Source organism: Actinokineospora spheciospongiae, assembly GCF_000564855.1.
Lineage (GTDB): Bacteria > Actinomycetota > Actinomycetes > Mycobacteriales > Pseudonocardiaceae > Actinokineospora > Actinokineospora spheciospongiae.
Window position 1 is genome coordinate 1 of sequence record NZ_AYXG01000059.1, and the last position, 43,932, is coordinate 43,932.

The 43,932-nt window shown below is 73.7% G+C and carries 37 protein-coding genes and 1 riboswitch; of the genes, 30 read left to right on the plus strand and 7 right to left on the minus strand.

Annotation, left to right across the window (positions count from 1 at the left end):
* Window positions 1-587: 587 nt before the first annotated feature.
* On the minus strand, window positions 588-1,532 hold the full coding sequence (gene bla / locus UO65_RS07970) for a class A beta-lactamase (RefSeq protein ID WP_035280145.1): 945 nt from the start codon (window positions 1,530-1,532) through the stop codon (window positions 588-590).
* A gap of 268 nt (window positions 1,533-1,800) precedes the next feature.
* Between bla and UO65_RS07975 the strand changes: the two genes are divergently transcribed.
* From UO65_RS07975 to UO65_RS08065, 19 genes are all read left to right on the plus strand, one after another.
* A complete protein-coding gene (locus tag UO65_RS07975) occupies window positions 1,801-3,363 on the plus strand; it encodes a UDP-N-acetylmuramoyl-L-alanyl-D-glutamate--2,6-diaminopimelate ligase (RefSeq protein ID WP_084175388.1) in 1,563 nt (520 codons plus the stop codon).
* The gene (locus UO65_RS07980) at window positions 3,360-4,820 is read left to right on the plus strand and encodes a UDP-N-acetylmuramoyl-tripeptide--D-alanyl-D-alanine ligase (protein ID WP_035280146.1); all 1,461 of its coding nucleotides are present in this window, start codon (window positions 3,360-3,362) and stop codon (window positions 4,818-4,820) included. Before UO65_RS07975 ends, UO65_RS07980 begins: the two co-directional genes overlap by 4 nt.
* Window positions 4,817-5,905 carry a phospho-N-acetylmuramoyl-pentapeptide-transferase gene (gene mraY / locus UO65_RS07985; RefSeq protein ID WP_035280148.1) on the plus strand — a complete coding sequence of 363 codons (1,089 nt, stop codon included), beginning with the start codon at window positions 4,817-4,819 and terminating at the stop codon, window positions 5,903-5,905. Before UO65_RS07980 ends, mraY begins: the two co-directional genes overlap by 4 nt.
* Window positions 5,902-7,287 (plus strand): UDP-N-acetylmuramoyl-L-alanine--D-glutamate ligase, encoded by a 1,386-nt coding sequence (murD, locus tag UO65_RS07990; protein WP_035280150.1) that lies wholly within the window; start codon window positions 5,902-5,904, stop codon window positions 7,285-7,287. The genes mraY and murD overlap by 4 nt, the downstream gene beginning before the upstream one ends.
* Window positions 7,287-8,756, plus strand: coding sequence for a putative lipid II flippase FtsW (gene ftsW / locus UO65_RS07995; protein WP_035280152.1), 1,470 nt, complete (start codon window positions 7,287-7,289; stop codon window positions 8,754-8,756). Before murD ends, ftsW begins: the two co-directional genes overlap by 1 nt.
* On the plus strand, window positions 8,753-9,895 hold the full coding sequence (murG, locus tag UO65_RS08000; protein WP_035280154.1) for an undecaprenyldiphospho-muramoylpentapeptide beta-N-acetylglucosaminyltransferase: 1,143 nt from the start codon (window positions 8,753-8,755) through the stop codon (window positions 9,893-9,895). Before ftsW ends, murG begins: the two co-directional genes overlap by 4 nt.
* Window positions 9,892-11,307 (plus strand): UDP-N-acetylmuramate--L-alanine ligase, encoded by a 1,416-nt coding sequence (gene murC / locus UO65_RS08005; RefSeq protein ID WP_035280156.1) that lies wholly within the window; start codon window positions 9,892-9,894, stop codon window positions 11,305-11,307. Before murG ends, murC begins: the two co-directional genes overlap by 4 nt.
* Complete coding sequence (locus UO65_RS08010; protein WP_035280158.1) at window positions 11,304-12,065, plus strand: cell division protein FtsQ/DivIB; 762 nt, start codon at window positions 11,304-11,306, stop codon at window positions 12,063-12,065. Before murC ends, UO65_RS08010 begins: the two co-directional genes overlap by 4 nt.
* Window positions 12,066-12,111: 46 nt before the next feature.
* Window positions 12,112-12,615 (plus strand): DinB family protein, encoded by a 504-nt coding sequence (locus tag UO65_RS08015; protein ID WP_035280160.1) that lies wholly within the window; start codon window positions 12,112-12,114, stop codon window positions 12,613-12,615.
* Window positions 12,616-12,812: 197 nt separating this feature from the next.
* Complete coding sequence (ftsZ, locus tag UO65_RS08020) at window positions 12,813-14,198, plus strand: cell division protein FtsZ (RefSeq protein ID WP_035280162.1); 1,386 nt, start codon at window positions 12,813-12,815, stop codon at window positions 14,196-14,198.
* 126 nt (window positions 14,199-14,324) lie between these two features.
* Complete coding sequence (gene pgeF / locus UO65_RS08025; RefSeq protein ID WP_084175389.1) at window positions 14,325-15,032, plus strand: peptidoglycan editing factor PgeF; 708 nt, start codon at window positions 14,325-14,327, stop codon at window positions 15,030-15,032.
* Window positions 15,029-15,757, plus strand: coding sequence for a YggS family pyridoxal phosphate-dependent enzyme (locus UO65_RS08030; protein ID WP_035280166.1), 729 nt, complete (start codon window positions 15,029-15,031; stop codon window positions 15,755-15,757). The genes pgeF and UO65_RS08030 overlap by 4 nt, the downstream gene beginning before the upstream one ends.
* 102 nt (window positions 15,758-15,859) lie before the next feature.
* Window positions 15,860-16,516: a cell division protein SepF gene (locus UO65_RS08035; protein ID WP_035280167.1), complete on the plus strand. Its 657-nt coding sequence runs from the start codon at window positions 15,860-15,862 to the stop codon at window positions 16,514-16,516.
* Between the two features lie 19 nt (window positions 16,517-16,535).
* Window positions 16,536-16,820: a YggT family protein gene (locus UO65_RS08040; protein ID WP_035280169.1), complete on the plus strand. Its 285-nt coding sequence runs from the start codon at window positions 16,536-16,538 to the stop codon at window positions 16,818-16,820.
* A gap of 46 nt (window positions 16,821-16,866) precedes the next feature.
* A complete protein-coding gene (wag31, locus tag UO65_RS08045) occupies window positions 16,867-17,697 on the plus strand; it encodes a DivIVA-like cell division protein Wag31 (RefSeq protein ID WP_035280171.1) in 831 nt (276 codons plus the stop codon).
* A gap of 76 nt (window positions 17,698-17,773) precedes the next feature.
* Complete coding sequence (locus UO65_RS08050; RefSeq protein WP_035280173.1) at window positions 17,774-18,343, plus strand: hypothetical protein; 570 nt, start codon at window positions 17,774-17,776, stop codon at window positions 18,341-18,343.
* Between the two features lie 111 nt (window positions 18,344-18,454).
* Window positions 18,455-19,789 carry an MFS transporter gene (locus UO65_RS08055; RefSeq protein ID WP_200873337.1) on the plus strand — a complete coding sequence of 445 codons (1,335 nt, stop codon included), beginning with the start codon at window positions 18,455-18,457 and terminating at the stop codon, window positions 19,787-19,789.
* Window positions 19,790-19,940: 151 nt separating this feature from the next.
* The gene (ileS, locus tag UO65_RS08060) at window positions 19,941-23,081 is read left to right on the plus strand and encodes an isoleucine--tRNA ligase (protein ID WP_035280174.1); all 3,141 of its coding nucleotides are present in this window, start codon (window positions 19,941-19,943) and stop codon (window positions 23,079-23,081) included.
* Window positions 23,082-23,237: 156 nt separating this feature from the next.
* Entirely contained in the window at window positions 23,238-24,866 is a 1,629-nt protein-coding gene (locus UO65_RS08065; RefSeq protein WP_052020887.1) for a penicillin-binding transpeptidase domain-containing protein, read from the plus strand.
* A gap of 21 nt (window positions 24,867-24,887) precedes the next feature.
* On the opposite strand, the gene UO65_RS08070 is transcribed toward UO65_RS08065, so the two are convergent.
* The 4 genes from UO65_RS08070 to UO65_RS08085 form a co-directional block, all read right to left on the minus strand.
* Window positions 24,888-25,469, minus strand: coding sequence for a class F sortase (locus UO65_RS08070; protein ID WP_035280176.1), 582 nt, complete (start codon window positions 25,467-25,469; stop codon window positions 24,888-24,890).
* A complete protein-coding gene (locus tag UO65_RS08075; RefSeq protein ID WP_035280177.1) occupies window positions 25,466-26,296 on the minus strand; it encodes a DUF4397 domain-containing protein in 831 nt (276 codons plus the stop codon). The genes UO65_RS08070 and UO65_RS08075 overlap by 4 nt, the downstream gene beginning before the upstream one ends.
* A gap of 22 nt (window positions 26,297-26,318) precedes the next feature.
* Window positions 26,319-28,124 carry a hypothetical protein gene (locus UO65_RS08080; RefSeq protein WP_052020888.1) on the minus strand — a complete coding sequence of 602 codons (1,806 nt, stop codon included), beginning with the start codon at window positions 28,122-28,124 and terminating at the stop codon, window positions 26,319-26,321.
* 371 nt (window positions 28,125-28,495) lie between these two features.
* Window positions 28,496-28,972 (minus strand): hypothetical protein, encoded by a 477-nt coding sequence (locus UO65_RS08085; RefSeq protein WP_035280180.1) that lies wholly within the window; start codon window positions 28,970-28,972, stop codon window positions 28,496-28,498.
* Between the two features lie 53 nt (window positions 28,973-29,025).
* Here UO65_RS08085 and UO65_RS08090 point away from each other — a divergent pair, with 53 nt between their 5' ends.
* The 7 genes from UO65_RS08090 (at window position 29,026) to UO65_RS08120 (ending at window position 34,970) form a co-directional block, all read left to right on the plus strand.
* The gene (locus UO65_RS08090) at window positions 29,026-29,586 is read left to right on the plus strand and encodes a TetR/AcrR family transcriptional regulator (RefSeq protein WP_035280182.1); all 561 of its coding nucleotides are present in this window, start codon (window positions 29,026-29,028) and stop codon (window positions 29,584-29,586) included.
* Window positions 29,586-29,858 carry a DUF167 domain-containing protein gene (locus tag UO65_RS08095; RefSeq protein WP_035280184.1) on the plus strand — a complete coding sequence of 91 codons (273 nt, stop codon included), beginning with the start codon at window positions 29,586-29,588 and terminating at the stop codon, window positions 29,856-29,858. The genes UO65_RS08090 and UO65_RS08095 overlap by 1 nt, the downstream gene beginning before the upstream one ends.
* Before the next feature lie 94 nt (window positions 29,859-29,952).
* Complete coding sequence (locus tag UO65_RS08100) at window positions 29,953-31,437, plus strand: potassium/proton antiporter (RefSeq protein ID WP_407643171.1); 1,485 nt, start codon at window positions 29,953-29,955, stop codon at window positions 31,435-31,437.
* Between the two features lie 71 nt (window positions 31,438-31,508).
* Window positions 31,509-31,625, plus strand: a riboswitch (SAM riboswitch).
* A gap of 121 nt (window positions 31,626-31,746) precedes the next feature.
* Window positions 31,747-33,102 (plus strand): aminotransferase class V-fold PLP-dependent enzyme, encoded by a 1,356-nt coding sequence (locus tag UO65_RS08105; protein ID WP_084175392.1) that lies wholly within the window; start codon window positions 31,747-31,749, stop codon window positions 33,100-33,102.
* Window positions 33,103-33,149: 47 nt separating this feature from the next.
* Window positions 33,150-33,719 (plus strand): signal peptidase II, encoded by a 570-nt coding sequence (gene lspA, locus UO65_RS08110; RefSeq protein ID WP_035280211.1) that lies wholly within the window; start codon window positions 33,150-33,152, stop codon window positions 33,717-33,719.
* 37 nt (window positions 33,720-33,756) lie between these two features.
* Window positions 33,757-34,641, plus strand: coding sequence for an RluA family pseudouridine synthase (locus UO65_RS08115; protein WP_052020891.1), 885 nt, complete (start codon window positions 33,757-33,759; stop codon window positions 34,639-34,641).
* Window positions 34,642-34,739: 98 nt separating this feature from the next.
* A complete protein-coding gene (locus UO65_RS08120) occupies window positions 34,740-34,970 on the plus strand; it encodes a hypothetical protein (RefSeq protein WP_035280188.1) in 231 nt (76 codons plus the stop codon).
* Between the two features lie 10 nt (window positions 34,971-34,980).
* Here the strand turns inward: UO65_RS08120 and UO65_RS08125 are convergent, their stop codons facing one another.
* Window positions 34,981-35,973 (minus strand): AsnC family protein, encoded by a 993-nt coding sequence (locus tag UO65_RS08125; protein ID WP_035280190.1) that lies wholly within the window; start codon window positions 35,971-35,973, stop codon window positions 34,981-34,983.
* A gap of 68 nt (window positions 35,974-36,041) precedes the next feature.
* Window positions 36,042-36,677: a nucleoside/nucleotide kinase family protein gene (locus tag UO65_RS08130; protein WP_035280193.1), complete on the minus strand. Its 636-nt coding sequence runs from the start codon at window positions 36,675-36,677 to the stop codon at window positions 36,042-36,044.
* A 107-nt stretch (window positions 36,678-36,784) separates the two neighbouring features.
* Between UO65_RS08130 and dnaE the strand changes: the two genes are divergently transcribed.
* From dnaE to UO65_RS08150, 4 genes are all read left to right on the plus strand, one after another.
* Complete coding sequence (gene dnaE, locus UO65_RS08135) at window positions 36,785-40,318, plus strand: DNA polymerase III subunit alpha (protein WP_035280195.1); 3,534 nt, start codon at window positions 36,785-36,787, stop codon at window positions 40,316-40,318.
* Between the two features lie 130 nt (window positions 40,319-40,448).
* Window positions 40,449-41,663, plus strand: coding sequence for a cytochrome P450 family protein (locus tag UO65_RS08140; protein ID WP_035280213.1), 1,215 nt, complete (start codon window positions 40,449-40,451; stop codon window positions 41,661-41,663).
* 155 nt (window positions 41,664-41,818) lie between these two features.
* Window positions 41,819-42,526, plus strand: a complete 708-nt coding sequence (locus tag UO65_RS08145) for a hypothetical protein (RefSeq protein WP_035280197.1) — start codon at window positions 41,819-41,821, stop codon at window positions 42,524-42,526.
* 49 nt (window positions 42,527-42,575) lie between these two features.
* Window positions 42,576-43,844: an adenosylmethionine--8-amino-7-oxononanoate transaminase gene (locus UO65_RS08150; protein WP_035280199.1), complete on the plus strand. Its 1,269-nt coding sequence runs from the start codon at window positions 42,576-42,578 to the stop codon at window positions 43,842-43,844.
* The last annotated feature ends 88 nt before the right edge of the window (window positions 43,845-43,932 follow it).

Consider the following 43,932-nt stretch of genomic DNA (forward strand, 5'->3'; position numbering starts at 1 on the left):
GCACCTCCACCCACCCGGGCAGTTGCTTGGTCGGGCCGCCGGTTCTCGGGGTGGTCGGCTGGCCAAGCGCCTCCACCCACCCGGGCAGTTCGCTCGCCGGGCCGCCGGTTTTCAGGGGCGGTCGGCTGGCCAGGCGCCTCCACCCACCCGGGTATTCGCTTGCCGGGCCGTCGGTTTCGAGGGTGGTTGGCTGGCCAGGCGCCTCCACCCACCCAGGCAGTTCCGTAGCCGGGCCGCCGGTGTGTTGGGGTGGTCGGCTGGTCAAGCACCTCCATCTACTCGGACATTTGCGTAGGCGGGCCGCCGGTTCGTGGGCCGGCTTTGAGGACAAGCCCCAGTGGCCGGCTGCTCGCCGGCGTTGGTCGACTACCCGTTCGCATCGGCAAGCCGCTCACCCGGGCCGGTCGGCTGCCTACCCGCGCCTGCCAGCCACCCGCCCGCAGCAGGCGGCTACTTGCCGGCCGGCCGCTCGCATTGGCCAGCCGCTCACCCGTGCCGGTCGGCCACCTGCTCGCGCCTGCCAGTCACCTGCTCACAGTGGTCGCCGGTCCGCCCGTCCGCCTGTCTGCGCCGGCAGGTGGGTTCGGTCAGCCCAGTGCGCGTGCGATGATGCCCGCCGCCGCCGCGACTGTGGTCCTGCCCCGCGTCGTCTTCGGGTCGGTCGGCGAGGTGAAGACGGTGATGACCCAGGGTGCCCGGTTCGGCGGCCAGACCACGGCGACGTTGTTGACCTCCCCCTGGGCGCCTGAGCCGCTCTTGTCCGCCACGTCCCACCCGGCGGGCACCCCCGCGCGGATCAGGTCCTTCCCGGTGACGCTGGCGCGCATCCACCCGGCCAGCAGTTCGCGCCCCGGCCGGTCCAGGCCGTCGCCCACCACCAGCGCGCGCACGGTCGACGACAGGGCCAGCGGGGTGGAGGTGTCGCGCTCGTCGCCGGGGGCGGTGACGTTCAGGTCCGGTTCCGGGCGGTCGAAGCGGGTGGTTCGATCGCCCAGGGTGCCGACGAAGTCCGTCACCCCCGCCGGACCGCCGACGAGCGGGAGCAGCAGGTTGACCGCCGTGTTGTCACTGCGCGTCAGCGCCGCGACGCACAGGTCCGCGACCGCCATGCCCTCGGCCACGTGCTCGGAGGTCACCGGCGCGTACTCCAGCAGGTCCGCCTCCGTGTAGTGGATGACCCGCTCCAGCAGGCCCGGCTCGGCGAGCCGCCGCCGCAGCACCGCCGCCGACACCGGCACCTTGGCGGTGGAGCACATGAGGAACCGCTCGTCCGCGCGGTGGCGGACCTCGGTGCCGTCGGCGGTGTCCACCGCGTACACCCCGAGCCGCCCGCCGAACGTCGACTCCAGCGCCACCAGTTCCTCCGCCGCCCCGGCGGCGGCGGGGGGCAGGGTCGGGGAAAGCCCTGTGCCGGAAGTGGTTGCCCGCGGTGTGGCCGGTGTGGACGGATCGGCGCACCCGGCCAGAACGGCACCCAGCCCGGCGAGGAGGACGGTGCGGCGGTTCGGGGACGGGACTGGCGTGTTGGGCACTGCGTGCTCCTCGCGGTTGTCGTCGAACTCTCACCGGAAGGACGCGCGAGTCGTTGCCGAGTTGCATGCCGGGGTGGGTCGTTGAGCTGAACATGTGTTCGACTTTACCGGGTTTTCGCTGCTCCGGACGTGGGTGGACAGTGCTCCACCTGATCGTGTGATGTACCCCCGGACGGGGTCACCCCGGGCCCGTCTACCCCATGCTCCCGGCACCGGGTGATCGAGGTGCCGCTCGGTAGCCCTCCGTGCGCAGGTAGCCTTCCGCCCCGTGCCCGCCAAGCTCGACGGCAAGGCTGTCACAGCGCCGCCTCGCCCCTCCCGAATCCTGCCCGTGCCACTGGCCACACTGGCCTCCCGCGCTTCGGCGCGACCACTCGCGCCGGGGAGCACCCCGGTGTCCGAAGTGGTCGTCACCGGTGCCGCGCTGCGCGCGCAGCACGTGCTGCCCGGCGACCTGTTCGCCGCCCTGCCCGGTGCCCGCGCGCACGGCGCCGACTTCACCGCCGACGCGGTGGCCGCCGGTGCCGTCGCCGTGCTCACCGACGAGGCGGGCGCGGCCCGACCCGCCGTGCGCGACAGCGGTCTGCCGGTGCTGGTGCACCCGGACCCGCGCGCCGCGCTCGGTCCGCTGGCCAGCCACATCTACGGCGAGCCGTCCCTGGCGCTCAAGGTCCTGGGCGTCACCGGCACCTCCGGCAAGACCACGACCTCATACATGGTCGAGTCCGGCCTGGCCGCCGCCGGGCACCGCACCGGCCTGATCGGCACCGTGGAGACCCGGATCGCGGGCGAGCGCCTCGACAGCGCCTTCACCACCCCCGAGGCCCCCGACCTGCAGGCCCTGTTCGCGGTCATGCTCGAACGCGGTGTCACGCACGTGCCGATGGAGGTCTCCAGCCACGCGCTGGCCCTGGGCCGCGCGGCGGGCACCCGGTTCGCGGTGGGGGCGTTCACCAACCTCTCCCAGGACCACCTGGACTTCCACCCGGACATGGAGGACTACTTCCGGACGAAGGCGCAGCTCTTCGACGGCCGCTCCGCCGTCGAGGTGGTCTGCGTGGACGGCGAGTGGGGCCGCAGGTTGGTGACACCCGCAACGGTGACGGTCGCCACCACCGGTGACGCCCGGTGGACGGCGACCGACGTGCGCACCTCGCTCTCGGGCGAGCAGTCGTTCACCATCCACGGGTCCGAGGGGCGCACCCTGGCCGCGACGCTGCCGATCCCGGGCACCTTCAACGTGGCCAACGCCCTGCTCGCCGCCGCCGTGCTGCACGAGGTGGGCGTGCCGGACGAGGCGATCGTGGTCGGGCTGGCCGACGTGCGGGTGCCGGGCCGGATGGAGCGGGTGGCGCTCGGGCAGGACTTCACCGCCGTCGTCGACTACTCGCACAAGCCCGAGGCCGTCGCGGTCGCGCTGGACGCTATGCGCGCGCGCACCGACGGCCGGGTGATCACCGTGCTGGGCTGCGGCGGCGACCGCGACACCGCCAAGCGCCCGCTGATGGGCGCCGAGGCGGCCCGGCGCAGCGACCTACTGGTCGTCACCGACGACAACCCCCGCACCGAGTCCCCGGCGGCCATCCGCGCGGCGGTGCTGGCGGGCGCGGAGTCCGTCCCGGCCGCGCAGCGCGGCGAGGTGCGCGACATCGGCGACCGCAGGCAGGCCATCGCGGCCGCGGTGGCCGCGGCCCGCTCCGGCGACGTGGTCGTGGTGGCGGGCAAGGGGCACGAGACCGGCCAGGAGGTGGCGGGTGTCGTGCACCCGTTCTCCGACCGCGACGAACTGGAGGCGGCCATCCGCGAGCGACTGGGCACGGTGACCGGATGATCCCGCTGACCCTGCGGGAGGTCGCCGACGCCGTCGGCGGCCGACTGCACGACGCCGACCCGGACGCCGTGGTCACCGGCACCGTCGAGTTCGACTCCCGGAAGATCACCCCGGGCGGGCTGTTCCTGGCCCTGCCAGGGGAGAAGGTCGACGGGCACGACTTCGCCGCCCGGGCCGTCGCCGCGGGCGCGGTGGCGGTGCTGGCCGCCCGCGAGGTCGACGCCCCCGCCGTCGTCGTCCCGCCGGTCGACTCCGCGCACACCCGCTCGGTCGCGCTGGCCGGCGACACCGACGGCTCCGGCGCCGCCGTGCTGGCCGCGCTCGCCGCGCTGGCCAGGGTGGTCGTGGACCGGCTGACCCCCGGCGGCCTCACCGTCGTCGGCGTCACCGGTTCCTCCGGCAAGACCTCCACCAAGGACCTTATCGCCCAGGTGCTGACCCCGATGGGCGCGACCGTGGCGCCGCCGGGGTCGTTCAACAGCGAGCTGGGCCACCCGTGGACCGTGCTGCGCGCCGACGAGACCACCCGCCACCTGGTGCTGGAGCTGTCCGCGCGCGGGCCGGGGCACATCGCCGCGCTGTGCGACACCGCCCCGCCGCGCATCGGCGCCGTGCTCAACGTCGGCAGCGCCCACCTCGGTGAGTTCGGCTCCCGCGAGGACATCGCCCGCACCAAGGGCGAGCTGGCCGAGAAGCTGCCCGCCGACGGCGTTGCCGTGCTCAACGCCGACGACCCGCTGGTCGCCGCCATGGCCGAGCGCACCTCGGCGCGGGTCGTGCTGGTCGGCGAGGCGCCCTCGGCGCAGGTGCGCGCGGTCGACGTCGTGCTCGACGAGCAGGCCAGGGCGACCTTCCGCCTGGTCGCGCCGCAGGGCGAGGCGACCGTGTCGCTGTCGCTGCACGGCGCCCACCACGTCGGCAACGCGCTGTCCGCCGCCGCGATCGCCCTGGAGCTGGGGGCGACCCCGGCCGAGGTGGCCGCGCGGCTCTCCGGCGCCCGCCGGGTCTCGGCGCGGCGGATGGAGGTGATCACCCGCCCGGACGGCGTCACGGTGGTCAACGACTCCTACAACGCCAACCCGGAGTCGGTGCGCGCCGCGCTCAAGACGCTGGCGACGATGGCCCGCACGGGCAACCGACGCCGGTCCTGGGCCGTCCTGGGTGTGATGGGTGAGCTCGGCGACGACTCGGTCGCCGCGCACGACGAGGTGGGCAGGCTCGCCGTTCGACTGGACATCAACCGCCTGGTGGTGGTGGGCGACGAGGCCCGCGCCATGCACCAGGGGGCGAGCCTGGAGGGCTCGTGGGGAGAGGAGTCGGTGCTCGTGCCGGACGTCGATGCCGCGGTCGCGCTGTTGCGCGCCGAACTGGCACCCGGTGACGTGGTTCTCGTGAAGGCGTCCAAGGTCGCCGCCCTGTGGCGGGTCGCGGACGCGCTGCTGGAGGCGGGTCGGTGAAGAGCATCCTCATCGCGGCCGCGATCGCCATGGTCGCGTCCATCCTGCTCACCCCGTACCTGATCCGGGTCTTCTCCCGGCAGGGCTTCGGGCAGGAGATCCGCGAGGAAGGCCCCGAGGGCCACAAGAGCAAGCGCGGCACCCCCACCATGGGCGGGGTGGCGATCATCATCGCCATGTGGGTCGGGTACGGCGTCTCGCACATCGCCAACGCCACCTCCGCCACCCCCGGCGAGGCGCCGACCGCCTCCGGGCTGCTGGTGCTGATGCTGGCCACCGGCCTGGGCCTGGTCGGCTTCCTGGACGACTTCATCAAGATCCGCAAGCAGCGCAACCTGGGGCTGAACAAGACCGCGAAGCTGGTCGGGCAACTGGTCGTCTCCATCGGGTTCGCCGTCCTGGCGCTGCGCTTCCCCGACGAGCGGCAGCTCACCCCGGCCTCGGACAACCTGTCGTTCGTCCGCGACATCTCCATCGTGTCCTTCGGCGCGCTGGGCTTCATCGTGTTCTGCTACCTGGCCGTGTCGGCCTGGTCGAACGCGGTGAACTTCACCGACGGCCTCGACGGCCTCGCCGGTGGCTCCTCGGCGATGGTGCTGGGCACCTACGTGGTCATCTCGTTCTGGCAGTTCAGCCACGACTGCGGCCGGGTGGCCGAGGCCGCCTGCTTCGACGTGCGCGACCCGCTGGACCTGGCGGTGGTCGCCGCCGCGGCGATGGGTGCCTGCATCGGCTTCCTGTGGTGGAACGCCGCCCCGGCGAAGATCTTCATGGGCGACACCGGCTCGCTGGCGCTCGGCGGCCTGGTCGCGGGCCTGGCCATGGCCACCCGCACCGAGCTGCTGATGATCATCATCGGTGGCCTGTTCGTGGTCGAGATGGTCTCGGTCGTGCTGCAGATCGCGGTCTTCCGCACCACCCGGCGGCGGCTGTTCCGGATGGCGCCCTTCCACCACCACTTCGAACTCGCCGGGTGGGCCGAGACCACGGTCATCATCCGGTTCTGGCTGCTCGCGGGCGTCTGCGCGATGTTCGGCCTCGGCCTGTTCTACGCCGACTGGCTGTCCGCGGGCGGCGGCATATGACACCGGCCCGGCGGGTCCTGGTCGCGGGGGCCGGGGTCGCGGGCCGGGGGGTCGTCGCGGCCCTGCTGGCCGACGGCGCCTCGGTCACCGTCACCGACGGCAACGCCGAGCGGCTGGCGGCCTTCGCCGACACCGGCGCGCGGACCGCGCTGGGCCTGACCGAACCGCCCGCGGGCACCGACCTGGTGGTCACCAGCCCCGGCTGGCGCCCGGACAGCCCGCTGCTGCTCGCCGCCGCGGCCGCCGGGGTCGAGGTGATCGGCGACGTCGAGCTGGCCTGGCGGCTGGCGCGGCGGCTGCCGCGACCGCCGGTGTGGTTGGCCGTCACCGGCACCAACGGCAAGACCAGCACGGTCACCATGCTGGAGTCCATGCTGCGCGCCGCCGGGCTCAACGCCGTGGCCTGCGGCAACGTCGGGCTGCCGGTGGTCGACGCGGTGCGCGCGGGCCACGAGGTGCTCGCGGTGGAGCTGTCGAGCTTCCAACTGCACTGGCAGTCGTCGATGCGCGCGCACGCCTCGGTCGTGCTCAACGTCGCCGAGGACCACCTGGACTGGCACGGCGGCATCGACGACTACGCCGCGGCCAAGGGCAAGATCCACACCGGGGCGAAGGTCGTGGTGCACAACACCGCCGACGAGTGGTCGGGCAGGCTCGCCGCCGCGCACGAGGGCACCCGGGTCGGCTTCGGCCTGGGCACACCGCGCCCCGGTGAGCTGGGCGTGGTGGAGGACCTGCTGGTCGACCGCGCCTTCGTCGACGACCCGGCCTCCACCGCGGAGGAGTTGGCCACCCTCGGCGACGTGCTCCCCGGCGGCCCGCACAACGTGGCCAACGCCCTCGCCGCAGCCGCCCTCGCCCGCGCCCACGGCGTCCCCCCGGAGGCGGTCCGCGACGGCCTGCGCGCCTACCGCCCCGGCCCGCACCGGGCCGCCCCGGTCGCCGAGGTCGACGGCATCCGCTACGTCAACGACTCCAAGGCCACCAACCCGCACGCCGCCGCGGGCTCGCTGCGCGCCTTCGAGTCCGTCGTGTGGATCGCGGGCGGGCAGCTCAAGGGCGCCTCGGTCGACGGCCTGGTCGCCGAGGTGGCCGGTCGGCTGCGCGGCGCGGTGCTGCTCGGCGCCGACGCCGACGTGGTCTCCGCCTCGCTGGCGCGACACGCGCCGGATGTCCCCGTGAGCAGGGTGCCGCCGGGAGACGATGGGGCCATGACCGCCGCCGTCCACGCCGCCCGCGCCCTGGCACGTCCCGGTGACGTCGTGCTGCTGGCGCCTGCCGCGGCCTCGCTCGACATGTACCGCGACTACGCCCACCGCGGCGACGCGTTCGCCGACGCCGTGCGCGGGCTGCTCACCGACGGCGGACCCGGGACCGGCTGATGGTCACCCAGGCCGAGGCCCGCCCCCAGGCCGAGCGGCCGCGCCGGACCGGGCGCGCGCCCGGTCGGGTGACCGCCTTCCGGGTCGCGCTGACCGCGTGGCTGGGCAGGCCGCTGGCCTCGTTCCACCTGGTGCTCGCCGTGTTCGGCCTGCTCACCGTGCTCGGCCTGGTGATGGTGCTGTCGGCGTCCTCGGTGGTCTCGTTCAACACCCCCGGGTTCGGCCTCTACACCGTCTTCTTCAAGCAGTTGATCTACGTCTCCGTCGGGGCGGTGCTGTTCTGGGTGGCGCTGCGCGTGCCGCTGGCCCGCATCCGCGCGCTGAGCCCGACCGCGATGGTGGGCAGCATCCTGCTGCTGATGGCCGTGCTGACCCCGCTGGGCGCCGAGCTGAACGGCACCAGGAGCTGGTTCGTGCTCGGCCCGGTGTCGTTCCAGCCGGTGGAGGTCTGCAAGCTGGCGCTGGCGCTGTGGGGGGCGCACGTGCTGGTGGTCAAGAAGGCGGTGCTGCACCGCTACCGGCACCTGCTGGTGCCCGTGGTACCCGCCGCGCTGCTGATGTTCGCCCTGGTCATGCTGCAACCCGACCTCGCGGGCACGGTCACCCTGGGCATCGTGCTGGTGGCGCTGCTGTGGTTCGCGGGAGCCCCGGTGCGGATCTTCGGCGCGCTGGCGCTGGGCGGCCTGGCCGGGGTCGCGCTGCTCGCGGTGGGCACCGAGTACCGGCTCGACCGGGTGGTCAGCTTCCTCAACCCCGAGCAGGACCAGCTCGGCAAGGGCTTCCAGGCGGTGCAGGCGCAGCTCGCGCTGGCCGACGGCGGGCTGTTCGGCCGGGGGCTGGGCCAGGGGCCGTCGAAGTGGAACTTCCTGCCCAACGTGCACAACGACTTCATCTTCGCCCTCATCGGCGACGAGCTGGGCTTCCTCGGCTGCTCGCTGGTGCTGGGCCTGTTCGCCATGCTGGCGGTGGTCGGGATGCGGGTGGCGACCCGCAACATCGACCCGTGGATTCGGATGGTCGCCGCGACGCTGACCGTGTGGCTGGTCGCGCAGGCCGCCATCAACATCGGCTACGTCGTCGGCCTGCTGCCGGTCACCGGCATCACGCTGCCGATGATCTCCTCCGGCGGCACGTCCGCGGTGGTGACCATGGTGGTGTTCGGCCTGCTCGCCAACTGCGCCCGGCACGAGCCCGAGGCCGTGTCCGCGCTGCGCTCGCAGGGGCCGGGCCGGTTCGGCAGGCTCATGCGGCTGCCCGCGCCGGACCCGTACAAGCCGCCGAAGAAGCGCAGGCCCGCCCGACCGTCGGCGCCGCCGCGGGGCGTCGCGCGCTCGACGGTCGACCACAGCAGGCGTGGTGCCCCCGACGGGCGCACCATGTCCGGCCGGGTCGCGGGTGGTGCGCCCGCCGCCCGGCAGAAGAAGACGAACCGCGGTGCGCCGCGGACCGCTAAAGGAGGACGTCGTTGACCGTAGGTCCCACCGGTGGGAACAGGGCGGCCCGCAAGGGACCGTGCGTGGTGATCGCGGGGGGTGGCACGGCCGGGCACATCGAGCCCGCGCTGGCGCTGGCCGACGCGGTCATGCGGCTGCGCCCGGACGCCCGGGTCGTCGCGCTGGGCACCGAGCGGGGTCTGGAGAAGACCATCGTGCCCGCGCGCGGCTACCCGCTGGAGATGATCCCGCCGGTCCCCATGCCCCGTAAGCCGAACGTCGACCTGCTGAAGCTGCCGCTCAAGGTGCGCTCGGCGATCAAGACCACCCGGGAGGTGCTCGACCGCGTCGGCGCCGACGTGGTGGTGGGCTTCGGCGGCTACGTGTCGCTGCCCGCCTACCTCGCCGCCCGCGGCCGGGTGCCGATCGTGGTGCACGACTCCAACGCCAAGGCGGGTCTGGCCAACAAGGTCGGCGCCAAGTTCGCCGCCCGGGTCGCGGTGGCCGTGCCGGACACCGGGTTGCCGCGCGAGGAGGTCATCGGCATCCCGCTGCGGGAGTCGATCCTGCGGCTGGACCGGGCCGCGCTGCGGGCCGAGGCGCGCCGCTTCTTCGGCCTGCACCCGACCGCGCCGACGCTGCTGGTCACCGGCGGCTCGCAGGGCGCCCGCTCGATCAACGCCGCCGTCTCCGGGGCCGCCGCCGAGCTGGCCGCCGCGGGCATCGGCGTGCTGCACGCGCACGGGCGCAACAACACCCTGGCCGTGCAGCAGGTGCCGGGTGCGCCGCCGTACGTGTCGGTGCCCTACCTGGAGCGGATGGACCTGGCGCTGGCCGCGGCCGACGCCACCGTCTGCCGCTGCGGGGCGATGACCGTCGCCGAGGTGTCCGCCGTCGGCCTGCCCGCGGTGTACGTGCCGCTGCCGCACGGCAACGGCGAGCAGGCGCTCAACGCCGAGCCGGTGGTCCGGGCGGGCGGGGCGCTGCTGGTGCCGGACGCGGAGCTGACCCCGCGCCGGGTCGCCGAGTCGGTGATCCCGATCCTGCGCGACCGCGGCCGGACCGCCGCCATGTCCGCCGCCGCCCGGGGTTCCGGGCACCGCGAGGCGGCCGACGTGCTGGCCGCGATGGTGCTCGACGCGATCGAGAAGAACCCCGCGGGGGATTCCCGATGAACCCGGCCGACGGTGTGCTCGACCGCACCCACCTCGTCGGGATCGGCGGGGCGGGGATGAGCGGCATCGCGCGCATCCTGCTGGCCAGGGGCAAGGCCGTGTCCGGTTCCGACGCCAAGGACGCCCGGTCCAACCTGGCCCTGCGCGCGCAGGGCGCGCGGATCGCGGTCGGGCAGGCGGCGGCGAACCTCGACCTGCTCGACGGCGGCCCGACCGCGGTCGTGGTGTCCACCGCGATCAAGGAGGACAACCCGGAGCTGGTCGAGGCCCGCGCCAGGGGGCTGGCGGTGCTGCACCGGTCCGAGGCGCTGGCCGAGCTGATGGCCGGGCACCGGGTCGCCTGCATCGCGGGCACCCACGGCAAGACCTCGACCACCTCGATGCTCACCGTGGCGCTGCAGCGCTGCCGCCTGGACCCGTCGTTCGCCATCGGCGGCGACCTCAACGAGTCCGGCGCGAACGCCCACCACGGCAGCGGCGGGATCTTCGTCGCCGAGGCCGACGAGAGCGACGGGTCGTTCCTGGTGTTCTCCCCGTCGGTGGCGGTGGTGACCAACGTGGAGGCCGACCACCTCGACCACCACGGCACGGTCGAGGCGTACACGGCGGTGTTCGACGAGTTCCTCGGCCGGATCGAGCCGGGCGGCGTGCTGGTGGCCTGCGCCGACGACCCGGGTTCGGCCGCGCTGGCCGACCGGGCGCGGGACCGGGGCATCCGGGTCCGCCGCTACGGCCGCGACGCCAAGGGCCCGGAGGACGCGACGCTGCTGGACTACCGGCCCGAGGGCGGCCTGGGTGTGGCGCGGGTGTCGGTCTCCGGGCAGGAGCTGGAGCTGCGCGTCGCCGTGCCCGGTGAGCACATGGCGGGCAACGCGCTGGCCGCGTTCCTGGCCGGGCTGGAGCTGGGCGCCCCGCCCACCGAACTGGGCGAGGGCATCGCCGCGTTCGGCGGGGTGCGCAGGCGGTTCGAGTACAAGGGCACCGCGGGCGGCGTGCGCGTCTACGACGACTACGCCCACCACCCGACCGAGGTCGCCGCGCAGTTGGCCGCGGTGCGCCCGGCCGCGGCGGGCGGGCGGGTGGTGGTGGTGTTCCAGCCGCACATGTACTCGCGCACCGAGACCTTCGCCGCGGAGTTCGGCGCCGCGCTCGCCGCCGCGGACGAGGTGGTGGTGCTCGACGTGTTCGGCGCCCGCGAGGAACCCAAGCCGGGGGTCAACGGCGCGCTGGTCGCCGACGCGGTGCCGCTGCCCGCCGAGCGGGTGCACTACGAGCCCGCGTTCGACCGGGCCACCACGCTGGTGGCGGGCCTGGTGCGCGCGGGTGACCTGGTGCTGACCATGGGCGCGGGCGACGTCACGATGCTCGGCCCGGAGTTGGTGGCCGAGCTGGAGCGGCGGGCCACCGGATGAGCGCCACCGCCTCCCGGCGGACCGGGGACCGGGTGCGGCGCGACCCGCCCCGGCCCGCGCGGCGGGCGCCGGGGAGAGCACGTCCCCGGCGCCGGGTGCACCGCCGCTACCTGGTCCGCCGGTGGGCGGTGCTCGGCTCCTTCGCGTTCGTCGTCGGCGTCGTTGTGGTGGTGTTCTTCACCCCGCTGCTCGGCGCGCACGACGTCGAGGTCAGCGGCACCGACCAGCTCACCGCCGACGACGTGCGCGCGGCCGCCGCGGTGGCCCCGGGCACCCCGCTGGTGCGGCTGGACACCGACGAGGTCGCCGCCCGCGTCGCCCAGCTCCCCCGGGTGGACACCGTGCAGGTGCGCCGGTCCTACCCGGGCACCGTGCGGATCGCCGTCTCCGAGCGCACCCCGGTGCTGGCCGTGCAGGCGGGCGACGGGGTGCACCTGGTCGACGGCACCGGCCTGGACTTCAGCACCGTCAAGGCCGCGCCCCCGGGGCTGCCGGTCCTCAGCGCCCCCGACCAGCCCAGCCGGGCCGCCGCCGCTGCCGCGGTCAGCGCGCTGCCGCCCGCCCTGACCGCCCTGGTCGCGTCGGTGGCCGCGACCACCCCGGTCGACATCCGGCTGACCCTGGGCGACGGCAGGCTCGTGGTGTGGGGCGGCGCCGAGGACTCCGCGCGCAAGGCCGCCGTCCTGGGGCCGCTGCTGACCCGGCCGGGCAAGACCTACGACGTCGCCGCCGCGGACTTCCCGACGGTGGCCGAGTAGACAACTCGCTCGCGGATTGTCGTACCCCCGCGCGAGACTGCGCGGCATGGCACAGGACGACCCCCGGATCGACCCGCCGCGGGTGGCGGGCGACATCGATCAGATCAACGGTTTCCTCGACTACCTGCGCGGGTCCGTCGTGCTCAAGGCCGAGGGGCTGTCCGAGGAGGACGCGCGCCGCTCGGTGCTGCCGTCGCCGCTGATGACGGTCTCCGGGCTGCTGGCCCACCTGCGCTGGGTGGAGGCGTACTGGTTCGGCACCGTCCTCGACGGCAGGCCCGACCTGGCCCCCTACACCGACGAGGACCCGGACGCGGAGTTCCGCGGCGCCGTGGAGATCCCGCTGCGGCAACTGGTCGACGACTACACCGCGCAGTGCGCCGACAGCCGCGCCGTCGCCGCCCGGGTCGGCCTCGACACCGTCGTGCCCTTCCGCGGCGAGGAGGTCAACGCGCGCTGGGTCCTGCTGCACATGATCGAGGAGACCGGCAGGCACGCGGGCCACCTCGACGTCATCCGGGAACTGCTGGACGGCACCACCGGGGAGTGACCGGGCGGCGTACACCGCCGGGCGGGCACGTCCCGTGACCAACAACCGCGACACCGCACGGCGTGGCGGCTGGATACCGCGCGTCGCTATGCCTACCTTTCCTGTTAGTCCGGGGTTGACAGAACTCTCACTCTCTGGTTGAGGTCGAGGGTTCCCGGGCCCGCACATGCAGGACCACTATCAGGAAGGCGGCTTCGATGACGCCCCCGCACAACTACCTCGCCGTGATAAAGGTCGTCGGCATCGGTGGCGGCGGCGTGAACGCCGTCAACCGCATGATCGAGGTCGGTCTCAAGGGTGTCGAGTTCATCGCGGTGAACACCGACGCGCAGGCGCTGCTGATGTCCGACGCCGACGTCAAGCTCGACATCGGCCGCGAGCTGACCCGCGGCCTCGGCGCGGGGGCCAACCCCGAGGTCGGCCACAAGGCCGCCGAGGACCACCGCGAGGAGATCGAGGAGGTCCTCAAGGGGGCCGACATGGTCTTCGTCACCGCGGGCGAGGGCGGCGGCACCGGCACCGGCGGCGCCCCGGTGGTCGCCTCGATCGCGCGCAAGCTCGGCGCGCTGACCATCGGCGTGGTCACCCGCCCGTTCTCCTTCGAGGGCAAGCGGCGGGCCAAGCAGGCCGAGGACGGCATCCAGGAGCTGCGCAACGAGTGCGACACGCTCATCGTGATCCCCAACGACCGGCTGCTGCAGCTCGGCGACGTCGGCGTCAGCCTGATGGACGCCTTCCGCTCCGCCGACGAGGTGCTGCTCTCCGGTGTCCAGGGCATCACCGACCTGATCACCACCCCGGGTCTGATCAACCTCGACTTCGCCGACGTGAAGAGCGTCATGTCCGGCGCGGGCAGCGCGCTGATGGGCATCGGCTCCGCCCGCGGTGAGGGCCGGGCGGTGCAGGCCGCGCAGAAGGCGATCAACTCGCCGCTGCTGGAGGCCTCCATGGACGGTGCGCACGGCGTGCTGCTGGCCATCGCCGGTGGCTCCGACCTGGGCCTGTTCGAGATCAACGAGTCCGCCTCGCTGGTGCAGGAGTCCGCGCACCCCGAGGCCAACATCATCTTCGGCACGGTCATCGACGACTCGCTCGGCGACGAGGTCCGGGTCACCGTGATCGCCGCCGGGTTCGACGCGGGCCAGCCCACGCACAAGAAGCTGGACCCCTCGGCCATCGGCTCGCGCCCGGCGACCCCCGCGCCCCAGGCCGAGCGCGCCCCGGAGCCGCCCGCCCCGGAGCCGCAGCAGCAGGCCCCGCAGCAGCAGGCCCCGGCGCCCACGCAGTCCTCGGGCTACGGGCAGTCCTCCGGTCAGTCCACCTCCGGTTACGGCCAGTCCAACCCCGGCTCCGGCTACGGGCAGTCCGGCTCGAACTCCAACTCCGGGTACGGGCAGTCGAACCCCGGGTACGGCCAGCAGTCCTCGGGGTACGCCCCGCCGGTCTCGGCCACCCCGCCCCCCGGTTCGGTGCCGCGCCCGCTGTCGGGCGTCGGCTCGCAGGGCAGCCTGCCCGGCCGACCCGTCCCGGTGACCGACGACCCCGACGACGAGGTCGACGTGCCCCCCTTCATGCGCCGGTAACCCCCCGGTCCCCCCGTTTTCCCCGCGAACCCCGGCGTTCCCGCGCCGGGGTTCGCCGCATCGTCGGTCCACCCGGATAGGTTGTGGGCCGACATGCTCCGCACGTGATCGACGAGGAGTCACAGGGTGCGCATTCGCCGGGTGGTCACCACGCGCGAGGGCGGGGTCTCGCGGCCCCCCTACGACTCGTTCAACCTCGGCGGGCACGTCGGGGACGACCCGGCGGCGGTCCGGGCCAACCGCGAGCGGCTGGCGGGCGAGCTGGGGGTGCCCGGGGACCGGCTGGTGTGGATGGAGCAGGTGCACGGCCGCACCGCCCAGGTCGTCGACGGGCCGGTCGCCGAACCGCTGGAGGCCACCGACGCCGTGGTCACCGCCGAGCCGGGGCTGGCCCTGGTCGTGCTGGTCGCCGACTGCGTGCCGGTCCTGCTGGGCGACCCGGTGGCCGGGGTCGTCGGCGCGGTGCACGCCGGGCGCGTCGGCGCCCGGGTCGGGGTGGTGCCCGCCGCGCTGGCGGCCATGCGCACCGCCGGGGCCGACGTGGCGCGGGTCGAGGTGCTGCTGGGGCCCGCGGTCTGCGGCGACTGCTACGAGGTGCCGCAGGCGATGCAGACCGACGTGGAGAAGCACCTGCCCGGCAGCGCCTGCCGCACCCGCCGCGGCACCCCGGGGCTGGACCTGCGCGCCGGGCTGTGGCGCCAGCTCGCCGACGCCGGGGTGGCCAGGATCGGCATCGACCCGCGGTGCACCAACGAGGAAGCCGCGCTGTTCAGTCACCGCAGGGAAGGGACCACTGGGCGATTGGCCGCGGTGACCTGGGTGGACCCCCGATGACCGACCGCGCCGTCGAGATCGCCGCCAACCTCGCCGAGGTCCGGGCCCGGATCGAGGCCGCCTGCGCGAAGGCGGGCCGCGACCCGGCGGGCGTGCGGCTGCTCGGGGTGAGCAAGACCTTCCCGGCCGAGGACGCGATCGCCCTCGCCGACCTCGGCGTGCTCGACCTGGCCGAGAACCGGGAGCAGGACGCGGGGGCCAAGGCCGCCCGGGTCGCCGAACTGCGGCCGGACCTGCCGATCCGCTGGCACATGGTCGGGCAGTTGCAGCGCAACAAGGCGCGCGCGGTGGTGCGGTGGGCGGCCGAGGTCCAGTCCGTCGACTCCGGCCGGTTGGCCGCGGCGCTGGCCAGGGCCGTGGGCAACGCCGCGGCGGTGGGGGAGTGCGAGGGGCCGCTCGACGTCCTGCTCCAGGCGAGCATCGACGGCGACCCGGCCCGCGGCGGCTGCCCGTTGGAGGACCTGCCCGCGCTCGCCGAGGACGTGGCCGGGACGCGTGATCTTCGCCTCCGCGGGATCATGGCGGTGGCCCCGCGCGGGGTGGAACCCGCGGCCGCCTTCGCGCGTCTTGCCAGTGCGGCGGAACGGTTGCGGGCCGAGTACCCCCAGGCCACGGAGCTTTCCTGCGGCATGAGTAACGATCTTGAAGAGGCGATCGACTACGGGTCGACGTGCGTGCGTGTCGGAACCGCCCTCCTGGGGGGTCGCGGGCTAGCCTCCCCCTAACGGGGGTCTGGGAACCCGAACCCCGGAGTGACGGTTGAGACGTGTGAGGCGCGGGTAGGTCGTCTTGCGCGGGAGCCACGCCCGGGAGTCACGGAGGAAGCCATGAGTACGCTGCAGAAGTTGAAGGCCTACTTCGGGATGGTTCCTGCCGACGAACTCGACGACTACGACCTCGACGACTACGACCGGCGTGGCTACGGCCACCGCCCGGAGTACCTCGCCGACGACGAGTTCGACGAGTACACCCCCGGACGTGGCCGCCGCTCGGGGCGCTACCGTTCCGAGTCCGAGGTGGACGACGACTACGAGCCCGTCGAGCGGTTGCGACCGCGCGGCTGGTCGCCGCCGTCGGCCATCGGGTCGACCGTGTCCGCGGTCGCGGACACCTCGACCACCCAGGGAGCACTGGCCATGGATGCCCGCCGCGACGCGGCGCCCCGCCCCCGACCCAGCGAGCCGCCGGTCCCGACCGGCTACCCGCTCGGCCGGGTGGTCACGCTGCACCCGAGCAGCTACTACGAGGCCAGGACGATCGGCGAGCACTACCGCGACGGCCGCCCGGTGATCATGAACCTGACCGAGATGGAGGACGGCGATGCCAAGCGGCTCGTCGACTTCGCCGCCGGTCTGGCGTTCGCGCTGCGCGGCTCGATGGACAAGGTCACCAACAAGGTGTTCTTGATCTCACCCCCCAACGTCGACCCGACCGCCGAGGACAAGCGGCGGTTGGCCGAGGGCGGGTTCGCGGGCCGAAGCTGAGTGATGGCAGAGTTGACCTGTGGAACCAGTGCGTCTCGCCGCTTATTGGGTGTTTTTCGCCTTCTGGCTGCTGCTGACCGCCCGCGTGGTGGTCGAACTCGTCCGGACGTTCGCCAGGGAATGGCGACCGGCCGGTGGGGTTGCGGTGGCGCTGGAGACCATCTACACAGTGACCGACCCCCCGGTCAGACTCGTCCGTCGGCTCATCCCGACGGTGCGGATCGGGGGCGTGGGCCTGGACCTATCGATTATGGTGCTGCTGTTGGTCGTATTCATTCTGATGCGGCTGGCCTATCCCGGGTAACGGGGAACTTGGGTGCCTGCAGCCCTGGAGCGCGTGAGGTGATCAGATGTCGTTGACCCCCGCTGACGTGCACAACGTCGCGTTCAGCAAGCCTCCCATTGGCAAGCGGGGCTACAACGAGGACGAGGTGGACGCCTTCCTCGACTTGGTCGAGGTGGAGCTCTCCCGCCTGATCGAGGAGAACAACGACCTGCGTGCGCAGGTCGAGCAGCTCGACGCGCAGCTCGAATCCGCGCGAGCCGACCTCGACGACGCTCGCTCGGGCGCCGCCCCGGCTGCCCCGGTCCGGGCCGTGGAGGAGCCGCGCAGGCTCAACCCGGTCCCGCCGCCCAGCGCGCTGGAGCAGACCAGCCCCGGCGGTGGCGGTGACCACCACGTGCAGGCCGCCAAGGTCCTGGGCCTGGCCCAGGAGATGGCGGACCGGCTGACCGGCGAGGCCAAGGCCGAGGCGGACACCATGCTGGCGGAGGCCCGGACCAAGTCCGAGCAGTTGCTCTCCGAGGCCCGCACGAAGTCGGACACCATGGTCAACGAGGCGCGCACGCGCGCCGAGACCATGCTCAACGACGCCCGCACCCGGGCCGACACGCTGGAGCGGCAGGCGCGGGAGAAGGCCACGTCGCTGGAGCGCGACGCCCAGCGGCAGCACACGGAGATCCTCGGCGCGGTGCAGGCGGAGCGCACCACGCTGGAGAAGAAGATCGACGAGCTGCGCACCTTCGAGCGCGAGTACCGCACCCGCCTCAAGACCTTCCTCGAGTCCAGCCTGCGCGAGCTCGGTGACCGCGGTTCCGCCGCGCCCACCTCCGAGGGCGCCAGGGCGGCGGCGGGACAGCAGAGCGGCTACTCGTTCGGCCCCCGCGCCGAGGCGGGCTGAGCCGGAGTAGCCGGGACAGCGGCCCGCGGACCGGGATCGGTTCGCGGGCACGACGTCCCGGTGGGTGGGGTCAACAGTGCTGATCATCGTGTTGGTGCTGGTCCTGGTGGCGTTCGGCCTGCTGGTCGGCGCGCTCACCACGGCCAACACCCTGTTCGCGTGGATCTCGGTCGCGGTGAGCGTCGCCGCGGCGGCCATCCTCGTCGTCGACTGGGTGCGGTCCCGCCGCACGCGGTCCGCGGCGCGGTCCGCCCCGGCGGTGGCCGACGACCACCTCGACGACGAACCCGAACCCGTGGTGGCCGCCGGGCCTGATCCGGCCCGGGACGAGCCCGGGGCCACCGGGGCGGAACCCGAACCGGGTCCCGCCGAGGGGGCCGGGGACGAACCCGCCGAGGAGGCCACCGACGCCGCCGACCTGCTGGTGGTGTCCGAGCTCGACGCCGAGGTCAGGGTCCTCGACGAGCGACCGCGCTACCACCTGGGCCGGTGCTCGTTCATCTCGGGCAAGCCCTCGCTGACGCTGCCGGTCGCCGAGGCGCGCCAGCTCGGCTTCACGCCCTGCGCCCTGTGCACGCCGGACGCCGTGTTGGCGGCCCGGCACCGCGAGGGCCGCAGCGCCGAGCAGCCGCACGAGGCGGGCTGACCAGCGCCCTGTGGACAACTCCCGACGCCGATCGGGAAGTCCGGATAACCTCGCGTTCGTTCGGTTGAGCCGAAGGAATCCGGGGGTTTCCGTGTCCACGTGGTGCTCGTCATGTCCATGACCACAGCCACACCCAAGCTCGGTGGTGACTTCCACCGCCTGTGGTCGGCGTCCCTGGCGACCAACCTCGGCGACGGTGTCGCCCTGGCGGCCGGGCCGCTGCTGGTGGCGGGCCTCACCCGCGACCCGGCGCTGGTCGGCATGGCCGTGTTCGTGCAGCAACTGCCGTGGTTGCTGCTGTCGCTGTTCAGCGGCGCGCTCGTCGACCGGCTCGACCGGCGGCGCCTGGTCGTCGTGGTCAACCTGGTGCGCGCCGTCGTCCTCGGCGCGCTCACCGGCGCCATCGCCACCGGGCACGTGTCCATCCCGGTGGTCTACGCGGCGTTCTTCCTGCTCGGCACCGCCGAAACCCTCGCGGACACCGCCTCGGGGGCGTTGGTCCCCGCGGTCGTCCCGGTCGAGGCCCTGCCCGCCGCCAACGCCCGCCTCATGGGGGTCCACCTGCTGGGCAACCAGTTCGCCGGGCCACCGCTCGGCGCAGCGATCTTCGTGTTCAGCGCAGCGCTGCCGTTCGGGGTCAACGCGGCCACCTTCCTCATCGGGGCGCTGTTGGTGCGCGGCATGCGCCACCGCGCGGTGCCACCCGACCCGGCCGGGCGGCGCCCGATGCGGCAGGAGATCGCCGAGGGGGTGCGGTGGCTGCTGGCCCACCGGTTGCTGCGGATGTTCTTCGTCTGCCTGTTCTTCATGAACCTCACGCTGATGGCCACCGTGTCGATCATGGTGCTCTACGCGACCGAGCGGCTGGGCCTGCCCGCGATCGGGTTCGGTCTGCTCACGACGGTGATGGCGGTCGGCGGGCTGCTCGGCACGGTGCTCGCCAGTCGGTTGGTCCGCCGCTTCGGGGAGAGCCCGCTGATGCGGGTGGGCCTGCTCGTGGAGACCGCCACCCACTTCGTCCTGGCAGGCACCCGGTCCGCGTGGGTCGTGGGTGTGGTCCTGTTCGTCTTCGGCGTGCACGGCGTGGTCTGGGGCACGATCATCGCCGCCGTCCGGCAGCGGGTGGTGCCCGACCGGTTGCGCGGCCGGGTCGGCAGCGTGTCGATGCTGCTGTCGATCGGCGGGTCCGCCCTCGGTTCGCTGGGCGGCGGGCTGCTGGCCAAGGTGTTCGGCCTGACCGCCCCGTTCTGGACCGCCGGGGCCGCGATGGTCGTGCTGACCGCCGTGGCCTGGCGCGGTTTCGGGCCCGCGGCGTTCCGCGAACAGGCTCCCGGGAACCCGGTTGCGGACACGCAGTACCCTGGGGGTACAGACGTCGATCCGGCCATCACCGGGGAGTCTCCGGAAGAACGGGCCTGCGCTCCGCCAGGGGAGCGGCCCCAGTAGAACCGGACGGGGCCAGCCCGTGACAGCCGGGTACGAGAGGTCACCGGGTTCCCGGTGGCAAGCGGGGTGGTACCGCGGCGCGGACCGGCGCAGGACCGGGACGGGTCGTCCCCGCGTGGGTCCGACCGATCTCGTACGAGGAGTGCCACCCATGGGTTACCCCAAGGCGACCAGTTCCGCCGCCGGGGACGCCGTCCCGGCGCAGCCGTCCTTCCCCGCCCTCGAGACCACCGTGCTCGACTACTGGGCGGCGGACAACACGTTCCAGGCCACTGTGGACGCCCGGCCCGCGGGCGACGACGGGGACAACGAGTTCGTCTTCTACGACGGACCGCCCTTCGCCAACGGCCTGCCGCACTACGGGCACCTGCTGACCGGTTACGTCAAGGACGTCGTGCCGCGCTACCAGACCATGCGCGGCCGCCACGTCGAGCGCCGCTTCGGCTGGGACACGCACGGCCTGCCCGCCGAGGTGGAGGCGGAGAAGCAGCTCGGGTTCTCCTCGAAGAGCGACATCGAGGCGTTCGGGATCGAGAAGTTCAACGACGCCTGCCGCACCTCGGTCATGCGGTACGCCGACTCGTGGCGGGCGTACGTGACCCGGCAGGCGCGCTGGGTGGACTTCGACAACGACTACAAGACCCTCGACCTGGACTACATGGAAAGCGTCATGTGGGCCTTCAAGTCCCTGTACGACAAGGGTTTGGTGTACGAGGGCTTCCGGGTGCTCTGGTACTGCTGGCGCTGCGAGACGCCGCTGTCCAACACCGAGACGAAGATGGACGACACCTACCGCGACCGGCAGGACCCGGCCGTCACGGTGGGCCTGCGGCTGCGCGCGCCCGGCACCGACCTCGACGGCGTGCAGGCCCTGGTGTGGACGACCACCCCGTGGACGCTGCCGTCGAACCTGGCCGCCGCGGTCAACCCGGAGGTCGACTACGTCGTCGTGGAGAGCGCGGGCACCAGGTACCTGCTCGCCGAGGCGCGGGTCGCCGCGTACGCCCGCGAGCTGGGGGAGGACCTGCCGGTCCTGGCCCGGTACCGGGGCAGCGACCTCGTCGGGACGCGGTACCAGCCGCCGTTCGACTTCTTCGCCGGGCGGGAGAACGCCCACCAGGTGCTGGCCGCCGACTACGTCACCACCGACGACGGCACCGGTGTCGTGCACATCGCGCCCGCCTTCGGTGAGGAGGACAAGGTCGTCACCGACGCCGCCGGGATCGAGGTGGTGGTCCCGGTCGACAGCCACGGCCGGTTCACCGCGGAGGTGCCGCCGTACGCGGGCGTGCACGTCTTCGAGGCCAACAAGCAGATCATCCGCGACCTCAAGGACGCGGGCCTGCTGCTGCGGCATGAAACCTACAACCACCCGTACCCGCACTGCTGGCGCTGCGACAACCCGCTGATCCAGCGCGCCGTGTCGTCCTGGTTCGTCGCGGTCAGCACGTTCAAGGACCGCATGGTCGAGCTGAACCAGCAGATCAACTGGGTGCCGGGGCACATCAAGGACGGCCAGTTCGGCAAGTGGCTGGACAACGCCCGCGACTGGAACATCTCCCGCAACCGGTTCTGGGGCTCCCCGATCCCGGTGTGGGTCTCCGACGACCCCGCGTACCCGCGCGTGGACGTCTACGGCTCGCTCGACGACCTGGAGCGCGACTTCGGCACCCGGCCGACGGACCTGCACCGGCCGACCATCGACGAGCTGACCCGGCCCAACCCGGACGACCCCACCGGCGCCTCCACCATGCGCCGGGTGCCGGAGGTGCTCGACTGCTGGTTCGAGTCGGGCTCGATGTCCTTCGCCCAGGTGCACTACCCGTTCGAGAACCGCGAGTGGTTCGAGGACCACTACCCGGGTGACTTCATCGTCGAGTACAACGGGCAGACCCGCGGCTGGTTCTACACGCTGCACGTGCTCGCCACCGCCCTGTTCGACCGGCCCGCGTTCACCAACTGCGTGGCGCACGGCATCGTGCTCGGCGACGACGGGCAGAAGATGTCCAAGTCGCGCAAGAACTACCCGGACGTCAACGAGGTCTTCGACCGCGACGGCTCCGACGCCATGCGGTGGTTCCTCATGGCCAGCCCGATCCTGCGCGGCGGCGACCTGGTCGTCACCGAGCGGGGCATCCGCGACGCGGTGCGCCAGGCGGTGCTGCCGCTGTGGAACTCCTGGTACTTCCTCGCCCTCTACGCCAACGCCGAGGGCACCGACGGCACCTGGCGGACCGACTCGCCGCACGTGCTCGACCGCTACGCGCTGGCCAAGACCCGGCAGCTCGTGGAGTCGGTGACGGCTGCGCTGGACACCTACGACATCTCCGGGGCGTGCCAGTCGGTGCGCGAGTACCTGGAGGTGCTGACCAACTGGTACGTCCGCCGGTCGCGGGACCGGTTCTGGTCCGGCGACACCGACGCCATCGACACCCTGCACACCGTGCTGGAGGTCGTCTCCCGGCTGGCCGCGCCGCTGCTGCCGCTGACCACCGAGGAGGTGTGGCGGGGGCTGACCGGCGGTCGCTCGGTGCACCTGGCCGACTGGCCGGACGCCGGGGCGCTGCCCGCCGACGACGCACTGGTGGCGGGCATGGACCGGGTGCGGCAGGTGTGCTCGTCGGCGCTGGCGCTGCGCAAGGCCAACAAGCTGCGCGTGCGGCTGCCGCTGGCGAAGCTGCTGGTGGCGGCCGAGGACGCGGCGGTGCTGGAGCCGTTCGCGTCGCTGATCTCCGACGAGGTCAACGTCAAGGCGGTCGAGCTGACGACCGACGTGGCCGCGCACGGCCGGTTCGAGCTGGCGGTCAACGCCCGCGCCTGCGGGCCGCGGCTGGGCAAGGACGTGCAGAAGGTCATCAAGGCGGTCAAGGCCGGGGAGTGGAGCACCACCGACGCCGGTGCCGTGGTGGCGGCCGGGGTGGAACTGCTCGACGGCGAGTACGACCGGCGCCTGGTCGCGGTGGACGCCGGGGCCACCGCCGAGCTGCCCGGCAGCTCCGGGCTGGTCGTGCTGGACACCGAGGTCACCCCGGAACTGGCCGCCGAGGGCCTGGCCCGCGACCTGATCCGGGTCGTGCAGCAGGCCCGCCGCGACGCCGGGTTGCAGGTGTCGGACCGGATCGCGCTGACCGTCGACGCCCCCGGAGAGGTGCTTGACGCCGTGCGCGTGCACGAGGCGTTCGTGGCGGGGGAGACCCTGGCCGACTCGGTCGCGTACGCCCTGGTCGAGGGCGGTTCCGCCGGGACCGTGGGCGATGGCGTGCAGGTCCGCGTGGACGTCCGGCGCGGCTGACCGGAACCGTTCGGCGGCGGGGGTGCCCTTCGGGGTGCCCCCGCCGTTGTGCGTTCGTCACCACGGGGAACTGGTCCGGTCCCCGGGCGGCCGGCACGCTGGGGGCAGCGCGACGTCCGCGCGTCGGGGGTACTGGGGTTCCACTGGGGGTTTCGCGTGTCCGAGACGCGCAAGCGCTGGATACTGTCCATCGGCGGTGCCGCCGTCCTGGCGGTCGTCCTGCTCGCCTGGTTCGTGCTGTTGCCCGACGCGCGGCCGTCGCCCGCACCGCCGGACAGGGTCGCGGCGCAGGGCCGGGCCGCCGCTCCGCTCACGGCGGCGCAGACCGCGCAGGCGTTCCTCGACCGGGTCCGCCGGGGTGATCACGCGGGCGCGGGCGCGTTGACCGACAACGCCCCCGCCGCCACCCAGGCGCTGACCGACATCCGCACCGCCCTGGGCGCGCAGGGCGTGGTGTTCGCGCTGGACCCGGTGGAGCCCGCCGCGGGCGCGGTCGAGGCGCAGGAGGCGTTCACCACGACCTGGACCCTCGGGTCCGGCAAGGCGTGGGCGTACTCCAACACCCTGCGCGTGGTCCGCACCGGCGAGACCTGGCTGGTGGCCTGGACACCGGCGGTCATCCACCCGCGGCTCGCGGTCGGGCAGCGGCTCGCTCACCTCGCCGCCCAGCAGAACACCGTCGCCGTGGTCGGCGCGGGCGGCGCCCCGCTGTTCACCTGGTCCGGGACCGACCTCGCCCCGGTGGGGGACACGCGGGTGGACCCGACGCTGGCGAGCGCGATCAAGAAGGGCGCCACCCCGGCGACCGGGGCAGGCGACGGCGTGGTGGCCGCGGTCGACGCGAACGGCACGCCGGTGGCCACGCTGTTCGGGACCGCGCCGCCGCCCGCCGAACCGGTGGCGACGACCCTGGACCCGAAGGTCCAGGCCGCCGCGAACGCCGCCGTCGCGGGCGCGGGGAAGCCGACCACCCTGGTCGCCCTGCGCCCCTCCACCGGCGGCATCCTCGCCGTCGCCACCTCGGGCGGCTCCGACGGCGCCCGCGCGTTCAGCGGCCTGTACCCGCCGGGCTCCACGTTCAAGGTCGTCACCGCCGACGCCGTGCTCAGCGCGGGCGCGACGACCATCGACACCGTGCTGCCCTGCCCCGGCACGCAGACCATCGGCACCCGCACCATCCGCAACGCCGACTTCGACCTGGGCCCGGTGCCGCTGCGCACGGCGTTCGCCCAGTCCTGCAACACCACCTTCGCCGCGCTCGCGGGTGACCTGCCCGCCGACGCGCTGTCCACCGCCGCGGCCCGGTTCGGCCTGGCCGCGGACTTCTCGGTGCCCGGCCTGAACACCCAGACCGGGCGCGTGCCACCGGCCGGGGACCGCTCGGAGCAGGTGGAGAACAGCATCGGCCAGGGCACCGTGCGGGTCAGCCCGTTCGGCATGGCGCTGGTGTCGGCCACCGTCGCGCACGGCGGCGCGGTCACCCCCCGGCTGTTCACGGGCGTCGACACGACCGTCAACACCGGCTACCGGGGTCCGGCGGCGGCGACCGTGCGGTCCCTGCGCACCATGATGCGCGAGGTGGTCACCACCGGCCGGGCCACGGCGCTGGCGAAGTACGGCGCCTCCGGCAAGACCGGCACCGCCCAGTTCGGCGACGGCACCCAGGCGCACGGCTGGTTCACCGGTTACCGGGGCGACGTGGCGTTCGCCGTCCTGGTCGAGGACGCGGGCGCCGCTGCTCCCGCCGTGGACGTCACCGGCCGCTTCCTGGCCGCGCTGGGGTGATCCGGCGCCGGGTGGTCCGCCTCACCCCGCCCAGCGGGCCGAGGCGAACACCACCACGTTGTCCTCATAGGACCGGCGGGCGCGGTCGAACGCGCCACCGCAGGTGATCAGCCGCAGCGCCGCCCCCGGCACCGGGCCGTAGACGGCGTCGGTCGGGAAGGCGTCCTTGGGGTACCGGCGCACCTCGTCGACGGTGAACACCGCCGCCGCGCCGTCGGAGCGGTGCACGGTGACCCGGTCGCCCGGTTCGAGTTCGCGCAGCCGGGAGAAGACGGCGGGGCCCGCCCGGGAGTCGACGTGCCCGGCGAGCACCGCGGGCCCGACGTCGCCCGGTGCGGTCCCCTCGGCGTACCAGCCGACCCTGGCGAAGTCGGCGGGCGGTTCCAGTTCACCCGCCGCGCCGAGCCGCAGCGGCACCACTTCCCGTTCCAGGACGCCGATCGCGGGTATCTCCAGTCCCACCGGCGACACCCGCACCGCCGCGATCGGCGCCGGGAGCGGGGCGGGCAGTGGCATGGTGGCGGGTGGTGCCACCGGTGGTTCGGGCGCGCAGCCGGTGACCGCGACCAACGCCAGGAGGACCACCGCGGCGCGCTTCCTCACCCCCGCGCCCGGGTGCGGAACCGCAGCGCGGCACCCGCGCCCGCCGCCGCCAGCAGGGACAGCACAGCCAGAAGCCACACCGGTGAGTCCACAGTGGACATACCGCCCGCACCGGTTTCCACCCCCAGCAGGGGTTTGACCTCCGGGCCTGCGCTGTCGGTGAGCGGTGTGCTCTTGAGCGCGCCGTCGGACTCGGTCACCAGCAGCGTCGTCGAGGTGCCCGCGCGGACGTCGACCTGCGTCGGTGCCCGCCCGGTGGACCCGCTCAGCACCACGTCGTGGCGGCCCTGCGGCAGGTCCCGGTACGGGGTGGTCATGCCGTAGGAGGCGTCGACGACGAGCGGGGTGCTCGTGCCGCCCACCTCGACCGTCACCGGGGCGAGCGCGGCGGTGCCCTGCACCACCCGGACCCGGCCCGTGCCCGGCTCCGGCGCGCCCAGGTCGTCGGTGACCAGGTCGCCGCGCAGCGAACCGCCGGGGCCGGTGGCGAAGACCAGCAGCGAGTGGGCGGTGGCGGCGGTGATGTCCACGGTCGCGGTCAGCGCGGGCGGGGAGGTCGGCGCGGCGTCGGCCGGGCGCATGGCCACGGTGTAGGCGCCCGCGCGCAGCGCGGAGTACGGGGTGACCGCGCCGTACCCGGCCTTGCGGACCACCACCTGCTCGGCGCGGCCGAAGGCGGCGAGGTAGATGTCGACCGGTGGTGCCCCGGGGGCGAGGTGGCCCAGGCGCACCCAGCCCAGGTCGGGGCCGGGGGCGGCTCGGGCGGCGGGCGGGGCGCAGGCGAGGAGGAGGACCGCCGCAACGAGCGGTGCTGTCCGACGCGACATCGTCGGTGTTCCTTTCGGGGGTTCAGGGAGGTGGGTCGAACGGGGTGAGCAGCCCGGCGGGTGCCCCGGGCGGGTAGCGGACCAGGACGCCCTCGGCGGTGCTGGTCACGGACAGGGGCCGGTAGGCGCCGCGCTGGCCCGCGAAGTACCGGGCGACCTGGTCGGCCTGCTCGCCCGCGGTGGTGACCAGCAGTTGGCGGCGGGGTTGCCCGGCCGCGTCCTCGCCCGGCACCGCGGGCAGCGCGGTGACCCGCACCGGTCGCGACGAGGTGAGCCCGGCGAGGACGGTCAGCACCCTGGGGTCGACGCGGCCCGTCCGCAGCAGGGCGGTGACGTCGGGGCGCGCGGTGAGCCGCGGTGAGTCGGCCAGCGCGGCCCCCGCGTGCCTGCGGGCGCCGGTCTCCCCGGCCGCGCCCCGGCCCGGGGCGCCGGGCCGGTCGACCTCGACCCGGTCGGGGCCGGTGCCGAACACCGCCACGGTCTCCCCGCCCGGGACCGCGCCCCGCGCGCGCAGCGCCGGGGTCAGCAGCACCCAGGCGTCGGGCGGCGGTTCGCCCGCGGCGGCGCGGGTGGTCAGGGCGGGGTCGCGGCCTGCGCGCACCAGGTCCACCCAGGCGGCGTCGTCGACCACGACCGGGGTGGCGGGCAGGTTCTCCCGCAGCCACCGGGTCGCCCCGGCGAGCGGGCCGGGGTCGGTGCGCCGGGCCGCCGCCGCGTCCAGCGCGCCCGGCCACACCGGCACCACCAGCACCGCCGCGACCAGGAGGCCGACCGCGGTCGGTCCCAGCAGCAACCGGCTCCCGGTGTGCCTGCCGATCCGGAACCGGTGGGTCAGCGCCAGCTCGGCCGCCCCCGCGGCGAGCAGCACGGCGGGCGCGGCGGCCACCGTGAGCGCCCCGGAGCCGGGGCCGCCCGGCACCAGCGCCACCGCGAGCAGCCCGAGCACGCCGATCGCCAGCGGGCGCAGCAGGGCCGAGCACAGCCCGCCCACGGCACCGAGCACCACCGCGACCGCCAGCACCGGGTCCACCGCCGCCCACTGCGCGGGCGTCGGCCCGCGGCCCGCCAGGTGCAGGCCGCTCAGCGCCGAGGAGGCACCGAGCCCGACGGCGACGCCGAGCGCGAAGCCCGCGCCGAGGACCTGCGCCAGGCGCCTGCGACCGCGCCGCCACACCAGCCAGCCCGCCGAGGCCGCGAGCACCAGGGTGACCGGGGCGGTGATCACGGCGACGACCAGCAGCACCACCGCCCACAGGTCCGGTTCGAGCCTGCGGTGCCGGTGCGGGGTCCACAGCAGCACCAGCGCGCCCAGCGCCCAGGGCGTCGCCACGTTCTCCGGGCGCAGCCCCAGTTGCACCTCGACGACCAGCGGCGACAGCGCGGCCACGCCCACCGCCGCGGCGGCCGTCCACCAGCGCAGCCCCATCCGGCGGGCGAGCAGCCAGACCAGCACGGCGGTGACCGCCGCGGCGACGGCCATGCCCTCGCGGGCTCCCGCGAGGGCGGCCGTGTGGCGGGTGAAGGCGTCGGTGAGCGCGGTGTAGGCGCCCGCCTGCAACCAGGCCAGCGGGGCGTCGGCGGCGCTGTCGAGCAGCAGGTCGAGCCGGTCGGCGGCGAAGACGTGGGCCAGGTGCCCGGCCTCGCCCGCCTGCGCCGGGGAGCCGCCCGCGGCGAGGCGGACCACGGCGGTGAGCGCGGCCAGCGCGAGCACGGCGGCGAGCGCCAGCAGGTGGCGTTCGGCGGCCCGGGTGCGTTCGTCGGCGGCCAAGCGCCAGGTGTGCGGGGGCAAGCGCACGGCGGAGCCGTCGTTCCAGCGGTGTGAGGTCATGGTGGTGCCCGCCCGGTCACCCCGGTCGGGTGACCGGGGCTGGGCCGGAACCTCCTTCTCCGGGTGCTCCGTGGGATGTCCTTCGAGGTCAGGGGCACCGCTGCGCGCTGCGGTCGGGCCATCGTAGAAGGTGTGACCGCGCGTGCGAACTGCAACTTTCCGTGCGCTGGACACGGCCGGACGGGTGATGGGGCGACGTGCGCTGCGCCGAACGGGGAGCCCGGTGCCAGGCATCTGAGACCGGTTTCAGCCCGCTCCGTACGAGTGGACCGCCGCACCGCGCCACGATCCGGTGACGCGGTCGGTGTTGCCACGACCGGGTGACACCGCTGGGGGTGAGGGCGATCGCCCGCCGTGCTGCCCCGGACGGCTCAGCCGCGCCGCTTCCCGTCGCCCGCCACGGCAAGCAGCACGCGGACGTAGCGGGAGTGGGGTGCCGGGCGCGGGGGAGGGTCGCCGAGCGCGGTGGCCGCGCGGTCGAGCAGGTCTTCGATCAGGGCGTCGTGCAGCCAGCGGATGGCCAGCGGCCAGGTCAGGTGACCCGCGCCGGTGGGGCGGGCGCGGAGGTCGTGGCGCAGCACCCGGCCGGGTCGGGCGGTGAAGGTGTGCGTGCCGCGCAGACCGATGCCCGGGTCGAAGGTGAACTCGACCAGCCTGCCCGGCTCGTGGGCCGTGCAGGTGTAGCGGACCGGGCCGTGCCCGCCGCGGGCACCCGGTCCGAGCGGGCGGTCGAGCCGCAGCGCGGGCCACCGGTGGTGCGGCCACAGCGGGCCCTCGGGCTCGGCGATCGCGTCGAGCAGCGGCCCGGGGTCGGCGGGCAGGACGCGTTCGTGCCGGTTGTGGATCATGGTGAACCTTCCGTACGGAACCGTATGGTCCGCCGTACGCTAGCGTACGGAAGGTGCGGAGGAGTAGGGACGACTGGACGGCGCTGGCCCTGGAGGTGCTCGCCGAGGGCGGGGTCGCCGCGCTCGCGGTCGAACCGCTGGCGGCCAGGGGCGGCTCGACCAAGGGCAGCGTCTACTGGCACTTCGCCACCCGCGACGCCCTGCTCCGGGCCACCCTCGACCGCTGGGAGGCCGAGCACACCGCCGCCGTGATCGCGCACGCCGACCGCGGCGCCGACCCCGCCGAGCGGCTGCGGCTGCTGTTCGAGGCGGTGCTGCCCGCCGGGGCCGCCGTCGAGCTGGCCCTGCACGCCTCGCTGGCCGACCCGCTGGTCGCCGCCGCGGTGGCCAGGGTGGGGCGGCGGCGGGTCGGGTACCTGGCCGAGCAGTTCACCGGGCTCGGGTTCACCGCCGAGCAGGCCCACCGCCGCGCGGTGATCACCTACTCCGCCTACCTCGGGCAGGTGCAGCTCCTGCACGGCGCCCCGGAGACCCTGCCGCACTCGGCCGAGGACCGCCGCGCGCTCGTCGACGACGTGCTGCGGGTGCTGCTCACCGCCCCCGCCGAGGGCTGATGCGCTTCGCGGTCCGGGTCCGGCCGGGTGCGCGCCGCGCGGCCGTCGGCGGGCGCCGGGGCGACGCGCTCGTGGTCGCCGTCGCGGCACCCGCGGTGGCGGGCAAGGCCAACGAGGCGGTGTGCCGCGCGCTCGCCGCGGCGTTCGGCGTGCGGCCCGGGAACGTGCTGATCATCAGCGGTGACCGCGCGCGGGACAAGGTCGTCGAACTCGACCCGGCACCGCCGGACGCCCCGGCCACACTGGACCGATTGCGGGACAACGGGCCGTGACGGTTGCCTCACCTGGGCCGCCACCGGGACGCCGATTACGACAATCCGCCCCCCACGGGGGAGAATGCCCCGACAACTGATTGCCCGGGAGGTGATGGTGGACGACCTGACCGTTGCACTGGGCATCGGGGCGTTGGTGCTGCTGCTGGCGGTGCTGGCCGTGCGGGTGTCGGTCCGGCTCGGTCTGCCGTCGCTGTTGCTCTACCTGGGAATCGGCGTGCTGCTCGGCGAGGCCGGGCTGGGCATCGAGTTCTCCAACGCCGACCTGACCCAGTCGCTCGGTCTGGCCGCGCTGGTCATGATCCTGGCCGAGGGTGGCCTCACCACCCGCTGGGTCGAGGTCAAACCGGCGCTCTGGCCGGGAGTGGCACTGTCCACTGTGGCCGTCGGGGTCAGCATCGGGGTGACCGCGCTCGGGTTGCACCTGGTCCTGGACTTCGACTGGCGGCTGGCCCTGCTCTGGGGCGCGGTGCTGGCCTCCACCGACGCCGCCGCCGTGTTCAGCGTGCTGCGCAACCTCTCGGTCACCCGGCGGCTGGTCGGGTCGCTGGAGCTGGAGAGCGGCATGAACGACGCCCCCAGCTACATCGCCGTGGTGCTGCTGGCCTCCACCGACCCGGTCACCTGGTCGCTGCCGCTCACCCTGGCCTACGAACTCGCGGTGGGCCTGGCCCTCGGTGTCGGCCTGGGCTGGCTGGGCGCCCTCACCCTGCGCCGCGCCGCGCTGCCCGCCACCGGCCTGTACCCGCTGGCCACGGTCGCGGTGTGCGTGCTCGCCTTCGCGGGCGGGCAGGCCGCGCACGCCTCCGGGCTGCTCGCCGCCTACGTCGCCGGGTTGGTGCTGGGCAACTCCAAGCTGCCGCACCGCTCCGACACGGTCTCCTTCGCCGAGGGGCTGGGCTGGTTGGCGCAGATCGGCCTGTTCGTCCTCTTGGGACTGTTCGCCTCACCGAGCAGGCTGCTCGACGCGATCATCCCCGGGCTGGTCGCCGGTGCCCTGCTGACCCTGCTGGCCCGGCCGCTGTCCGTGCTGGTGTCGATGGTGCCGTTCCGGATGCCCTGGCGCGAACAGGTCTTCCTGTCCTGGGCCGGGTTGCGCGGGGCCGTGCCCATCGTGCTGGCCATGATCCCGCTGTCGCAGGGCATCCCCGGCGCGCAGCAACTCGTCGACGCCGTGTTCGTGCTGGTGATCGTGCTGACCCTGGTGCAGGGCACCACGCTCGGGCTGCTGGCGAAGCTGCTGCGGCTCGACACCGGTGCGCAGCCCAAGGAGGTCGACGTCGACGTGGCCACCCTCGACGAGTTGAACGCGGAGCTGTTGCAGGTCACCATCCCCGTCGGGTCCAAGCTGCACGGCGTCTACCTGTCGGAGCTGCGGCTGCCGCCGGGCGCCTCGGTCAGCCTCGTCGCCCGCGGCGCGGGCGCGTTCACCCCGGTCACCACGACCCGGTTGCAGGAGCTGGACCAGGTCCTGGTGGTCACCACGCAGGAGGCCAGGGCCGCCGCCGAGACCCGCATCCGCGCGGTCGACCGGGCGGGCCGCTTCGCCCGCTGGAAGGGCGAGACCGGCAAACCCTGAGCCGTGACGCCGATCCCACCCGGTGGACCGGACTCGATCCGCGGCGCCGCGTCGGCTATGGTCTTCGGCAAGGTCATGAGTGCCAGCGTCAAGCCCCGGTTTGCTGGCCGGCAACCCTCCTCCGCGGTGGGGTGCCCCGGGTGAGGACCTGGTCCTCCCGCGAGGTGCGGGACGGGCAAGCGCGGACCCCCTCACCGGCCAGGGTCCTGGAGACCTTGGAGGCACCCCGTGACGCTCGCCATCCCCAGCCGCCGCACCGCCGGACCGGCCCGCGACACCGGGTGTCCCACCGGCTGCACCACCGAGCCCGTGCCCGCGACCGCCGCTGTCGAGGCCGCCGCCGGCATCCCCGCCGTGCCGCCCGTGGTGGGGGCGCGGCTGGCGGTCCCGCTGGTCGACGGCCGCCGGGTGCCCTACGCCAACCTCGACCACGCCGCCAGCACCCCCGCCCTGGAGGCCGTGCGCGACGCCGTGGACGAGCTGCTGCCCTGGTACGCCAGCGTGCACCGCGGCGCGGGCTTCGCCTCCCAGGTCTGCACCCGCGTGCACGACCAGGCCCGCGACGTGCTCCGCCGGTTCGTCGGCGCCCACCGCACCGACCAGGTCATCTTCACCCGCAACACCACCGACAGCCTGAACCTGCTGGCCGGGGCGCTGCCCAGGGGCACGTCCGTGGTCCTGTTCGACACCGAGCACCACGCGGCGCTGCTGCCCTGGCGCGGCCCCCGCGTGCACCGACTGCGCACCCCGCAGAGCACGGGCGACGCCGTCCTGGCGCTGGACCGGGCACTCGCCGACTGCGCCGTCGGGCCGCGCCTGGTGGTGCTGACCGCCGCCTCCAACGTCACCGGCGAGGTCTGGCCGATCGCCGAGCTGTCCGCCGTCGCCCGCCGCCACGGCGCCCGGGTCGCCCTCGACGCCGCGCAGCTCGCCCCGCACCGGCCGGTCGACATCCGCGCCCTCGACGTCGACTGGGTCGCCCTGTCCGGGCACAAGCTCTACGCCCCGTTCGGCGCGGGCGCCCTCGTCGGCCGCGCCGACTGGCTCAGGGCCGCCGAACCGCACCTGGTCGGCGGCGGCGCCACCGCCTCGGTCACCGACCGCGGCGACCGGCTCGCGGTGACCTGGTCGACCGGCCCGGAGCGGCACGAGGCCGGGTCGCCGAACGTGGTCGGCGTGCACGCGCTGGCCACCGCCTGCGAGGCGATCACCCGGCACGGCTGGGACGCCGTGGTCGAGCACGAGCGGGTCCTGCTGCACCGGCTGCGCGCCGGGCTCGCCACCGTCCCCGGCCTGCGCCCGCTGAGCCTGTTCGGCGCGGAGCACGACCGGGTCGGCGTCGTCAGCTTCACCGTCGACGGCCTCGACTCCGGCCTGGCCGCGGCGGTCCTGTCCGCCGAGCACGGCATCGGCGTGCGCGACGGCGCGTTCTGCGCGCACGTGGCCACCGCCAGGCTGCTCGACCGGGCAGGCAGCTCCGAGCGGCGGGCGCTGCGGGTCAGCATCGGCCTGGGCACGACGCCAGAGCACGTGGACCGGCTCGTCGCCGCGCTGCACACCCTCGTCGACGGTGGCCCGGCCACCGAGTACGCCCTCGTCGACGGCCGCTGGGCGCCGGTGGAGGACCCCCGGCCGCTGCCGCCGTTCCTGCGCGAGCTGCCCTGAGCCCGGTCGACGGCCGGGCGGGTCGGCCGACCGTGGACAATGGGGTGGTGAGCAGTGAGGAACGCGATGGGGTGAGCGCGGCACCGGTGCCGCCGCGCAGGGCAGCGCTGCTGGTCGGCACGGCGGTGGTGGTGTACGCGCTCGACCTGGTCACGAAGATCCTGGTCACCGCCAACCTGGAGGGCGAGCCGCCGGTGCGGCTGCTCGGCGGGCTGGTCTACCTCGACCTCATCCGCAACCCCGGGGCCGCGTTCTCCATGGCCACCGGGATGACCTGGCTGCTGACCCTGGTCGCCATCGGGGTCGTGGTCGCCATCGTCTGGATCATCCCCAAGCTGCGCTCGCCGGGCTGGGCGCTGGGCCTGGGCCTGGTGCTCGCGGGCGCGCTGGGCAACCTGACCGACCGGCTGTTCCGCGCCCCCGGGGCGTTCCAGGGGCACGTGGTCGACTTCGTGTCGGTGTTCGGCCCGAACGGCGAGTACTTCCCGGTGTTCAACGTGGCCGACTCCGGCATCAGCGTCGGCGGCGTGCTCATCGTGCTGATGGCCCTGCTGGGGCGCGACTACGACGGCAGCCTGACCACGAAGTCCGAGAAGAAGGCGGCCACCGGTGAGTGACACGCGGACCCTGCCCATCCCCGACGGCCTCGACGGCATGCGCGTCGACGCCGGTCTGTCGAAGCTGCTTGGCATCTCCCGCACCGTCGTCGTGGCCCTCACCGAAGCCGGTGACGTGCTGGTCGACGGTCGACCCGCGGGCAAGTCCGACCGGCTGCTGGCGGGCGCCTGGCTGGAGGTGACCCTGCCGCAGCCGGACCGCCCGGTGGAGCTGAAGGCGGTGGCGGTGCCCGGCCTGGAGATCATCCACCAGGACGACGACGTGGTGGTGGTGGACAAGCCGGTCGGCGTCGCCGCCCACCCCAGCCCCGGCTGGTCCGGCCCCACGGTCATCGGCGGCCTCGCCGCGGCGGGCCTGCGCATCTCCACCTCCGGGGCCGCCGAGCGCCAGGGCGTCGTGCACCGCCTCGACGTCGGGACGACCGGGGTGATGGTGGTCGCCAAGAGCGAGCACGCCTACACAGTGCTCAAGCGGGCGTTCAAGGAGCGCACCGTCGAGAAGCGCTACCACGCGCTGGTGCAGGGCCACCCCGACCCGAGCGTCGGGACGATCGACGCCCCCATCGACCGCCACCCGCGCCACGACTACCGGTGGGCGGTGGTGGCGGGCGGCAAGCCGAGCATCACCCACTACGAGACCATCGAGGCCTTCCGCGCCGCGTCGCTGCTCGACGTCAAGCTGGAGACCGGCCGCACCCACCAGATCCGGGTCCACTTCAGCGCCCTGCGCCACCCCTGCGTCGGCGACCTCACCTACGGTGCCGACCCCACCCTGGCCAAGCGCCTCGGCCTCACCCGCCAGTGGCTGCACGCCCGCACCCTCGGCTTCCACCACCCCGCCGACGGCCGGTGGGTCGAGTTCACCAGCGAGTACCCCGCCGACCTCGCCGCCGCCCTGGCCACCCTGGCCGACGACTACTGACCCGACTGGTTCTTCGCGTGTCCGGGTGCGCGGGCGGGGTTCGAGCGGTTACGTTGGGACCCCGCCCGACGCCCTGGTGGCGACCCCCGGAGGCCGCGATGACCAGCCCACGCGACACCGAGCAGCTCAACGACCACCTGGTCGTCGACGGCGTGATCGGGGGTGTCCCGGGCCAGGCCGCGGATCTCGACACCGCGGATCTCGACACCCCGGCACGCGGTCTCCCGGCGCCCGACTACGACCGGGACCCGCCCACCTCGCCGATCCCGGCGCAGCGGACGGCGCAGGCCAAGAAGGGGTTCTTCTCCCGGTTGTTCAGCCGGGGCTAGTCCCGCCGGGCTAGTTCTCCACGGCCCAGGTCAGGGCGAGGTCTTCCTCGTCCGGCCGGGGGCTCCAGCGGACCGAGGTCACCGCCAGTTGCTCGGGCACCACGTACACCGTGTGCCCGCCCGCCGTCTCGCCCGGTGCGACGCCGATGCGGTGCGGGGGGCGGGAGGACAACGACACCGGGGCCTTGCCGACGGTCTCGCCCTCCGGGGTGACCAGCACCAGGTACAGGTCCGGCAGCGTGGAGAAGTGGACCGACCCGCGGTTGGTCAGCTCGGTGTGCACGACGATCGAGCGCTCGCCCGGTTGCAGGCGGTAGCCCGCGGCGGTGAACAGGTAGTCGGCCGGGTCGACGACCTCGACCAGGCGCACGGCGAGGCGTTCGCCCTCCAGGCCGGTGGTCTCCAGGCTGTTGCCGACGGTCCCGGCGCGGCTCGCCGCGGTGCGGGTGGTCGGCTGGGTGCGCTCGACCGGCAGCTCCACCTGGGCGGGCGGCTGGTCGCCGCGGGCCCAGGTCGACACCTGCGGCGGGCCCCAGGTGCTCATCGGCTCGTTGGGCGCAGGGAACGGCTGGCCCTGCGGGGCGTGACCGGCGTTGTGGTTGTGGTGCGGCGGGGCCTGCGCCGGGAAGGGCTGGCTCGGCGGGCCCATCTGCGCCGGGAACGGCTGGCTCTGCGGGTTGACCTGGTACGGCCCGCTCTGCTGGCCGGGGTGGTTGTTCTGCTGGTACTGCGGCGGGTAACCGGGTTGCTGCTGGGGTTGCTGCTGGTACTGCCCCGGCATCGGGTAGCCGACCGGCGCGCTCTGCCGGGCCAGCGCCTGCCGCAGGCCGTTGGGGTCGCACTCGACGCCCACGAGCAGCGGCAGCCCGGAGCCGGACAGCGCGACGAGCCGGGAGGCCACCTCGCGCGGGTCCATGCCCAGGCGCGCGGCCACCTCGTGCACCGCGGCCCTGCCCATCTCGGCGACCACGCCGAGCAGGCGGACGTCTACTGGATCGACCACGGTTGGCACGCTACCCGGTCGCCGGGACAGCCGCGCCGGAAGCCGGGGGCCGACACGGCCATGATCGATCAGACCGGGGTGTCGTCGAGCACCGCGGGGTGGCGGGGGTCGTCGGCGCGCACCCCGGTGTCGGCCGTGTGCAGGGGGCGCACCTCGGCGTCGTAGCGGGCGAAGGCGGGCAGCGCCCAGTGCTCGTCGGCGGGCAGCCGCCGGGCCAGGGCGGGCGCGGACAGCCACAGGTGCACCGACAGCTCGTGCGGCAGGCCCCGGCCGAGGAGCAGTTCACCGTCGAGCAGCAGCACGCCCCCCGGCGGCAACCGGGTGTAGTCGGCGCGGGTGGCGCGGTCGGTGGCGGCGTTCCACAGCGCGGGCAGCACCCGGCCGGTGCCGCCGGGGGAGAGCGGGTCGAGGACTTCCCGGCGCAGCGCGCCCTCGTCCAGCCACAGCTCGTAGCGGGCGTCCGGGTCCGCCCGGCCCCGCTCGAACCGCAGCGAGGCGGGCCGCAGGAAGTCGGCCGCGGCGACCCGCAGCACCGGTCGGCCGAGCACCCGCAGCGGCTCCACCAGCGCCTCGGCCAGCTCGTCCGGCCGCGCGGGCGGGGCGCCGTCCAAGATCACCCGAGTCCACTCGGTACGCTCCCCGGCCGTCACCCGGTCGGTGAGTTCGCGGACCAGCACCTCGGGTGTCACGGGGCGGAAGCGCATGGCGTAGTTGTATCAGCTTTCTTGATATGGAAAGGGATTCGCCCACCCGTTCGACACGCGCGCCCCCAATGCCGCGGACCGTCAGACCCCCTCGCTAGGGTGGCGTCGTGGCTGACTCCTTCGCTCATCTTCACGTGCACACCGAGTACTCGATGCTCGACGGAGCGGCCAAGCTCAAGGACATGTTCACCGAGTGCGAGCGGCTCGGGATGCAGTCCGTGGCGATCACCGACCACGGGCACACCAACGGCATCTACGACTTCTTCACCCAGGCGACCAAGGCGGGCATCAAGCCGATCCTGGGCGTCGAGGCCTACGTCGCGCCCGCCTCCCGGTTCACCAAGGAGCGGGTCCGCTGGGGCGACCCCGGCCAGAAGTCCGACGACGTCTCCGGCAGCGGCGCCTACACCCACCAGACGATCTGGGCGCGCAACGCGACCGGCCTGGGCAACCTGATGCGCCTGTCCAGCCTGGCCTCGATGGAGGGCCAGCTCGGCAAGTGGCCGCGGATGGACCGGGAGCTGATCACCGAGCACGCCGACGGGCTGATGGCCACCACCGGCTGCCCGTCCGGCGAGGTGCAGACCCGGCTGCGGCTGGGCCACTTCGACGAGGCGCTGCAGGCCGCCGCCGACTGGCGCGACATCTACGGCAAGGAGCACTTCTTCGTCGAGCTGATGGACCACGGCATCGAGATCGAGAGCCGGGTCCGCGGCGGGCTGGTCGACATCGCCCGCAAGCTCGACATCCCGTTCGTGGTGACCAACGACTCGCACTACACCTTCAAGGGCGAGCGCGAGTCGCACGACGCGCTGCTGTGCGTGCAGACCGGCAAGACCCTGCAGGACCCGACCCGGTTCAAGTTCGACGGCGACGGCTACTACCTCAAGTCCCCGGACGAGATGCGCGCGGTCGACGCCTCCGACCCCTGGCAGGAGGGGTGCCGCAACACCCTGCTGGTGGCCGAGAAGGTCGACCCGACCGGCATGTTCGAGTTCCGCAACCTGATGCCGAAGTTCCCGATCCCCGACGGCAAGACCGAGGACGAGTTCTTCCGCGAGCAGGTGTGGGCCGGGATGCGCCGCCGCTTCCCCGAGGGCGTCGACGAGGAGCACACCCGGCAGGTCGAGTTCGAGATCGGCGTCATCACCCAGATGGGCTTCCCGGCCTACTTCCTGGTGGTCGCCGACCTCATCGGCTGGGCCAAGTCCAACGGCATCCGGGTCGGCCCCGGCCGCGGCTCGGCCGCGGGCGCGCTGATCGCCTACGCGATGGGCATCACCGACCTCGACCCGCTGGCGCACGGGCTGATCTTCGAGCGGTTCCTCAACCCCGACCGGGTCAGCCCACCCGACATCGACATCGACTTCGACGAGCGCAGGCGCGGCGACGTCATCCGCTACACCACCGAGAAGTGGGGCGCGGACAAGGTCGCCCAGGTGATCACCTTCGGCACCATCAAGGCCAAGGCGGCGATCAAGGACTCCGCCCGGGTGCTGTTCGGCCAGCCCGGCTACGCCATCGCCGACCGCATCTCCAAGGCCTACCCGCCCGCGGTCATGGCCAAGGACATCCCGCTCAACGGCCTGTTCGACCCGCAGCACAAGCGCTACAACGAGGCCACCGAGATCCGCGAGCTGTACAACAGCGACCCGCAGGTCAAGGAGATCATCGACACCGGCCGCGGCCTGGAGGGCCTGATCCGCAACGCCGGTGTGCACGCCTGCGCGGTCATCCTCTCCGCCGAGCCGCTGATGGAGACCATCCCGCTGTGGAAGCGGCCGCAGGACGGCTCCATCATCACCCAGTTCGACTACCCGACCTGCGAGTCGCTGGGCCTGCTCAAGATGGACTTCCTGGGGCTGCGCAACCTCACGGTCATCGACGACGCGCTGCGCAACATCGAGACCAACGGCAAGCCGGTCCCGGACCTGGAGACCCTGGGCCTGGAGGACAAGGCCACCTACGAACTGCTCTCCCGCGGCGACACCCTGGGCGTGTTCCAGCTCGACGGCGGGCCGATGCGCGACCTGCTGCGGCTGATGCGCCCCGACAACTTCGAGGACATCTCCGCGGTCGGCGCGCTCTACCGGCCGGGTCCGATGGGTGCCAAGTCGCACACCAACTACGCGCTGCGCAAGAACAAGCAGCAGGAGATCACCCCCATCCACTCCGCCCTGGCGGAGGCGCTGGAGGACATCCTCGGCACGACCTACGGCCTGATCGTGTACCAGGAGCAGGTCATGGCGATCGCGCAGAAGCTGGCGGGCTACACGCTCGGCCAGGCGGACCTGCTGCGCCGGGCGATGGGCAAGAAGAAGAAGGAGGTCCTGGACGCGGAGTTCGTCAACTTCTCCGGCGGCATGGAGAAGAACGGCTACCCCAAGGACGCGATCAAGACCCTGTGGGACATCCTCGTCCCGTTCGCCGACTACGCGTTCAACAAGGCGCACTCCGCCGCGTACGGGCTGGTCTCCTACTGGACGGCCTACCTCAAGGCGAACTACCCGGCCGAGTACATGGCCGCGCTGCTCACCAGCGTCCGCGACGACAAGGACAAGGCCGCGGTCTACCTGTCGGAGTGCCGCCGGATGGGCATCACGGTGCTGCCGCCGGACGTCAACGAGTCGGAGAAGGACTTCGCCCCGGTCGGCACCGACATCCGCTTCGGCCTCGGCGCGATCCGCAACGTCGGCGCCAACGTGGTCGACTCGATCATCAAGGCGCGCGCGGAGAAGGGCGACTTCGTCGACTTCTCCGACTACCTGCGCAAGGTCGACACCACCGCGTGCAACAAGAAGGTCGTGGAATCCCTGATCAAGTCGGGGGCCTTCGACTCGCTCAAGCACCCGCGCAAGGGCCTGTTCCTCATCCACACCGACGCCGTCGACGCCGTCATGGAGACGAAGAAGGCGGAGGCCGTCGGCCAGTTCGACCTGTTCGGCGCGGGCGGAGGCGCGGACGAGGACGTCTCCAGCGTGTTCGACGTGCGGGTGCCGGACGAGTTCTGGGAGTCCAAGCACCAGTTGGCCTTGGAGCGGGAGATGCTGGGCCTCTACGTCTCCGGGCACCCGCTCAACGGCGTCGAGCACATCCTCACCTCGCAGTCGGACACCTCCATCGCGGCGATCCTGGAGGGCGGCCTGTCCGACGGCGCCCAGGTCGTGATCGGCGGCATCCTCGCCTCGGTCAACCGGCGGGTGAACCGCAACGGCGAGCCGTGGGCGTCGGCGCAGCTCGAGGACCTCGCCGGTGGCATCGAGGTGCTGTTCTTCCCCAAGACCTACGCCGTGGTCGGCATGGGGGTGCTGGAGGACGCGATCGTGCTGGTCAAGGCGCGGGTGGCCAAGCGCGACGACCGCACCTCGCTGATCGCCAACGACCTGGCCGTGCCCGACCTGTCCAACGCCGCGGGGGCCCCGTTCCGGCTGAGCATGGCCGCGACCAAGTGCACCCCGCCGCTGGTCGCCCAGCTCAAGGACGTGCTGGCCGGGCACCCCGGCACCACCGAGGTGCACCTCAAGCTGATCAACGGGCCGCGGCAGACCCTGCTCAAGCTCGACGACGCGCTGCGGGTGCAGCCGTCGCCGTCGCTGATGGGCGACCTCAAGGCGCTGCTGGGACCGGGCTGCCTGTCCTGACCCCCGCTGTCCCGACCCCCGCCATCCCGGCCCCTGCCCGGAACGGCGACCGCCGGTGACACCCCGCCACCGCCCGATCACGGTAGGGTGGTTGGTGAACGGGGTTAACCGCTGGTGGAGGGGGATGGACATGTCGGTGCCGGACACCGTGCTCAGGCTGGACACGCCCGAGTACACGCAGGACCCGCACGCGCTGCACGCCGAGCTGCGCCGGGCCGCCCCGGTGCGCGAGGCGATCTTCCCGCGCGGGTTCAAGGGCTGGCTGGTCACCGCCTACGACGACGCCAAGGTCGCGCTGACCGACCCGCGGATCAGCAAGGGCGTCGCCGGGTTCGCCCCGGTCATGGACCGGCACCGGCTGACCGACGCCACCCCGCTGCCGTTCCGGGTGGAGCTGGCCACGCACATGCTCAACTCCGACCCGCCCGACCACACCCGGCTGCGCAAGCTGGTCACCAAGGCGTTCACCAGCCGGGTCGTCGGCAGGCTGCGCGACCGGGTCGAGGGCATCGCCGACGGCCTGCTCGACGCCATGGCGGGCCGCGACACCGTCGACCTCCTCGACGACTACGCCTTCCCGCTGCCGATCACGGTGATCAGCGAACTGCTCGGCGTCCCGGAGGCCGACCGCGACGACTTCCGCTCCTGGACCTCCACCATGATCACCACCGGCCCGCCCGAGGTCACCACGGCCGCGGGCGACGCCATGGGCCGCTACCTGGCCGAGCTGATCGAGCACAAGCGCCGCGAACCCGCCGAGGACCTGCTCTCCGACCTGGTCGGGGCGCACGACGACGGCGACCGGCTCAGCTCCGCGGAACTGGTGTCCATGGCCATGCTGCTGCTCATCGCGGGCCACGAGACCACGGTCAACCTCATCGGCAACGGCGTGCTGGCCCTGCTGCGCAACCCCGACCAGCTCGCCGCCCTGCGCGCCGACCCCGCGCTGCTGCCCGGCGCGGTCGAGGAGTTCCTGCGCTTCGAGGGCCCGATCAACATCGCCACCATGCGCTACACCACCGCCCCGATCACCCTCGGCGGCGTCGAGGTCCCCGAGGGCGAGTTCGTCATGGTCTCCCTCGTCTCCGCCAACCGCGACGAGGCGCACACCGACCGGCCCGACCGCCTCGACATCACCCGCGCCCAGTCCGCGCACCTGGCCTTCGGCCACGGCATCCACTACTGCGTCGGCGCCCCGCTGGCCCGCCTGGAGGCCGCCACCGCCATCGGCCGCCTGCTCGACCGCTTCCCCGCGCTGTCGCTGGCGGCCGACCCGGAGGAACTGCGCTGGCGCGACAGCACCCTGGTCCGCGGCCTGGAAACCCTCCCGGTGAAGCTGACCTGACCGGCCCGTACGCCATACAGCGCAGGGGCCGCGGCCTGCCCGGGCAACCGCCACCGGAAATCCGGTTGCGGATACCGCGGTGTTGGGCGTGGCGTGCCGGGCAATCCCGGTGAATCCGGTTCCGGTCGGATAACGTTGGCCGGGTGCGGGGGCGGGTGAGTACGGCGGAGCGCGGGCTGGTCGACGCGCGGCTGCGCGCTGTCCGGCCGCACCTGGTGTTGATCGTCCTCGTCGGACCGCTGCTCGCGGCGGGGGCCACGCTGCTCGGCAACCCGCTGCCCTACCTGGTCATCCCGCTGGTGCTCGTCCTCGCGGGGGCCTGGTACTTCCGCTCCCGGCTGATGCGCCCGCGCCGCTGGCCGGTGGCCGCGGCGGTCCTCGGCGGACTGGCCGGTCTGCACCTGGGGGCCATGGCGCTGTGGCCGCTGTCGCCCGTCACCGGGGCCGCGCTCGGCACCGCCGGGTACTTCCTGGCGGTCGACGCGCGCAGGCGGGTGCTGGAGCCGTACACGCCGGAGCTGGCCGACTCGCGGGTCGAGGTGCCGTGGCAGGCGCGCGGCGACCGCGGGCTGCACCTGCTGGTGGCCCACGACCGGATCACCCTCGCCGGGTCGCGCGGGCGGTTCCGGCTGGTGCGGCCGATGGTGGCGCTCAGCGGGGTCGGCGCCGTGGAGCAGATCCTGGTGGCCCGCCGGGCCACGCTGGAGGTCCCCGGCGTGGGGGAGTTGCGGGTCACGGTCACCCCCGGGCCCGCCGTGCGCATCACCGTCCCGCCGGGGCAGTGGATCGTGCCGACCGACCACGGCCGCGAGATCGCCCGGCTCGTCGCCCGGCGCAAGGAACTCGCGGGCGTCGAGGGCTGACCGCCTGTCCACAGTGGATTCCGGGTTCCGGGGCGATAGGCTCCCCCGCGTGACCCCGGAGGAACTGCTCGCCCTGGACCGCGCCCACGTGTGGCACCCCTACGGCCCGATGCCGGGCACGCAGACCCCGCTGGTGGTCGACAGCGCCCGGGGCACCCGGCTGACCCTGGCCGACGGCCGCGAACTGGTCGACGGCATGTCGTCGTGGTGGGCGGCGATCCACGGCTACCGCCACCCGGTGCTCGACGCGGCGCTCACCGCGCAGGCGGGCCGGATGAGCCACGTCATGTTCGGCGGCCTCACCCACGAGCCCGCCGTGGCGCTGGCCGAGCGCCTGGTCGACATCACCCCGGAACCGCTGCGCCACGTGTTCCTCTGCGACTCCGGCTCGGTCGGCGTCGAGGTCGCGATCAAGATGTGCCTGCAGTACTGGCGCTCCACCGGCAAACCCGGCAAGACCAAGCTGCTCACCTGGCGCGGCGGCTACCACGGCGACACGTTCAACCCGATGAGCGTGTGCGACCCCGAGGGCGGCATGCACAGCCTCTGGCGCGGCGTCCTCCCGGTGCAGCGCTTCGCCGACGCCCCACCCACCGACTTCGACCACGACTACGTCGCCCACCTCGCCGACCTGGTCGAGGCACACGCCGACGAGTTGGCGGCGGTGATCGTCGAACCGGTGGTCCAGGGCGCGGGCGGAATGCGCTTCCACGACCCGCGCTACCTGCACGTCCTGCGCGAACTGTGCCTCACCCACGACGTCCTGCTGGTCTTCGACGAGATCGCCACCGGCTTCGGCCGCACCGGGGAGCTGTTCGCCGCCGACCACGCGGGCATCAGCCCGGACGTGATGTGCGTCGGCAAGGCGATGACCGGCGGCTACCTGAGCATGGCCGCCACCCTGTGCACCCCCCGCGTCGCCGACGGGATCTCCCGGGGCGAGGTCCCCGTCCTGGCCCACGGCCCCACGTTCATGGGCAACCCGCTGGCCGCCGCCGTCGCCACCGCCTCCATCGACCTGCTGCTGGCCGGGGACTGGCGCGGCACGGTCGGGCGCATCGAGGCCGAACTGCGCACCGGCCTCGCCCCCGCCCTGGACCTCCCGGGCGTGCGGGAGGTGCGGGTCCTCGGCGCGATCGGCGTCGTCCAACTCGACCACGAGGTCGACATGGCCGCCGCCACCGCCGCCGCCGTCACCGCCGGGGTCTGGCTCCGCCCCTTCCGCGACCTGATCTACACGATGCCCCCCTACATCTGCACGACCGAGGACATCGGCCGGATCACCGCAGGAATCACCGCCGCAGCATCAGTTGGCTGACCCCACCGGCGCAGCGACAGCCAGCCGCCCCCGCAACCGCTGGCCCGGCTACGGACATGCCCGGGTGGGTGGATGTGTTTGGCCGGGG

Coding starts and splice junctions, on each gene's coding strand:
- UO65_RS08130 (WP_035280193.1), bottom strand. CDS start 36,677: ATGCGCTTCCGCCCCGTGACACCCGAGGTGCTGGTCCGCGAACTCACC.
- UO65_RS08015 (WP_035280160.1), top strand. CDS start 12,112: ATGGCACAGGACGACCCCCGGATCGACCCGCCGCGGGTGGCGGGCGAC.
- UO65_RS08080 (WP_052020888.1), bottom strand. CDS start 28,124: ATGACCTCACACCGCTGGAACGACGGCTCCGCCGTGCGCTTGCCCCCG.
- ftsW (WP_035280152.1), top strand. CDS start 7,287: ATGGTCACCCAGGCCGAGGCCCGCCCCCAGGCCGAGCGGCCGCGCCGG.
- ftsZ (WP_035280162.1), top strand. CDS start 12,813: ATGACGCCCCCGCACAACTACCTCGCCGTGATAAAGGTCGTCGGCATC.
- murC (WP_035280156.1), top strand. CDS start 9,892: ATGAACCCGGCCGACGGTGTGCTCGACCGCACCCACCTCGTCGGGATC.
- UO65_RS08035 (WP_035280167.1), top strand. CDS start 15,860: ATGAGTACGCTGCAGAAGTTGAAGGCCTACTTCGGGATGGTTCCTGCC.
- UO65_RS07980 (WP_035280146.1), top strand. CDS start 3,360: ATGATCCCGCTGACCCTGCGGGAGGTCGCCGACGCCGTCGGCGGCCGA.
- UO65_RS08055 (WP_200873337.1), top strand. CDS start 18,455: ATGTCCATGACCACAGCCACACCCAAGCTCGGTGGTGACTTCCACCGC.
- murD (WP_035280150.1), top strand. CDS start 5,902: ATGACACCGGCCCGGCGGGTCCTGGTCGCGGGGGCCGGGGTCGCGGGC.
- wag31 (WP_035280171.1), top strand. CDS start 16,867: ATGTCGTTGACCCCCGCTGACGTGCACAACGTCGCGTTCAGCAAGCCT.
- UO65_RS08140 (WP_035280213.1), top strand. CDS start 40,449: ATGTCGGTGCCGGACACCGTGCTCAGGCTGGACACGCCCGAGTACACG.
- ileS (WP_035280174.1), top strand. CDS start 19,941: ATGGGTTACCCCAAGGCGACCAGTTCCGCCGCCGGGGACGCCGTCCCG.
- UO65_RS08095 (WP_035280184.1), top strand. CDS start 29,586: ATGCGCTTCGCGGTCCGGGTCCGGCCGGGTGCGCGCCGCGCGGCCGTC.
- UO65_RS08100 (WP_407643171.1), top strand. CDS start 29,953: ATGGTGGACGACCTGACCGTTGCACTGGGCATCGGGGCGTTGGTGCTG.
- UO65_RS08010 (WP_035280158.1), top strand. CDS start 11,304: ATGAGCGCCACCGCCTCCCGGCGGACCGGGGACCGGGTGCGGCGCGAC.
- UO65_RS08075 (WP_035280177.1), bottom strand. CDS start 26,296: ATGTCGCGTCGGACAGCACCGCTCGTTGCGGCGGTCCTCCTCCTCGCC.
- UO65_RS08115 (WP_052020891.1), top strand. CDS start 33,757: ATGCGCGTCGACGCCGGTCTGTCGAAGCTGCTTGGCATCTCCCGCACC.
- UO65_RS08085 (WP_035280180.1), bottom strand. CDS start 28,972: ATGATCCACAACCGGCACGAACGCGTCCTGCCCGCCGACCCCGGGCCG.
- UO65_RS08120 (WP_035280188.1), top strand. CDS start 34,740: ATGACCAGCCCACGCGACACCGAGCAGCTCAACGACCACCTGGTCGTC.
- UO65_RS08030 (WP_035280166.1), top strand. CDS start 15,029: ATGACCGACCGCGCCGTCGAGATCGCCGCCAACCTCGCCGAGGTCCGG.